The organism is Photobacterium aquimaris, from assembly GCF_002954455.1.
Lineage (GTDB): Bacteria > Pseudomonadota > Gammaproteobacteria > Enterobacterales > Vibrionaceae > Photobacterium > Photobacterium aquimaris.
Genome location: NZ_MSCC01000001.1, coordinates 788,905 through 846,575, shown reverse-complemented (window position 1 = coordinate 846,575; position 57,671 = coordinate 788,905). Strand labels below are relative to the sequence as shown.

Annotated in this window: 51 protein-coding genes and 1 pseudogene (2 of these 52 only partly in view); 25 read left to right on the top strand and 27 right to left on the bottom strand. The window is 39.1% G+C overall.

The window, feature by feature from the left end:
- The 3 genes from lpoB to hinT form a co-directional block, all read right to left on the bottom strand.
- Positions 1-255 carry the start of a penicillin-binding protein activator LpoB gene (lpoB, locus tag BTN98_RS03685; protein ID WP_060996561.1) on the bottom strand. It extends 339 nt beyond the left edge of the window, so the window shows 255 of its 594 coding nt (coding positions 1-255); it begins with the start codon at positions 253-255; its stop codon lies off the left edge, out of view.
- Complete coding sequence (locus BTN98_RS03680) at positions 252-683, bottom strand: YcfL family putative periplasmic lipoprotein (RefSeq protein ID WP_065189929.1); 432 nt, start codon at positions 681-683, stop codon at positions 252-254. Before BTN98_RS03680 ends, lpoB begins: the two co-directional genes overlap by 4 nt.
- A gap of 193 nt (positions 684-876) precedes the next feature.
- The gene (gene hinT / locus BTN98_RS03675) at positions 877-1,227 is read right to left on the bottom strand and encodes a purine nucleoside phosphoramidase (protein WP_060996563.1); all 351 of its coding nucleotides are present in this window, start codon (positions 1,225-1,227) and stop codon (positions 877-879) included.
- Between the two features lie 351 nt (positions 1,228-1,578).
- Here hinT and BTN98_RS03670 point away from each other — a divergent pair, with 351 nt between their 5' ends.
- Both BTN98_RS03670 and pyrC read left to right on the top strand, forming a co-directional pair.
- Positions 1,579-3,582 (top strand): methyl-accepting chemotaxis protein, encoded by a 2,004-nt coding sequence (locus BTN98_RS03670; RefSeq protein ID WP_060996564.1) that lies wholly within the window; start codon positions 1,579-1,581, stop codon positions 3,580-3,582.
- A 168-nt stretch (positions 3,583-3,750) separates the two neighbouring features.
- Positions 3,751-4,782 (top strand): dihydroorotase, encoded by a 1,032-nt coding sequence (pyrC, locus tag BTN98_RS03665; RefSeq protein ID WP_060996565.1) that lies wholly within the window; start codon positions 3,751-3,753, stop codon positions 4,780-4,782.
- 85 nt (positions 4,783-4,867) lie between these two features.
- On the opposite strand, the gene BTN98_RS03660 is transcribed toward pyrC, so the two are convergent.
- Positions 4,868-6,382: a fumarate hydratase gene (locus tag BTN98_RS03660; protein ID WP_060996566.1), complete on the bottom strand. Its 1,515-nt coding sequence runs from the start codon at positions 6,380-6,382 to the stop codon at positions 4,868-4,870.
- 175 nt (positions 6,383-6,557) lie between these two features.
- Between BTN98_RS03660 and pabB the strand changes: the two genes are divergently transcribed.
- From pabB to BTN98_RS03635, 5 genes are all read left to right on the top strand, one after another.
- The gene (gene pabB, locus BTN98_RS03655) at positions 6,558-7,955 is read left to right on the top strand and encodes an aminodeoxychorismate synthase component I (RefSeq protein WP_060996567.1); all 1,398 of its coding nucleotides are present in this window, start codon (positions 6,558-6,560) and stop codon (positions 7,953-7,955) included.
- A 39-nt stretch (positions 7,956-7,994) separates the two neighbouring features.
- The gene (locus tag BTN98_RS03650; protein ID WP_060996568.1) at positions 7,995-8,603 is read left to right on the top strand and encodes a CoA pyrophosphatase; all 609 of its coding nucleotides are present in this window, start codon (positions 7,995-7,997) and stop codon (positions 8,601-8,603) included.
- A gap of 175 nt (positions 8,604-8,778) precedes the next feature.
- Positions 8,779-10,032: an aromatic amino acid transport family protein gene (locus tag BTN98_RS03645; protein WP_060996569.1), complete on the top strand. Its 1,254-nt coding sequence runs from the start codon at positions 8,779-8,781 to the stop codon at positions 10,030-10,032.
- Positions 10,033-10,273: 241 nt separating this feature from the next.
- Entirely contained in the window at positions 10,274-11,635 is a 1,362-nt protein-coding gene (locus BTN98_RS03640; protein ID WP_060996570.1) for an L-serine ammonia-lyase, read from the top strand.
- A 356-nt stretch (positions 11,636-11,991) separates the two neighbouring features.
- Positions 11,992-12,876, top strand: a complete 885-nt coding sequence (locus tag BTN98_RS03635; protein WP_060996571.1) for a helix-turn-helix domain-containing protein — start codon at positions 11,992-11,994, stop codon at positions 12,874-12,876.
- A 127-nt stretch (positions 12,877-13,003) separates the two neighbouring features.
- On the opposite strand, the gene BTN98_RS03630 is transcribed toward BTN98_RS03635, so the two are convergent.
- The gene (locus BTN98_RS03630) at positions 13,004-13,594 is read right to left on the bottom strand and encodes an acetate uptake transporter (RefSeq protein WP_060996572.1); all 591 of its coding nucleotides are present in this window, start codon (positions 13,592-13,594) and stop codon (positions 13,004-13,006) included.
- 495 nt (positions 13,595-14,089) lie between these two features.
- Positions 14,090-15,265 carry an iron-containing alcohol dehydrogenase gene (locus BTN98_RS03625; RefSeq protein ID WP_060996573.1) on the bottom strand — a complete coding sequence of 392 codons (1,176 nt, stop codon included), beginning with the start codon at positions 15,263-15,265 and terminating at the stop codon, positions 14,090-14,092.
- Between the two features lie 315 nt (positions 15,266-15,580).
- Here BTN98_RS03625 and BTN98_RS03620 point away from each other — a divergent pair, with 315 nt between their 5' ends.
- From BTN98_RS03620 to BTN98_RS03600, 5 genes are all read left to right on the top strand, one after another.
- On the top strand, positions 15,581-16,531 hold the full coding sequence (locus BTN98_RS03620; protein ID WP_060996574.1) for a porin: 951 nt from the start codon (positions 15,581-15,583) through the stop codon (positions 16,529-16,531).
- A 176-nt stretch (positions 16,532-16,707) separates the two neighbouring features.
- Positions 16,708-16,971, top strand: a complete 264-nt coding sequence (locus BTN98_RS03615; protein ID WP_036795265.1) for a GrxA family glutaredoxin — start codon at positions 16,708-16,710, stop codon at positions 16,969-16,971.
- Positions 16,972-17,232: 261 nt separating this feature from the next.
- Complete coding sequence (locus BTN98_RS03610; protein WP_060996575.1) at positions 17,233-18,915, top strand: aspartate:alanine antiporter; 1,683 nt, start codon at positions 17,233-17,235, stop codon at positions 18,913-18,915.
- A 268-nt stretch (positions 18,916-19,183) separates the two neighbouring features.
- Entirely contained in the window at positions 19,184-19,858 is a 675-nt protein-coding gene (locus tag BTN98_RS03605) for a response regulator (RefSeq protein WP_060996576.1), read from the top strand.
- Complete coding sequence (locus BTN98_RS03600) at positions 19,855-21,198, top strand: ATP-binding protein (protein ID WP_060996577.1); 1,344 nt, start codon at positions 19,855-19,857, stop codon at positions 21,196-21,198. The genes BTN98_RS03605 and BTN98_RS03600 overlap by 4 nt, the downstream gene beginning before the upstream one ends.
- Before the next feature lie 108 nt (positions 21,199-21,306).
- On the opposite strand, the gene fabV is transcribed toward BTN98_RS03600, so the two are convergent.
- From fabV to BTN98_RS03580, 4 genes and pseudogenes are all read right to left on the bottom strand, one after another.
- Positions 21,307-22,509 carry an enoyl-ACP reductase FabV gene (gene fabV / locus BTN98_RS03595; protein WP_060996578.1) on the bottom strand — a complete coding sequence of 401 codons (1,203 nt, stop codon included), beginning with the start codon at positions 22,507-22,509 and terminating at the stop codon, positions 21,307-21,309.
- A 189-nt stretch (positions 22,510-22,698) separates the two neighbouring features.
- Positions 22,699-24,661: pseudogene (locus BTN98_RS03590) on the bottom strand (acyl-CoA dehydrogenase domain-containing protein).
- 57 nt (positions 24,662-24,718) lie between these two features.
- Positions 24,719-25,369 (bottom strand): TetR family transcriptional repressor PsrA, encoded by a 651-nt coding sequence (gene psrA / locus BTN98_RS03585; protein WP_060996579.1) that lies wholly within the window; start codon positions 25,367-25,369, stop codon positions 24,719-24,721.
- A gap of 718 nt (positions 25,370-26,087) precedes the next feature.
- On the bottom strand, positions 26,088-26,912 hold the full coding sequence (locus BTN98_RS03580; RefSeq protein ID WP_060996580.1) for an SDR family oxidoreductase: 825 nt from the start codon (positions 26,910-26,912) through the stop codon (positions 26,088-26,090).
- Between the two features lie 341 nt (positions 26,913-27,253).
- On the opposite strand from BTN98_RS03580, the gene BTN98_RS03575 reads away from it, so the two are divergent.
- Together BTN98_RS03575 and pyk are read left to right on the top strand one after the other, a co-directional pair.
- On the top strand, positions 27,254-28,111 hold the full coding sequence (locus BTN98_RS03575) for a MurR/RpiR family transcriptional regulator (RefSeq protein WP_060996581.1): 858 nt from the start codon (positions 27,254-27,256) through the stop codon (positions 28,109-28,111).
- 186 nt (positions 28,112-28,297) lie between these two features.
- Positions 28,298-29,743: a pyruvate kinase gene (gene pyk / locus BTN98_RS03570; RefSeq protein ID WP_060996582.1), complete on the top strand. Its 1,446-nt coding sequence runs from the start codon at positions 28,298-28,300 to the stop codon at positions 29,741-29,743.
- Between the two features lie 96 nt (positions 29,744-29,839).
- On the opposite strand, the gene rimJ is transcribed toward pyk, so the two are convergent.
- Positions 29,840-30,424: a ribosomal protein S5-alanine N-acetyltransferase gene (gene rimJ / locus BTN98_RS03565; protein WP_060996583.1), complete on the bottom strand. Its 585-nt coding sequence runs from the start codon at positions 30,422-30,424 to the stop codon at positions 29,840-29,842.
- Positions 30,425-30,587: 163 nt separating this feature from the next.
- Here rimJ and BTN98_RS03560 point away from each other — a divergent pair, with 163 nt between their 5' ends.
- Entirely contained in the window at positions 30,588-31,082 is a 495-nt protein-coding gene (locus BTN98_RS03560) for a methylated-DNA--[protein]-cysteine S-methyltransferase (protein ID WP_065189930.1), read from the top strand.
- Between the two features lie 77 nt (positions 31,083-31,159).
- Here BTN98_RS03560 and tyrR read toward each other — a convergent pair whose 3' ends face one another.
- From tyrR to pspA, 6 genes are all read right to left on the bottom strand, one after another.
- A complete protein-coding gene (gene tyrR / locus BTN98_RS03555; protein ID WP_060996584.1) occupies positions 31,160-32,698 on the bottom strand; it encodes a transcriptional regulator TyrR in 1,539 nt (512 codons plus the stop codon).
- A gap of 306 nt (positions 32,699-33,004) precedes the next feature.
- Positions 33,005-34,036 (bottom strand): YcjF family protein, encoded by a 1,032-nt coding sequence (locus tag BTN98_RS03550; protein ID WP_060996585.1) that lies wholly within the window; start codon positions 34,034-34,036, stop codon positions 33,005-33,007.
- Positions 34,033-35,430: a YcjX family GTP-binding protein gene (locus BTN98_RS03545; protein WP_060996586.1), complete on the bottom strand. Its 1,398-nt coding sequence runs from the start codon at positions 35,428-35,430 to the stop codon at positions 34,033-34,035. Before BTN98_RS03545 ends, BTN98_RS03550 begins: the two co-directional genes overlap by 4 nt.
- 138 nt (positions 35,431-35,568) lie before the next feature.
- Positions 35,569-35,955, bottom strand: a complete 387-nt coding sequence (gene pspC / locus BTN98_RS03540) for an envelope stress response membrane protein PspC (RefSeq protein ID WP_060996587.1) — start codon at positions 35,953-35,955, stop codon at positions 35,569-35,571.
- Positions 35,955-36,182 (bottom strand): envelope stress response membrane protein PspB, encoded by a 228-nt coding sequence (gene pspB, locus BTN98_RS03535; RefSeq protein ID WP_036795289.1) that lies wholly within the window; start codon positions 36,180-36,182, stop codon positions 35,955-35,957. The genes pspC and pspB overlap by 1 nt, the downstream gene beginning before the upstream one ends.
- A gap of 76 nt (positions 36,183-36,258) precedes the next feature.
- Positions 36,259-36,927, bottom strand: coding sequence for a phage shock protein PspA (gene pspA / locus BTN98_RS03530; protein WP_060996588.1), 669 nt, complete (start codon positions 36,925-36,927; stop codon positions 36,259-36,261).
- Positions 36,928-37,143: 216 nt separating this feature from the next.
- Between pspA and pspF the strand changes: the two genes are divergently transcribed.
- The 6 genes from pspF (at position 37,144) to BTN98_RS03500 (ending at position 43,583) form a co-directional block, all read left to right on the top strand.
- Positions 37,144-38,166 carry a phage shock protein operon transcriptional activator gene (pspF, locus tag BTN98_RS03525; RefSeq protein WP_060996589.1) on the top strand — a complete coding sequence of 341 codons (1,023 nt, stop codon included), beginning with the start codon at positions 37,144-37,146 and terminating at the stop codon, positions 38,164-38,166.
- A gap of 136 nt (positions 38,167-38,302) precedes the next feature.
- Positions 38,303-39,922 (top strand): ABC transporter substrate-binding protein SapA, encoded by a 1,620-nt coding sequence (sapA, locus tag BTN98_RS03520; protein ID WP_060996590.1) that lies wholly within the window; start codon positions 38,303-38,305, stop codon positions 39,920-39,922.
- A 3-nt stretch (positions 39,923-39,925) separates the two neighbouring features.
- Positions 39,926-40,888 carry an ABC transporter permease gene (locus BTN98_RS03515; protein WP_060996591.1) on the top strand — a complete coding sequence of 321 codons (963 nt, stop codon included), beginning with the start codon at positions 39,926-39,928 and terminating at the stop codon, positions 40,886-40,888.
- Positions 40,875-41,762 (top strand): putrescine export ABC transporter permease SapC, encoded by an 888-nt coding sequence (sapC, locus tag BTN98_RS03510; protein ID WP_060996592.1) that lies wholly within the window; start codon positions 40,875-40,877, stop codon positions 41,760-41,762. The genes BTN98_RS03515 and sapC overlap by 14 nt, the downstream gene beginning before the upstream one ends.
- 1 nt (position 41,763) lies before the next feature.
- Complete coding sequence (locus BTN98_RS03505) at positions 41,764-42,762, top strand: peptide ABC transporter ATP-binding protein (RefSeq protein ID WP_060996593.1); 999 nt, start codon at positions 41,764-41,766, stop codon at positions 42,760-42,762.
- Complete coding sequence (locus BTN98_RS03500; protein WP_060996594.1) at positions 42,759-43,583, top strand: peptide ABC transporter ATP-binding protein; 825 nt, start codon at positions 42,759-42,761, stop codon at positions 43,581-43,583. Before BTN98_RS03505 ends, BTN98_RS03500 begins: the two co-directional genes overlap by 4 nt.
- Positions 43,584-43,658: 75 nt before the next feature.
- Here BTN98_RS03500 and pyrF read toward each other — a convergent pair whose 3' ends face one another.
- The 7 genes from pyrF to aroA form a co-directional block, all read right to left on the bottom strand.
- Entirely contained in the window at positions 43,659-44,369 is a 711-nt protein-coding gene (gene pyrF / locus BTN98_RS03495) for an orotidine-5'-phosphate decarboxylase (RefSeq protein WP_060996595.1), read from the bottom strand.
- Between the two features lie 148 nt (positions 44,370-44,517).
- A complete protein-coding gene (gene lapB, locus BTN98_RS03490) occupies positions 44,518-45,687 on the bottom strand; it encodes a lipopolysaccharide assembly protein LapB (RefSeq protein ID WP_060996596.1) in 1,170 nt (389 codons plus the stop codon).
- A 6-nt stretch (positions 45,688-45,693) separates the two neighbouring features.
- On the bottom strand, positions 45,694-45,978 hold the full coding sequence (locus BTN98_RS03485; RefSeq protein WP_060996597.1) for a LapA family protein: 285 nt from the start codon (positions 45,976-45,978) through the stop codon (positions 45,694-45,696).
- A 127-nt stretch (positions 45,979-46,105) separates the two neighbouring features.
- Entirely contained in the window at positions 46,106-46,396 is a 291-nt protein-coding gene (ihfB, locus tag BTN98_RS03480) for an integration host factor subunit beta (protein WP_036795301.1), read from the bottom strand.
- Between the two features lie 80 nt (positions 46,397-46,476).
- Entirely contained in the window at positions 46,477-48,147 is a 1,671-nt protein-coding gene (gene rpsA / locus BTN98_RS03475; protein WP_060996598.1) for a 30S ribosomal protein S1, read from the bottom strand.
- Positions 48,148-48,270: 123 nt separating this feature from the next.
- Positions 48,271-48,948, bottom strand: coding sequence for a (d)CMP kinase (gene cmk, locus BTN98_RS03470; RefSeq protein WP_060996599.1), 678 nt, complete (start codon positions 48,946-48,948; stop codon positions 48,271-48,273).
- Positions 48,949-49,161: 213 nt separating this feature from the next.
- Positions 49,162-50,442 carry a 3-phosphoshikimate 1-carboxyvinyltransferase gene (aroA, locus tag BTN98_RS03465; RefSeq protein ID WP_060996600.1) on the bottom strand — a complete coding sequence of 427 codons (1,281 nt, stop codon included), beginning with the start codon at positions 50,440-50,442 and terminating at the stop codon, positions 49,162-49,164.
- 147 nt (positions 50,443-50,589) lie between these two features.
- Between aroA and BTN98_RS03460 the strand changes: the two genes are divergently transcribed.
- Positions 50,590-51,045 carry a nucleotide triphosphate diphosphatase NUDT15 gene (locus tag BTN98_RS03460; protein WP_240616104.1) on the top strand — a complete coding sequence of 152 codons (456 nt, stop codon included), beginning with the start codon at positions 50,590-50,592 and terminating at the stop codon, positions 51,043-51,045.
- Positions 51,046-51,126: 81 nt separating this feature from the next.
- On the opposite strand, the gene BTN98_RS03455 is transcribed toward BTN98_RS03460, so the two are convergent.
- A complete protein-coding gene (locus BTN98_RS03455; protein WP_060996602.1) occupies positions 51,127-52,275 on the bottom strand; it encodes a DUF5666 domain-containing protein in 1,149 nt (382 codons plus the stop codon).
- Between the two features lie 100 nt (positions 52,276-52,375).
- Between BTN98_RS03455 and BTN98_RS03450 the strand changes: the two genes are divergently transcribed.
- From BTN98_RS03450 to BTN98_RS03440, 3 genes are read left to right on the top strand one after another with little or no spacing between them, the layout of a single operon-like run.
- Positions 52,376-53,047 carry a response regulator transcription factor gene (locus BTN98_RS03450; protein WP_060996603.1) on the top strand — a complete coding sequence of 224 codons (672 nt, stop codon included), beginning with the start codon at positions 52,376-52,378 and terminating at the stop codon, positions 53,045-53,047.
- A complete protein-coding gene (locus BTN98_RS03445; RefSeq protein WP_060996604.1) occupies positions 53,016-54,266 on the top strand; it encodes a sensor histidine kinase in 1,251 nt (416 codons plus the stop codon). The genes BTN98_RS03450 and BTN98_RS03445 overlap by 32 nt, the downstream gene beginning before the upstream one ends.
- A gap of 15 nt (positions 54,267-54,281) precedes the next feature.
- Complete coding sequence (locus tag BTN98_RS03440; RefSeq protein ID WP_060996605.1) at positions 54,282-54,806, top strand: lipocalin family protein; 525 nt, start codon at positions 54,282-54,284, stop codon at positions 54,804-54,806.
- Positions 54,807-54,865: 59 nt separating this feature from the next.
- Here the strand turns inward: BTN98_RS03440 and BTN98_RS03435 are convergent, their stop codons facing one another.
- Together BTN98_RS03435 and BTN98_RS03430 are read right to left on the bottom strand one after the other, a co-directional pair.
- Positions 54,866-55,591: a sulfite exporter TauE/SafE family protein gene (locus BTN98_RS03435; RefSeq protein ID WP_060996606.1), complete on the bottom strand. Its 726-nt coding sequence runs from the start codon at positions 55,589-55,591 to the stop codon at positions 54,866-54,868.
- Positions 55,592-55,691: 100 nt separating this feature from the next.
- On the bottom strand, positions 55,692-57,671 hold the 3' portion of the coding sequence (locus BTN98_RS03430) for an EAL domain-containing protein (RefSeq protein ID WP_060996607.1). It continues 60 nt past the right edge of the window; the window shows 1,980 of its 2,040 coding nt (coding positions 61-2,040); its start codon lies off the right edge, out of view — the gene reads right to left on this strand; its stop codon occupies positions 55,692-55,694.

Here is a 57,671-nt window from a genome sequence, read left to right as displayed (position 1 = left end):
ATCAACATGGCTACGGGTCTGATTTTTTATACTATCAACCACAACAATCGGTTCTCCACTCGCTGTTATTGAGCGAACCGCAGCTGATGCCAACATTTTATCGACCATTGATGATGATAATTTTTCTAAATCACTAGCACCAAAATTTGTCACCGCATTTTCAATACCATGTAATCCACCACCGTAATTGATCGGTTGAGCACACCCGCCTAATAACGTTGCTGTTGCTAATAAGGCCATTACACTCTTTTTCATTTTATTACCTTTATAATGTTATCTACTGTTGCTTCGTGTTGTGTATCATGCACAACAATGCGGTATTGTGCCGCTGTTGTAGTAGGAGCCAATGCTTGCAGTGACAATCTTTGATGAGGTTTAATGTTCAATGTCTGCAAGGTTGGTAGCGAATGACTAATCTCTAAACCACTGCCATCATACCAATAAAAACGATAACTTAATGATATAGCTGCGTCAGTTTTATTGGTAACGTCAACAGATGCATGCAAATAACCATGCTGCAACTCTGATTGTGAACGGCTAAAATCAAGTTTATTGGCTAATACAGTATTACCAATCACAACATGATGATTACCTTGCTCAAGACTGATTCCAGATATTGTTATGCCACTACATCCAGAAACGACAATAGATAACAATATCGACAACGCATATCTATACTTCATGCTACATTCGTGTACAGCTAGGCTGCAGCCTCCTAAATTTGATAACCCATTTCATTAACACTCTATTATCAGTTTACTCAATAGAATCAAAAAAGCTTGAGCAAATCACCACTATTTATTAATTAGCGGTGTCATGCTCAAGCTTTATTATCAACGTATTTGATTACAGCTTTGTGCTAGTAATTATCAATGATTAACTAACAACCATTGGGCCTAATGGACGACCGCCTAATAGGTGCATATGAATATGATAAACTTCTTGGCCACCGAAAGGATTGCAATTTACAATCAAGCGATAACCATCTTCAGCAATGCCTTCACTTTGTGCAAGTTTACGTGCAACCGTAAACATACGTCCCATCATTAATTCATCTTCTACTTCAACGTCATTTACTGTTGGCAGCAATTTATTTGGAATAATAAGAATATGGCTTGGCGCACGTGGGTTTATATCACGAAATGCAGTGACTAATTCATCTTGATATAAAACGTCTGCTGGTATTTCTTTGCGAATGATTTTACTAAAAATAGTTTCTTCAGCCATATCTGACTCCATTAAATAATCAGCTTAAATAAATTCTTGGTTGAGTATGCGCTACCAACGCCTACAGAGCAATATTGAACACTGTTTTAAACGCTTTTTTCGCTGCTCATTTCATCTTTTACCGTTAATTTTGCTACAACTGTCAAAATATTCACCAATGTCGCTCTTAAACAGTCAAGATTTTAAAGTTCACGTCGATAGGTAAATCAAACTGACGTAACATTATAAATATAAATAATATCAGCCAAATAAATTGATACCACGATTGGTTGAAACCAACGGTAATTGTTATATAAGGACAATACGATTCTTAAATATACCGTTATTAGCCTTTATGAAATTAGGGATCTTATGAAAAAAAAACTTCAAACCTCTGTCATACGTCGTATGTACTTAGGCTTTGCTATCTTAGTAGCACTTTTTGTTGTCACGATCATCTTTATGCTCGATGGTGTCGGACGCATTCACAATCAATTAAAATCCATTACTACTGATGCTCTCCCCCTCGTTTCAGTTTCAAATAATGTTAGCGTACAGTTATTGGTTGCAGACAAAATATTTAAAGATTACCTCACCAGCCAAGATCCTAAAGTTATGGCAACTTATAGTACGGAGTTTGAGAAACAAAACGCTATTTTTCAGCAAGCTCGTAATCAACTTGAACAAGTGACAAAAAATAACGCACAATTAACAACCTCGATTCAAGCTTTAACAGCTCTTGAGCAACGTTATTTTACTGAAGCTACCGTTGCCATGACAAACTACCGTTTATTACTACTTGCAACCTATGAACGCCAACAATCATCCCGTCAATTTCAACAGCTACAAACAGAACTCAATATCGGCATGAAAGAGTTTATTAACGAACAAGATAATCTTGCCGTTAAAATGCTGTCTAAAAACTACTTTGTGAAGTTAAAAGAAACTGAAACCATTACGCTAGATGCATTGGCTTCTGATAATACTGCAGCAATTGAAAAAGCAATTAAAAGTAATAAAGTCAGTGTTAATCACCTCAGAAATACCTTCCGCTCTTTAACGGTATTGCTACCCAAATTAGAGCAAACATTTGGTCCATCGGTAGAGCAATACGCACTTGATATTGGTCGCACGGGTGGTGTTCTTGACCAACATTTTGAATATATTCAAGCGCAACATCGTCTCTACAGTTATATTGCAACCTTAGCCAAAGAAATAAATCAAGCAATGACAATTATTGGTGATTTTACTCAACAAGCTAACAGCCAAATGACTGACACCATTACCACTGCCGACACAACCTATACTGATGTCGTCACCAAAGCAGTGATCATCGGTATCGCCGTCATATTGCTCGCTATTATCGTCGGTTGGTATTTAGCTCGCAGTGTACGCCGCCCATTAATGGCAATGTTAAGCACTCTAGAAGCATTAACAGCAGGCAATATGACTCAGCGCACTGAAGCTAGTAAATTTATTGAATTTAACCAGCTAAGCCATCATATCAATATGTTAGCTCAGAACTTACAACAAATATTAAGTCAAATCAGCCATACTTCATCTGAATTAAGTACCGTTGCAACTGAAAATCATGCGACTACCGCAGAAGCGAAACTACGGTTAAATAGCCAGCGTCAACAAACTGCATCAGCTGCAACGGCAATGATAGAAATGGAGCATTCCGTTACTGATGTATCAAAAAGTGCTCAAACAACCATGGAACGCGTTAATGAAGTAGAACAAGCATCTGCAGCTGGGCGTAAAGTGATGACCAGCAATATCAATACCGCCCACCAGCTTTCAACTCGCTTAGATGAATCAGTGCAAGCAGTTGAGCAGCTTCAAAAAATGAGCAGTAATATTGGTTCAATCTTAGATGTAATTCGTAATATTGCGGACCAAACCAATTTATTAGCCCTTAATGCTGCAATTGAGGCAGCTAGAGCCGGTGAACAAGGTCGTGGATTTGCTGTTGTTGCTGATGAGGTGCGCGTATTAGCCAAACGTACCACTGATTCAACATCTGAAATTGAAGCCATGATCAAAAACTTACAAACCAGCTCAGGTCAGGCAATGAATATGATGCAAAGCTGTGTAACAGAAATGGATAATAGTATTGGGCTTGCTTCTAATGCCAATAGCTCAATGGAAGAAATTCAAGCTATTATTATTGAAATTAGTGATATGAGTAGCCAAATTGCACAAGCTGCGGAAGAACAACGTTGTACGACCACCGAAATTGCTCGTAGCTTAGAAGATATTAGTCATATTGCCGATAATAGCTATAACGCGATGGAGGAAATGGCTGATACTGGTGTCAAACTTGAACATTTAGCCACCGAGCAAAATACGCTAGTGAGTCGATTTAAGTTATAACCCCACCACTCACCGATATTGATATCGGTGAGTATTTCTTCTGTTCACCCCACTCAAAGCAATCGATTGCGATTTAATACTGCAATAAACCACATTGTTTGATTTATCAACTTTACTTCACAGGATGATACTTTTAAAATCGGGCAAATTTTTTGGTAGGGAAACAAAATGACAACATTAACGATAACTCGTCCTGATGATTGGCACACGCATTTACGTGATGGCGATGTATTAAAAGATACGGTAAAAGATATTAGCCGTTATATGGGCCGCGCGATTATCATGCCTAATTTGATCCCTCCTGTTATTGATACAGAATCAGCTATTGCTTACCGAGATCGTATTTTAGCAGCGCAGCCTGCTGCTACTTTCACACCGCTCATGGTTATCTACCTAACAGATAACACATCTGCCGAAGAGATTAAGAAAGCTAAAGCATCTGGTCATGTATACGCAGCCAAGTTATATCCTGCAGGTGCAACCACTAACTCAGATTCTGGTGTAACTTCAATTGATAACATCCGTCCAGCATTAGTGGCAATGCAAGAAGTTGGTATGCCATTGCTTATACATGGAGAAGTAACACATAACCACGTTGATATTTTCGACCGTGAACAAGCATTCCTAGAAACAGTACTTGGCCCTATTGTTGAAGAGTTCTCATCCTTGAAAATTGTACTTGAACACATTACCACAGCAGATGCTGTGAAGTTTGTTCAAAGTACAGGTGACAATGTCGCTGCAACGATTACTGCACACCACTTAATGTTTAACCGTAATCATATGTTAGCAGGTGGTATTCGTCCCCACTTCTACTGCTTGCCGATTTTAAAACGTAACACCCACCAGCAAGCACTGATTGAAGCTGCAACCAGTGGTAGCAAGAAGTTTTTCTTGGGAACTGACAGCGCACCCCATGCTAAAGGTCGTAAAGAAGCTGCCTGTGGCTGTGCAGGATCTTATACTGCTCATGCGGCAATTGAACTGTATGCTGAAGTATTTGAACAAGCGAATGCACTCGATAAACTAGAAGGCTTTGCAAGTTTAAATGGCCCTGATTTTTACGGTTTACCACGTAATACCGATACCATCACTTTAGTTAAAGAATCATGGAAAGTGGCTGAAGAGATGCAATTTGGTGATGATACCGTTGTGCCTATTAAAGCGGGTGAAATGATGAGTTGGACTGTTAACGTATAAGTTAACCTTTTTTCTCTAAGCTTAAACAATAAAGGCTTCCAAATCGTATGATTGGAAGCCTTTTTTATTCTAACTTGTAATCAGATTACTTTGCCATTTCAGCTATGTTTACACGCCATGTATCAGGGCCGGTTTGGTGAGCATTAACACCTTCAGCATCCACTGCAACCGTCACTGGCATATCTTCAACTTCAAACTCATAAATCGCTTCCATACCTAAATCGGCAAAAGCGACCACTCGTGCCTTTTTAATAGCTTTTGCTACTAGATATGCAGCACCGCCTACCGCCATTAAATACACCGCTTTGTGTTGCTTAATCGATTCAATGGTTGCAGGCCCACGCTCAGCTTTACCGATCATACCAGTTAGCCCAGCTTCACCTAACATCATTTCGGTAAATTTATCCATGCGAGTTGAGGTTGTCGGTCCAGCAGGCCCTACAACTTCATCACCAACAGCATCAACAGGACCCACGTAGTAGATAAAACGATTGGTAAAATCAACCCCTTCAGGAAGACCTTCGCCATTAGCTAACATTTCTTGAATGCGTTTATGAGCGGCATCACGACCAGTTAGGATCTTACCGGATAACAACACAGTTTCACCCGATCGCCACTCTTGTACATCCGCTTTAGTCACGTTATCAAGATTAACACGACGCACATTATCACCGACTTCCCACGTTACTTGTGGCCAATCACTCAGTTTCGGTGGTGTTAATTCTGCAGGACCATTTCCATCTAAGGTAAAATGTACATGACGAGTCGCTGCGCAGTTAGGGATCATACATACAGGCTTTGATGCTGCATGGGTTGGTGCGCTTTTAATCTTAACGTCCAACACCGTTGTTAAACCACCTAAACCTTGGGCTCCAATACCTAATTTATTGACACGATCATAAATATCTAACCGTAATGCTTCTTCTGTTGTTTTCGCACCACGTTGTTGTAACTCATGAATATCAACAGCTTCCATCAATGATTCTTTCGCAAGCACCGCAGCTTTTTCTGCTGTTCCACCAATACCGATGCCTAACATACCTGGTGGACACCAACCCGCACCCATTAATGGCACTGTTTTCTCTACCCATTCAGCAACATCATCAGAAGGATTAAGCATCACCATTTTAGTTTTGTTTTCAGAACCGCCACCTTTGGCTGCAATCTGAATTTCGACCTTATCGCCAGCAACCATCTCAACATGTACCACGGCTGGTGCATTATCTTGAGTGTTCTTACGCGCACCAGCGGGATCAGCAACCACCGATGCACGTAATGGGTTATCAGCATAAGTATAAGCTTGACGTACCCCTTCATCGATCATCTGTTGTACCGTCAGGTCACTGTCCCACTGTACATTCATACCAATTTTAACAAAACAGGTCACAATCCCGGTATCTTGACAAATCGGACGACGTCCTTCGGCTGACATACGTGAGTTAATTAAAATTTGGGCAATGGCGTCTTTCGCCGCTTGGCTCTGCTCTTTGTTATAGGCTTTTTCTAATGCTTGAATAAAATCCAAAGGATGATAGTAAGAGATATATTGTAAAGCATCGGCGACACTACTGATTACATCTTGTTTACAGATGATGGTCATAATTACCCTCGTTAAATATTATTATTCCATGGCGCCCTGTATTAATCTTCCTGAATGTAGGGTATTAAACAACAAAATAGTGCTGTTCAATCTTGGGCGTCTTTCGCTGAGTATGATACTCTTGCCCATAACATTGCGCTATGCGCCAATCAAACCTCTTGTCACAAAAAAGAAAATGATTTGTAAATCACATCCAGAATTAAGCATTACCTCATTGCCTTACTCAAAAGATGCCGCACTTTCATGGTTTGCACCATTATCGAGGTTACCATGGGCAATGATATTACGTTCGGCAGCGACAGTGCATCCAGATAATCGTTATGATATTTTAGTTGCCGATCCTTTAGCCACTATTGAGTCACAAAATGACACAACTTATATTAAGTTTTCAAATGGTGACCAACGTACGACTACCGATGATCCTTTCAGTGTCATAAATACTCTACAAAATGAACTATTACCGTCACTTAGTCCTCTTGAAAGCATGCCTTTTATTGGTGGTTCATTAGGCTATTTTAGTTATGATTTAGGCCGTAGAGTAGAAAAAATCGCAGTAACTGCAACCCATGATATTCCGTTGCCAGAAATGGCTGTGGGTATTTATGATTGGGCATTAATTGTCGATCATAAATTACAAAAAATATCGCTTATTGAACCTAAAAATAGTCATCGATTATCATGGCTAACTCAACTGCAATCTCAAGTAACCACGCCAACAACACTACAAACTAGTAACCAAAACACAGCATTTAAATTAACATCCTCATGGTCATCAAACATGACTAAAGAGGATTATTGCAACAAATTTAACACCATACAGTCATATTTATTGTCTGGTGATTGCTATCAAATCAATCTTGCACAACGATTCAGTGCTGGCTACCAAGGAAATGAGTGGCAAGCCTATTGCCGTTTAGAACACGCTAACAGTGCGCCTTTTTCAAGCTTTATTCGCACCGATAACAGTGCCATTCTTTCTGTTTCACCTGAACGTTTTTTACAATTGAATCACGGCACAATTGAAACTAAACCCATCAAAGGCACTCGCCCGCGTAGTACTGACGCAATTGAAGATGCTGCCAATGCTAAAGCTCTTCAACAAGCACCTAAAGATCGCGCAGAAAATGTGATGATAGTTGATTTACTGCGTAATGATATTGGTCGAGTTGCGATACCTGGCAGTGTTCGTGTACCGGCATTGTTTGCTATTGAAAGTTTTCCAGCAGTGCATCATTTAGTCAGTACCGTTACCGGTCAACTGGCTAGTGATTATTCAGCCACTGACTTATTACGCGCTTGTTTTCCTGGAGGATCGATTACGGGTGCTCCCAAAATCAGAGCAATGGAAATTATTGAAGAGTTAGAACCCCATCGACGTAGTATCTACTGTGGCAGTATCGGCTATATCAGTCGTTGCGGCAGCATGGATACAAATATTGCCATACGTACACTGGTTGCTTACCAACATCATTTATATGCATGGGCGGGGGGCGGTATTGTTGCTGATAGTGATGTTGAGAGTGAATATCAAGAAACTCTCGACAAATTAAGTAAAATTCTGCCAACCTTATAATAGTGCTAAATTAAACAAAAAATTTGTAATGGAGACTTTATGAATGAACAGCAGCAACTTCTAACGCGGTTTCTTATGGCACCCAGTCAACAATATGATAAAAGCCATAAGCGTAGAATTGATCATCACTTTAACGATGATATTAATTTCAAACCTGCTGCTGTTTTAATTCCTTTAGTTCCTCGAAAGCAAGGCTTTAATGTCGTATTAACGCGTCGTGCAGAACACTTAAAACACCACCCTGGACAAATTGCGTTTCCTGGTGGTCGTTTTGAAGAGACTGATAATGATTTAATCACCACAGCATTACGTGAGACCTATGAAGAAACCGGTATTATTTGTCAACGTAATAATGTTATCGGCCAATTAACGCCACTCGTAACAACCAGTGGCTATATTGTTACCCCTTTCATCTCAACGATCAGCAGTAATTATAACGCTAAACCAGATCCTGGTGAGGTTGATGCTATCTTCGAGGTACCACTCAATTACTTACTTGATCCCCAAAATATTAAATCACATCAGTTCCACCTTCGAGGTGAATTCCACCGTGTTTATGCGATACCTTATAATAACTATTCCATATGGGGCGCCACAGCACAGATGATTAAACTATTATCCAACCAAATTTGGGAAGATAAAAAATAACCAGTTAGATGCTTTATTTTAATCTTACATGCTCATTTGTGTGATGCATGTCTTATTTATTTGTATCACAAAATCTTCGTATTACAGAACGGGATCTTTATCCTTGTTTTCCCCCAATAAATAGCGACAATGCGCTCGTTCCTATATTCCGTTCCCTTTTATTGGATATCACAGCATGCAAAATACATCGACAGCATCAGCAACAGGTGCGACAAAAACCAGATGGACCTATAAAGATTTCACATGGGCTCTTTCTCTATTTGGTACAGCAGTAGGTGCCGGTGTTCTATTTTTACCAATTAAAGCGGGTGCGGGCGGTTTCTGGCCGCTAGTTATTCTTGCTCTTATCGCAGCACCAATGACTTGGTTTGCGCATAAAAGCCTAGCGCGTTTTGTCTTATCATCAAAAAATCCAAATGCTGATATTACCGATACTGTAGAAGAGCATTACGGTAAAACAGGCGCTAATCTAATTACCTTCGCTTATTTCTTTGCTATCTACCCTATCGTATTAATTTACGGCGTCGGTATTACTAACACTGTTGACTCATTCATGGTTAACCAACTGGGCATGGAGTCAATCCCTCGCTGGTTACTATCAGGTGTCTTAATTGCACTGATGACAGCTGGTGTCGTGTTCGGTAAAGAATTAATGCTTAAAGCAACATCAGCCATGGTTTACCCATTGGTTATTATTCTGCTGGTTCTTTCTGTATACCTTATCCCTGACTGGAATATGTCAATGGTGCAAACAGAAGCAGATTGGTCTGCAATGCCTAAAATTATTTGGTTAGCAATTCCAATCATCGTGTTTTCATTTAACCACAGCCCAGTTATTAGCCAGTTTGCTAAAGAACAGCGTCGCTCTTACGGTGATGACGCAGTGAAGAAAACAGACATGATCACTGGTGGTGCAGCGATGATGTTAATGGGCTTTGTGATGTTCTTTGTATTCTCAGTTGTACTTTCAATGACACCAGAACAATTGAACATGGCAAAAGAACAAAATATTTCAGTGCTTTCATACCTAGCTAACGTAAAAGATTCACCTGCAATCTCTTACTTAGGTCCACTGGTTGCTTTTGCAGCAATTACTTCAAGCTACTTTGGTCACTTCCTTGGTGCTCATGAAGGTCTTGTTGGCCTAGCAAAATCTCGCTCTAAGATGCCTATTGCTAACATTGAAAAAATCTCACTGGGTTTCATTGTTATCACAACCTGGATTGTCGCTATCATTAACCCAAGTATTCTGGGCATGATCGAAACAATGGGCGCACCAATGATTGCTGGTATTTTATTCCTACTACCTGTTATCGCAATGCAAACAGTACCTGCAATGGCTAAATACAAAACATCAGTATTTGCCCGTATCTTCACTGTTTTATGTGGTATCGCTGCAATCACTTCTGTAATTTACGGCGCGTTTTAGTAAAACAACTATAAATGTACCATTTACGAATAATTAATCGCATAAAAGCAAAAAAATGTGCTGGTACTCATGGTGTTTACTAGCACATATAACGTAAAATAAACGATACTTAAGAGTAACAGTGCATTGAGCATCATTACTCTTCGAGTTTAAGTGCGCTCGCCAAGGAAGGAGCGAGAATATCAACGAATAACAGTCTTACTCGGAAGCAGAATCGCCTCCCTCTGACTGAGGTAATAACATGATCAGTATTTTCGATATTTTCAAAATTGGTGTCGGTCCTTCTAGTTCACACACTGTAGGCCCAATGAAAGCAGGTAAAGAGTTCATCGACGATTTACGCTCGTTAGGAAAACTGCGTGACGTAACTAAAATTACTGTTGATGTTTACGGTTCTTTATCTCTAACAGGTAAAGGTCATCATACTGATATTGCAATCATTATGGGTCTTGCTGGAAACTCACCTGAGCATGTTGATATTGATAGCATTCCTGGATTCATCTCTCGTGTAGAAGAGACTGAGCGTCTTCCTGTTGGCATGCACTGCCACACTGTTGATTTTCCACGTGATGGCGGTATGAATTTCCATACAACTAACCTATCCCTTCATGAAAACGGCATGTCTATCCATGCATGGATTGGTGATGAAGTTATTTTCTCTAAAACTTACTACTCTATTGGTGGTGGTTTTATTGTTGATGAAGAAAACTTCGGTAAAGAACAAACCAACACAGTGGAAGTTCCTTACCCATTCTCTTATGCATCAGAGCTATTAGAACAATGTAATACACATGGTCTTTCTGTCAGTGCCGTTGTTATGGCTAACGAGCGCGCAATGAATGCTGAAGATGAAATTAGCACCTATTTCGCTAACATTTGGAAAACCATGCGTGAATGTATGGAACGTGGTATGAATGAGGAAGGTATTCTTCCTGGGCCACTACGTGTTCCTCGTCGTGCAGCAGCATTACGTCAACAACTAATCACAACAGAAAAGCTCAGTAATGACCCTATGACAGTCGTTGACTGGGTTAATATGTACGCGTTTGCTGTTAATGAAGAAAACGCTGCCGGTGGTCGTGTTGTGACTGCACCAACAAATGGCGCATGCGGTATTATTCCTGCAGTTTTAGCTTACTATGATAAGTTTGTGCAATCAGTTGGGCCAAAAGAATATACCCGTTACTTTGCAGCATCAGGTGCTGTAGGTGGTTTATATAAACGCAATGCTTCAATTTCTGGTGCAGAAGTTGGCTGTCAAGGTGAAGTAGGTGTTGCATGTTCAATGGCTGCGGCAGGTTTAGCGGAATTGATGGGCGGAAGCCCTGAGCAAGTCTGTATGGCTGCTGAGATTGCAATGGAACACAACCTTGGTTTAACCTGTGACCCTGTTGCAGGCCAAGTACAGGTACCATGTATTGAGCGTAATGGTATTGCTGCAGTAAAAGCAATTAACGCAACACGCATGGCACTTCGCCGTTCATCAGCACCACGAGTATGTCTGGATAAAGTCATCGAAACGATGCTTGAAACAGGCAAAGATATGAACGCTAAATACCGTGAAACCTCACAAGGTGGCTTAGCAATTAAAGTTATTTGTTAATATGTAAAACACATTATTTAGTAACAACAAAAAACTATCTTCGGATAGTTTTTTTTAGCCCAAAATTCCTCCTTAACGCTTCCATTTATATACAACACAATTCATTAATAATCACCATTCAATACCACACAATTAAGATATATGCCTATATTGTATCAATATAACTATTACCTATATCCGTTGTTCTTTATATAACCAGTTGTGTCTATTCTTTCGTTTCTTTTAGTCCTATACTCACTTATGTATACACATTATCCTTAATGTCGTATCAGCATGGATGCGTATATCGCCTTTACATCATTGATGTACGATATGTAATGAAGGATTTATTCCCTTTATAGAGAAGCAATATTGCTATGAAATATAAGCGTATCCTCTCGCAGAGCCATGTTGTTCTGAAAGAGTTTTATGTCGATCATCATTTAATTGTAAAATTATCAAATGCAGAAGGTAATATTCATATTAATGGTCACGCTATAGATATAAAAAATAATAGCATTTTAGCTATACCTAAATTCAGCCACGTCTCTTGCTCTATTAATCAATTAAATACTCAAGAGAACATTGAATTGCAAATCTTAATGATTAATGAAGATGCGATCACTGCAGCATTTAAATATATCAGTGCTCTGAAGCAACCATCATTAACAAGCTCAAATTGCTCGCCTATCTATCTCATTGACTCATCAGAAATTGTTGAGCAAAATTTCGCATTATTTAATCAACTATTGCCAAGCATTAGTGGATCAACAATGGAGCAAACTTTGCTGAGCCAGTGCTTAGTTTTCATTTTAATTGCACTTAATGATACTGGTATTGATGTTTTCAATGTTTATCGCTTTAATTATGACGAACCTAAAGAACGGACGATTGCACGCTTAATCACCCAAGACCCACAACGAAAGTGGAGTGTTGATGATATGGCAAAAGCACTATTTACAACGCAATCAACGTTACGTCGCCATTTAGCAAAAGAAGGTGTCTCATTTAGCCAATTGTTACTTGATGTTCGAATGGGGTTAGCACTTAACTTTTTAACGTTTTCTAATTACTCAATCTCACAAATAGGTAACCGTTCTGGTTTTGGTAGTGCAGCCTATTTTTGTGATGCATTTAAACGTAAATATAATGTAACGCCGTCACAGTTTCGAAGTAGTTCAAGAAAAGAAAATGATATGGACACAGAGGGGTGCTTTACTGGTATTGAACACACACAGCATTTACCAGAATTGTACCATTAAAAATACGATATCAATCTTATAGCAACATTAAACCTCGCCAATGCGGGGTTTTTTATTATTGGCAAATAACAGATATAAAAAAGCCCTGCTTCAACAAGCAAGGCTATTTTTATTAAACTATAAAATATTATGCTGTAACTTGTTGTAACTCGCGATCTTTAGGTGCGATGCCAACAGGCAAGATAACACGGCCATATTCAGCATTTAACACTTGTGCCATTGCAAAATAAATCGCGCTTAAACCACAGAAAATACCTTCAATGCCAGCAATAAAACCAATGCTTTCGCTACCAGTAAAGTCTCGAGCAGCCAGTAAGAAGAATAAAACCGTTAAAGAGCCAAAGATAACTTGCTTAGCTGGCGGGTAACGTAAAGAACCGATAAACATAAAGGCTGTAAATACACCCCATAATAATAGATACCATGCCATAAATGGTGCAGGACTCGCAGCAAACCCAAATTTAGGTAGTACGATTAAGCCGACTAACGTTAGCCAAAATAAACCATAAGAAGTAAATGCTGTCGTGCCAAAGGTGTCACCACGCTTAAAGCACATCATGCCAACAATAACTTGCCCTAAACCACCATAGAAAATACCCATCGCTAGAATCATAGAATCTAGAGGAAAAAAACCAGCATTATGGATATTTAATAAAACGGTCGTCATACCAAAGCCCATTAGTCCTAATGGCGCTGGATTTGCAAGTTTTGTAGACATCTTCTTCCCCTACAGGATTTTCAACAAAAGTGATAAAACTTCAAAATGTGTTCGCATATTTATGCGCCGCGAATTCTAATTGAAGCAGCGGCACAGATCAATGCCTATATCATTAAAAACAACATCTAAATCAAAAAACGCCATTAAAGCTTAAAATATGTAAAGAACCTTTGTGATACTAGAGGTGTAAATTTGTTAGCAATTATTAAAAACATTAAAAGCAGTTACACTCTCATTAACCCATTAAAAAACATTCGTAAGCTATTGATTAAAAATGTATTTATTTGAATTAATAATATCAAACAAACCAGAAACAAAAACAAATATTCAGGCTTATTTTATCACTTACTTTGAAGTGTCAAAAAAAAACCTAAAAATATCGATTTTTCCCAAATATAACGATATAAAAAAGCGACCTAAGTCACTTTTTATATAGAACATGTAAAATTCAATACAACCTCAATTCCGATATATTGTTCAGTTATTATTTACCGCCTAATCATGACTGTGGTAATCACAACATCGATAGCAAACTTGCTCTAAAATAGTAATCAGTCGCTGTTGATTTAACGGTAATGGATTGCCTTTTATCGCACAGGTACGTAATGCATCTTCAGCAACCTCTTCAAACGTGGTATTGCACAATCCATACTTTGATAGTAGTGGCAACTGCAATTTTGTTAATATGCTGTCTACCCATTGCACACTATCCTCAATATTAGCATCACTATTCATGGTCAATATTACTGCTAATTTTTGATAACGGGCTAGCACATCACTTCGCCCTAACTCTATGGCAACAGATATATTTTCAGCCATTACATAAGGGGCTAACCGCGCAGTAATCAATCCATGTGGCGCATTCAAACGTCCACTTAATGATGATGCTAGCCCATGAGCCGCACCTAATTTCGCATTTGAACGTGCCATGCCGCCTAACATTGCAGCAAAAGCCATATCACTTCTTGATGGATAATGGTCATCTCGACAAGCCGCTAATATTGACATCGAAATGCGCTTTAGCCCTTCCTCACAAATCATATCTGTTAATGGATTAGGCTCACCACATACATACGCTTCCATCAAATGGGTAAACGCATCCATTGCACAGCACCCAGACAAGACGCTGTCCATTCCATAAGTTAACGTCGGATCAATAATTGCTAAGTCAGGGAAAAGTTCAACATTACTTAAATTAACTTTCACTTGTTCCTGTGCAGATTGTAAGACCGCACTTTTGCTCACTTCAGCTCCAGTACCTGCTGTTGTCGGAATAGCAATAAATGGCAACGATTTAACTTGCAACGGTACATTACGCCCTACAACATCGACATAATCATAGACACTACCTTGATTAGGAATTAATGCCGCCAATGATTTAGCGACATCAAGCACACTTCCTCCCCCAATACCGATGACCATATCAGGACAAAAAGTACGTCCCATTGCAGCTAATTCTTCTATCATCGCAATTAATGGTTCGCCTTTAATGACTAATCGTTGATAGCGCATATTCTGCTGTTTAAAATATTGCTCAAGTTGCTGTGAACGCTGCTGATCCTGACCTGTGACTAATAATGTACTGTAACCAAATTGATTCAGTAACGATAAAGAATCATGCAAAGCACCTTCACCAAAGATAATCCGTGTTGAAGTCATAAACTGAAACATAGGCTATTTACCTCACCCTAAATCACGCCAATTAAATAAAAATATCAACTCTGGCTGTTGTCGCTATTTTTATTTGCACATAACTAGATTCAATCAGATAAGTTAGTTCAATATTGATTGCAGACAATTTTTTGCTTGTTTCAATAACTACACCGTTAAGATCAATCCTGACTCACAATAGCAGTAATACGTCACTAACAAACAAATGTCGTAAAAGTGACTTTTAACCGTAATAGAAGCGTAATAACGCATTGGTAGGCTGCATAAAGTTCAACGGCAATGAAGCCATCTAAATGATTTAACGAGGAATGAACCATGAAACAAGCAGCAGTGGTAGCCGCTATCTTTACCAGCTTATCAACAACAGCAACCGCAGCAACGGTGTATGATAATAATGACACTGTGATTGACGTTGGTGGTAGAGCAGAAGCGCGTTTTAATATCTCAAAACAAAATAAAGGTATTAATAACGACAGTAATGAATTTAAAGATAAAAGCCGTGCTCGCCTCGCTTTAAAAGGAAAGTCTGCAATTAATCAACAACTCACCGCGTTTGGTAAATATGAAGCTGAAATTTCAGATAATAAAGATAGCACTGTCACCACCCGTTACCTTTATGCTGGATTAGACTCACAATTTGGTGCCTTTTCATATGGTAAACAAGATTCAGCTCAAGTGATGATCACTGATTTTACTGATATTTTATCGACCTTTGGTGGTGATGCTGTAGATCTGGTTGATGGTAATAAAGACAAACGTGAAAATAATTTTTTATATGTCGGTGAGTTTAATAATCTTGCCATTGCGACTAACTATATTGCAGAAAATAACAGTGGCACTAAAGATAGTAACAGTGTCGGTATTGCCGCCCAATATAGTTTTCCTTTTGGATTAAATTTAGGTGCTGGCTATGTGAATGGTAATGATGGCGTCGATATAGATGCCAACCAATTTAACCTCGCAATAAGTTATGAACTCGATAATATCTATGCTGGTGCAGCATACGCTAATGGCAAACATGGCGATGCTGATTTAAATGGTTATGAGTTGGCAGCTGCGTATACATTTAATCAAATTACCGCACGAGGCGTTTACAATTTTCAGCAATCAGAAACCAACAATATCACCACAGATGAAGTTAACTATTTTGCTTTAGAAGGCCTCTATAAATTCAGCAAAAGTCTACGTACATACATCGGTTATAAATTCCAACAGCTTGACGCAAAAGATGATGAATTACAGGCCGGTATTCGTTACGACTTTTAAAGATATCCATTCAGATTTACCACTAAGCCAGATAATATCTCTGGCTTTTATTTTTTGGGTACAATTAATGTCTACCTAAATAATATCGTTTTTGTCTATTGGTTTAACAGAAAAAACCCTCTTCCGCTATTGCTACAGTCACGCTATAGTAGCTATAAATTATGCAGGAGAAATTTATGTTCGTTGTTATTTTTGGTCGTCCAGGTTGCCCTTTTTGTGTTCGTGCAAAAGAACTAGCAGAAAAAATTAAAGAAGAACGCGACGATTTTAACTTCCGCTACGTTGATATCCATGCCGAAGGTATCAGTAAAGCTGATTTAGAAAAGACAGTAGGTAAGCCAGTTGAAACTGTGCCTCAAATTTTTGTTGATCAAGACCATATTGGTGGTTGCACTGAATTTGAAGCTTATGCAAAAGAACATAACCTTCTTTTTAAGTAAGCATTGATACTGATTAACAAAAAGGCTGACATTGTCAGCCTTTTTTATATGTACACGATTATTTTTTATAATTAAAATACTAATTTTTAACGTATGCTCCCCCTTTTAAAAAACTCGCCGTGATTTAAAGATAATTTATCTCAACAAGTTACTTTAGAAGATATATTTTCGTTATTTATTTATAATATAAACTATAACCTCTTCCCAAAATCGGCTAGACTTTATGCCACTTTTATCTTTCCATTATTTCGGAAATCCGTCGTGAACATTGATGTAGCCGCACTTCTACACCAAAATGATATTTTATTACTCTTTGTAGTCCTTGCTGTAGGTTTAAGTATTGGTAAAATTCGCTTTGCCAAGATGACACTAGGTAACTCCATTGGCGTTCTACTGACTGCTTTATTATTTGGTAATGCGGGTTTTACGTTTGATACTGACGCACTCAATATTGGCTTTATGCTATTTATTTTTTGTGTTGGCATTGAGGCAGGACCAAACTTCTTTGGTATCTTCTTTCGCGATGGTAAACACTATTTGCTATTAGCATTAGTCGTTTTACTGTCATCCATTGCTATCACTATGACCATGGCACGTTATTTACACATGGATATCGGTTTAGCAACTGGCTTGATGGCGGGTTCATTAACTGCAACACCGGTACTTGTAGGTGCCAAAGACGCACTGAACAATGGTCTTGCAGGTATTACCGATCCTGCGATGATTAAGCAATTAAGCGAAAGTTTAAGCGTTGGCTATGCCATGTCTTATCTTGTTGGTTTAGTCAGCTTAATTTTCCTCGCTAAACTGATGCCTAAATTACAAAAGCAAAACCTTGCTGAGTCATCGCAGCAAATAGCACGAGAACGCGGTATTGGTGAAGTCGCACAACGCAAAGTATATTTGCCAATCATTCGTGCTTACCGTGCAGGTCCTGAATTGATTAATTGGATTGATGGACGCAACTTACGTGAGCTAGGTATTTATCGTCAAACGGGTTGTTATATAGAGCGTGTACGACGTAATGGTATTTTAGCCAACCCTGATGGTGATGCCATTTTGCAAGAAGGTGATGAGATAGCATTAGTGGGCTACCCAGATAGCCACGCTCGTCTTGATCCTAGCTTTCGTAATGGTAAAGAAGTTTTTGATCGTGATTTACTCGATCTACGCATTGTAGAAGAAGAAATTGTGGTTAAAAACGACGGTATTGCAGGTAAGCGTTTATCAGAATTAAATTTATCTGAGTATGGTTGTTTCCTTAACCGTGTTGTACGTGCTCAAATTGAAATGCCAATGGATCATAATATTCTATTGAATAAAGGTGATATTCTACAAGTCAGTGGTGAAAAAAGTCGTGTGTTAGGACTCGCTGAACGCATTGGTTTTATCTCTATTCATAGTCAAATAGCTGATTTACTTGCGTTCTGTTGCTTCTTTATCATTGGCCTATTAATGGGTTTAATCACCATGAAGTTTGGCCATATTGCATTTGGCTTAGGCAGTGCAGCTGGCTTATTGATTGCAGGTATTACCCTTGGTTTCTTGCGTGCTAACCACCCTACTTTTGGTTATGTTCCCCAAGGTGCCCTCAACATGGCTAAAGATTTAGGCCTGATGGTATTCATGGTCGGAATTGGTTTAAGCGCAGGTTCTAATCTGTTTGCTTCTATTGCACATATTGGTCTAACGGTATTTGTTACCAGCTTAATGGTCAGTGTTATTCCTGTAGTATTAGCCTACCTTTTTGGTGCTTATGTGCTAAAAATGAATAGAGCATTATTATTTGGCGCTATCATTGGTGCGCGTACTTGCGCTCCAGCAATGGATATGATCAATGAACATGCGCGTAGTACGATCCCTGCTCTGGGTTATGCTGGTACGTATGCGATTGCTAACGTGCTGCTAACTATCGCTGGTACCTTGATCTTTATTTTCCAATAACACCATTCAAGATAATATTTATCCTATCTTTATAGTGGGTTAACTCATTAATTTATTAATGAGTCAGCCCCTATTCAGTCTGACACTCTACACTGGTTATTAGCGTAAAAATGTAACTAGCAATATATTCATTTGATTTTTATCACCCAATTTTCTGCTGGTTTACATATTCAGACATGAGACTATGGTAACAATAACTAATGCGCTTTATTATTAGATACCTTACCATAGCTCATTAATACCATCCGTTATCTCTGGTGCCCAATCTATGCGTATTCTTATTGTCGAAGACGATGCCATTCTTAGCCATCACCTTAAATCGCAACTCAGCGAGTTAGGAAATCAAGTTCAATGTGCCAACACTGCTGAAGAAGGACTGTTTTTTGCACAAAACTATCCTAACGATATTGCTATTGTCGATATCGGTTTACCTGATAGAGATGGCATCAGCTTAATTAAAGACATGCGTAAAAAGGGACTACGTTTACCTATAATGATCTTAACTGCGCGTTCAAATTGGCAAGATAAAGTCACAGGACTTGAAGCCGGTGCTGATGATTATTTAGTAAAGCCATTTCAAAAAGAAGAAATGGTGGCGCGTTTAAGTGCACTTGTTCGTCGCAGTGCAGGTTTTGTAAAGCCAGAAATGACAGCGGGTGATATTCGCGTCGATTTATTAGCTAAGCAAGTTTATATTTGCGAAGAATTATTAGAATTAACTGCATTTGAATATGATTTATTAGAGTACTTAATGCGACATAGTCGTCAAGTTGTCTCTAAGCAACGTTTACTTGATGTTCTTTATGAAGATCAAGAAGGCGATCCTAATACGATTGAAGTAATGATCAGTCGTTTACGTAAAAAATTCACCAAAAATGGACAAAATAATCCTATATCAACCATTCGTGGTCAAGGGTATATTTTTGAACTCAATGCCCAATGAGTCGATTTTTCCAACCTCGATTAAGACAACGAGTGTTGATCACTTCCGTCGCAATTATTGCATTGGTTACATCAGCCCTTGCTGGGGTCATTAATAAACTTTATTCTCAAAGTTATATGGCATCATATTCATCGGAACTTGTTGCACAAATGCCGATGGTCGTCGCACAACTTAATCGGGCTGGATTAATTAAAGATGTCGACAAATGGATTGATTCTCTCGATCCCTCAGACACTGATTATATTGCAGTCGTTTGTGACCAAAGTGACAAAACAACCTGGGTTTCAAATAAAGCATCAGCAGATAAATTACGCAATGTTTGCCGTTATTTACCAGAAAACATATCAACTCCAACCCTTATTACGATGAAAAATCATCAAGGCTATATTGCTTATAATCTCAGCCGTAATAAAGAAAATGGTACTATCTATCAATTAGTTGTACTACGTTCAGCCGATGATTACGAACACTCTCTTGCTCAATTACATAAACGTACGGCTTTCTACTTAGGGTTGTTTGTTTTAATTGCCGTGGCATTTCTTATTGCTGCTTTTCATTGGGGATTCCAGCCATTACGAAAATTAGCCTTCCAACTTGATCAAATGGCAGAAGCTAAACGAGAAAAGCTGGATGATAATTATCCAATGGAACTGCAAGAAGTTACCATGGCGGTAAACCGATTAAGCCGTATTAGTCATGACCAACAAGGTCGTTATCGCCATGCGATGGATGATCTTGCTCATAGCTTGAAGACTCGTTTAGCAGCAACAAATGCCCTACTTGATGATGCAAGTTTAGATCGTCGAGAGCTAAATCAACGTATTATGGAACAAATTAGTCAAATGGATGATTTGGTACAATACCAATTAAAACGGGCAATGGTAGGCCAACAAGGGTTACAAAAAAGCAACGTTGAGCTCAAACCGATCATTACTAGTCTCGATCGTATGCTAAGTAAAATCTATGCTGATAAACACGCAACATTACATTATCACTTTAATGACGACCTAAAATTACCTCTCAATAAAGATGACTTAATGGAATTGTTTGGCAATATGCTTGAAAACAGTTTCCGTTTTTGTATTAGCCAAGTGAAATTATCAGTTATTGAAACTAATGACGATTTTACCATTATGATTGAAGATGACGGCCCAGGGGTAAAACCTGAGTTACGTGAAGCTATTTTTCAACGCGGTGTACGTGCAGATCAACTCAACCCAGGTCAAGGTATTGGTTTATCTGTTTGTAATGAAATTATTGATAGCTATCAAGGCAAAATTAATGTCAAAGATTCAGAACTTGAAGGTGCTGCGTTTATTATTAAACTGCCTAAGAGCTAAGCTTTGATAATACAATAAAGTATCCAGCGTATATCGCTAGCTACTTTTTTAGATGTATAAAAAACCGCCATGATGGCGGTTTTGTAAAATATTAATCTTTCAATACGATTAGATATCTTCTACATCAAAATCAACAACAGGATTTACATCCGCATCGTAGTCAATACCATCAATGCCAAAGCCAAATAGCTTTAAGAACTCATCTTTGTATTGTTGGTAATCAGCAACATCATATAAGTTGTCATTGGTTACTTTTGACCATAGGTCACGACAATGCTGTTGAATATCTTCGCGCAATTCCCAGTCATCTAAACGTAAACGGTTTTCAGCGTCAACCTCAGCTGCTGTGCCATCTTCTTTATAAAGACGTTGGCTAAACATACGTAGAATCTGCTCCATGCAGCCTTCGTGTACGCCTTCTTCACGCATCTTCTTAAACACCATTGCAATATACAAAGGCATCACAGGAATAGCTGAGCTTGCTTGTGTCACAACACTCTTTAGCACTGCAACATTAGCAGAACCACCTGTCGCACTTAACTTAGTGTTTAATTCTTTCGCTGCACGATCTAGGTCCATTTTTGCTTGACCTAATGCGCCATGCCAGTAAATAGGCCATGTTAATTCAGTACCAATATAGCTATAAGCTACAGTCTTACAACCGTCAGCTAAGACACCAGCGTCTGCTAATGCATTAATCCATAGCTCCCAGTCTTCGCCACCCATAACGGTAACAGTGTCTGCAACTTCTTGTTCTGTTGCAGGCTCAATACTGGTTTCGATCAGTACGTTTTTATTAGTATCCACAGCCGTTGTTGTGTACGTTTCACCCATTGGTTTTAGGCATGAACGAACAACTTCACCAGTCTGCGGTAATTTACGTACAGGTGATGCCAATGAGTAAATAACCATATCAATCTGACCAAGATCTTGCTTAATCAAATCAATTGTTTTTTGTTTTGCTTCGTTAGAGAAAGCGTCACCATTTAGACTTTTTGAGTAAAGACCTTCTGCTTTAGCAAACTTGTCAAATGCTGCTGAGTTATACCAACCTGCAGTACCTGGCTTTTTCTCTGTACCTGGCTTTTCAAAGAAAACACCAATTGTCGCTGCGCCGCCACCGAATGCTGCTGCTATACGTGATGACAGACCGTAACCACTAGACGAACCTACCACTAATACACGCTTTGGTGCATTGGCAATTGGGCCTTGTGCTTTGGTGTAAGCAATTTGCTGCTTTACGTTATCTTCACAACCAACTGGGTGCGTTGTTGTACAAATAAATCCACGAGTTTTAGGTTTGATGATCATTTTCAACTTCCCTTACATAATTGTGAATAGGATAAAAGGTTAATGACAGATACGCATTAAATTTATGCCATAAATGAACAAAAATCACAGTGGTTGGAGGTGTTATACCAATTTTTGGTCAAAAAAAGTGCCACGTATTTACGTGGCACACGGGAGATTCCAGGTTTATATTTCACTGGCTAAGTAACCCTAAGCTGCCTTCCCTGGTTGCAAGCTTACTTGTTTAAAATGGTCAGCACAAAAATGATCAACTTGAATCGCTTTTTGTCTTAGCTTCTCTGCATTCTCTATCTTTTGGCGGTCATCTTCTGTGATCACTCCCGCATCCAATGCTAACTGCAATTTTTCAATCAATGAAGATTTGCGTGGGATCTCACCATTACGTGTCGCTTGCATCAATTTGCGCTCTAAAGGTTTGATCCCATCCAAAGCAATAAATGCACGTTCCATGATCGCAACCGGATCATCATCTTTAGTTCCGACGTAACACAAATGCGTTAATCGGTCTCTATGAACACTTGGAGTCATCAGTAACGCTGCAATATTAATACTTATATCATCGGTTGGAGCTGAATAATGAATCCCAATAGGAAAAGTGAGTAAACGTAATGTTCTGCCAACACCTCTGCGTGGAAAATTACTAAATACGCCTTCAAACGCAATACCACATTGGTGCAAACAATACTGTAATGAATAATGAACCATGGGTAAATCTTGCTGTTGGCGGCCATCGTCCTCAAACCGTTTTAATACTGCTGACGCTAAATATAAATGGCTTAGCACATCACCTAAGCGTGCAGATAACAATTCACGACGTTTTAACCCCCCACCTAAACTCAACATTGATACGTCAGCACACACAGCAAGTGCTTTTGACATTCGCGATAAATGACGATAATAATAACTGGTTTCAGCGTTTTCAGGGGTACGATTAAAATAGCTACCACTAACGGCATTTAGCAATGATTTAGTTATATTTCCGGCAGCAAAACCAATATGTTTTATTAATAATCCATCAAAATCTTTTGCTGCTTGCTGCTCATCAGGATTGGCAGCAGCGGCCATTTCATCCAGTATATAAGGATGACAGCGGGTCGCACCCTGACCAAAAATCATTAAATTACGGGTCAGGATATTGGCACCTTCAACAGTGATTGCAACGGGAATACCAAAATAATGATGACCCAAATAATTCATAGGTCCAAGCTGAATACCACTCCACCAGCATTCGCCAGCCTTTACCGGCATAATCCTGACCACCAATTATCCAATCTAACGGAATAAAAACATTATTCCCGCATGTTGGCCCATTCATAAATGCCATATTTAATGGATCATGACGTTCACCGATTTCAACCCCAGCATGGTTTGTTGGAATCAAGGCGCAGGTAATACCAAGATCAATTTTATCGCCAAGTAATCGCTGTGGATCTTTCATTTTAAACGCTAACCCAAGCACAGTAGCTACAGGAGCCAGCGTAATATAACGCTTATTCCAGGTTAACTTTAACCCTAGCACCTGCTGACCTTCATGTTCGCCATAACACACAATACCTTCATCTGGGATCGCGCCTGCATCTGAACCTGCATTTGGCCCTGTTAATGCAAAACATGGAATATCAACACCATCTGCTAATCGTGGTAACCAGTAATCTTTTTGCTGTTGTGTGCCATAATGGGTCAGTAACTCTCCTGGCCCTAACGAATTAGGAACCATCACACATACTGCTGCACTTAAACTTCGCGTTGCTATTTGAGCCACAATAGTAGAATTAGCATGTGCTGAAAAATCAAGCCCGCCATATTGTTTACCAATAATAAGTGCAAAGAACTTTTCACGGCGTAAGTATTGCCAAACTTCAGCGGGTAAATCTTTTTGTTGTTGGACGATTTGATAATCATTGAGCATTGATAGTAATGTTTGTAGCTTTGTATCAATAAAGTGTTGCTCTTCATCACTCAGAATTGGTTTGGGGTAATTAAGTAGCGTTTGCCACTGAGGTTCACCACTAAATAACTCGCCATCCCACCATACACTGCCAGCTTCCATAGCTTGTTTCTCTGTGTTTGAGAGTGGTGGCAGTACTTTCTTGAACAGTTTAAAAGCAGGATCACTTAAATAACGTTTACGCATGCTTGATAACGAGCTCATAATGCATATCCTTTTGTGATTCAATGATAAATAACAGTGATGAATTAGAAATGTTGTTTACAGAATCTCCTTATTAAGTGCTATTGGGGCGGTAACCCCCGCGGCAAGGTAAGGGACTAAACGATTAATTAAATCTTCGGTCTTAATTCGGCTAGAAAAGTCATTAGCCGCAATGGCAAATAGTGCTGTACTTGAAACTACCGTAAACACCGATGCTCCAAGGGTAAAATGTAGTCGCCAAAATAATGTTTCAGGATCTAAACAAGGGTACGCACGCCGAACGGCAGTCACAAATAATTGAATAACATCATCATAATATGTCGTTATAAACCACCGTAAATGTCCTTGAACATCCGTATAACCATGCCCAATTAGTGACATAAATATCGTGGTGCCATTATTTTTAAAACTATTTAATCGCAGTAATGGCTGCTTGGTACATAAAAACACATCATTCATATCAAATTCATCACGCTGATGTAGTGACAGTAATTCTTGTTTAAATGCTGGAATAAATTGATCAAGGTAGCGCCCTAATACCGCGCGAATAAGCCCTTTTTTATCTCCATAGTGATAATTGACAGAAGCAAGGTTGGCATCAGCTGCTGTAGTAATGGCGCGTAAAGAGGTTTCTTTAAAACCACGTTCAGCAAATAGCACTTCAGCAGCATCCAGTATGCGATGTTTAGTCGTTTTTGGCTGTGACATATTATTCATCCAATTTAAACGCTTGTTTAAATATTACACAACCACAGCGGGATTAACAATTGCGCTACATCACGAATTGTCATTTAAAATATCGCATCAAAATAAAGTAATTAAAATCAACAATAAAGAGTAATTTCATTCGATATCTATAATAAAATGGAACCAATGATATAAATGCGTGTCATATATATACCACTGCTTTTTTTAGAAGTTTTTACTTCACCGCCCATCAGCAAACATTTGTTGATGGGTTTCCTTTATTTACAACGTAATTAATCAATAAAGATAATAATTTCAAATAATCGCATTTTTTTTTGAACTTTCTTCGCAATAACAACTCTTACTTATGTATTCAATTTGATAAAATTTTTTTTACTCAACGGTAATCACTTTTTATTAAATGTTTAATTCACTACTGCTTTAAATCCTAATTGTATTTTTTTGGATAATCTCCTTCCCGCTGACTATTTTCAGCGGGATTTTTTTGCCTAAAATCCCTAAAAAATAAATATCTCTTTTTTTCGATTTAACTGAACTTTATTATTAATCGGCAGTCTGATATATAAGAATTGAAATTATAGGTAAGTATTTTGTTTTTCTGGCCGTCAAACAGACCTGTAATTTAAATTGCTACTACTGCTTTAACTCCTTATTGTATTTTTTATTTGCGCTGATATGTTTATTGCAGCGCTTTTTTTTGCCTGTTTTTTTACTCTTCTTACCCTAGTTCTGGCATACCTTGTAATAAATCATCATATTTCATCGTTATACCAAGATAACTAAGCGTTTGATTTGAGTTTATTTTTTTACCATTCACCCCATCATTATCTTGATTGAAATCAGGTGGTGGTAACTGAGCTTTCAGAGCCATTGCCGTATAATATTGCTCACGACTAGGATGAGAGCTTGCAGCAAGGTGCATGATTGGCATCGACACTGTCTGCTGAATAATTGCCGAGATAACTTGAATGCAATCATCTAAGTGAACCAGATTAACCGGCTGTTTAGCTGCACTCAATTGACGTCCTGATAAAAATTTTACTGGGTGCCGCGATGGACCAAACAAACCCGCTAGCCGTAATACAGTTAAATTATGCTGCCAATGTTGGCGTAACTGTTGTTCTAATTGATAATGTAATATTCCTGAGGCGGTATTTGGTCTAACTGGCGTTACTTCAACAACTTCGCCTTGTAATGGGTCGTACACTGAAGTCGTACTGATAAAAATAATTCGCTGACAACCCGCTCTCTGGGCTGCTATCGATAATGACATGATATTTTCAATATGAGCTTGTGGATTAAGATTCTTGCGCCCAGGTGGAATTGCTATTATTAATACATCCGTTGCTAGAAATTGATTAATGGCGGCATTAACTTCCCCACTAATAGGCAATGTTAATAAGCATCCTTTAATTCCCTGCGGTTTTAATGACTCAACGCCCACTAACGTTGTTTTTGACCCCCAAACCTCAATCGCTTGAGATTTTAATGATAATGCTAACGGTAATCCGAGCCATCCGCAGCCACAAATACTTACTTTCATTGATACTCCTTATTTACCCATCGTTAATTAAATTTATAATTTCCCATTACATTATAAAATTAAACCCTCTCAATTTATTTTACAGTTCGAAATAAATCCTTATTTTTAGAATAAATACTGATAGTTAGAAAAATAGAATAATAAATTCCAACATATTTGTTTTATAAGTTTCAATTCTGAAAATAAAAAGTCGATCTCGATCAAAATCTAATAAAAACGCCCTGAAAAAGACCGTCAATCACTAGGTTATGTTAAGAGTTAAGTAGTATAGTTTCAATATATGGGCAACTTGATGACAAGAATGCTACAAATGAAATTTAATAACGAAGTGCATAAATACTATGAATACCATAGAAAAAATACAAAATAACTTAGAACACTTCAGTAAATCTGAACGAAAAGTTGCGGAAGTTATTATTGCTTCACCACAAACAGCGATTCACTCAAGTATCGCCACATTAGCCAAAATGGCTGATGTCAGTGAGCCAACCGTTAACCGTTTTTGTCGTCGCCTTGATACTAAAGGGTTTCCTGACTTTAAATTACATTTAGCCCAAAGTTTGGCTAATGGAACCCCTTATGTAAATCGTAACGTTGAAGAAAATGACGGCCCTGATGCTTACACAGCAAAAATATTTGAATCCACCATGGCTTGCTTAGATGTTGCTAAAAATAGCCTTGATCCGATGCAAATTAACCGCGCCGTTGATTTACTTACTCAAGCAAAAAAGATCTCTTTCTTTGGACTAGGCGCTTCAGCATCTGTTGCCCATGATGCACAAAATAAATTCTTCCGTTTTAATATCCCTATTGTTTGTTTTGACGATATTGTGATGCAACGTATGAGTGTGATCAATTGTTCCGATGGCGATGTTGTTGTCGTCATTTCACATACAGGACGCACTAAAAGTTTGGTTGAGATTGCCCAAATGGCACGAGAGAATGGTGCGACAGTGATTGGTATTACCGCTAAACACTCACCACTAGAGCGAGAATGCTCGTTGTCAATTTGTCTTGATGTGCCCGAAGACACTGATATTTATATGCCAATGGCAAGCCGTGTCGTACAAATGACCGTGATTGATGTATTGGCTACAGGGTTTACCTTACGCCGAGGATCCAGTTTTCGTGATAATTTAAAACGCGTAAAAGATTCACTCAAAGACTCACGATTTTCTAAAGAACGTTATTCTTTATAACGACTGACATTAAGCGAAGTTCCGGCTTCGCTGTCATAGCAAATGATGTACTCATATTTATCTTCTTTGTTATTTATCACACTTACTGAATAGTCATCACTCTGAGGTTTTATTAAACCAATATCAAATATTATGTATTGATTGATATCGATTAATGAACCTACTGACCTTTCTATGGAGCTAGTAATGTCTGAACAACTAAGACGTACCAAAATTGTTACCACCCTTGGCCCAGCAACAGATCGCGACAATAATCTAGAAAAAATAATTGCGGCTGGCGCTAACGTTGTGCGCATGAATTTTTCACATGGTAGCGCTGAAGATCATATTATTAGAACACAACAAGTTCGCGAAATAGCGACACGTTTAGGTAAACATGTCGCTATTTTAGGTGACCTTCAAGGACCTAAAATTCGCGTATCTACCTTCAAAGACGGTAAAATACAACTCAACATTGGTGATAAATTCACTCTTGATAGTGATTTACCTAAAGGTGAAGGTCATCAAGATGCGGTTGGACTTGATTATAAAGAATTACCTAATGATGTTATTAACGGTGATGTGTTGTTACTTGATGATGGCCGTGTACAACTGCAAGTGACCGAAGTCGCTGGTAACAAAGTGCATACCGTTGTTACCGTTGCTGGCCCTTTATCAAATAATAAAGGCATTAATAAAAAAGGTGGAGGACTATCCGCCGCCGCATTAACCGACAAAGATAAAGCTGACATTATTACTGCTGCTGCCATGGGAGTTGATTATCTTGCCGTCTCTTTTCCTCGCAATGGTGAAGACATGCACTATGCACGTCGACTGGCAATGGAAGCCGGACTTACTGCAAAATTAGTCGCTAAAGTAGAACGCGCAGAAACAGTGGCAACAACGGAAGCCATGGACGATATCATTCTTGCTTCCGACGTGGTGATGGTTGCTCGTGGTGACCTAGGGGTTGAAATTGGTGATCCTGAATTAGTTGGAGTGCAGAAAAAACTGATTCGTCGCGCACGTAGCTTAGATCGAACAGTGATCACTGCTACTCAAATGATGGAATCAATGATCACTAGCCCAATGCCAACACGTGCTGAAGTGATGGATGTGGCTAATGCAGTTTTAGATGGCACTGATGCGGTAATGTTATCCGCTGAAACCGCTGCTGGTGATTTCCCCGTTGAAACCGTTACTATCATGGCCAGTGTTTGTCGGGGTGCGGAAAAAGAGCCAAGTATCAATGTCTCTAACCATCGCTTAGATCGTAAATTTTCAACTCCTGAAGAAACCATTGCCATGGCAACCATGTATGCTGCTAACCATATGGTCGGGGTTAAAGCGATAGTGGTAATGACAGAATCAGGCCGTACACCTCGTCTGATGTCGCGTATTTCATCAGGCTTGCCTATTTTTGCACTTTCACGTAATAAAACCACGCTTAATCGTGCAGCTTTATTCCGTGGTGTCACACCGGTGTTTTTTGACCGTGATAGCGATGCGGGATTAGATGCTGCAAAACATGCTCTTGCTGTCCTAAAGGATGCAGGTTATGTACAGACTGGAGATCTCACCATTATTACTCAAGGTGATAAAATGGATACTATTGGCTCAACCAACAATATGCGTATCTTAACCGTTGATTAGAAAATTATAATGGTACTAAGAGTGAGCTAACATAACAGCTGAGAGTGCTTATATAACAAAAGTTAACTCTCAGCTTTTTTATACCTAAAAATCTATTTAACTTATTGGTAATGACCAGTTGGGATTAATCAATGACGTTAACACGTGATCTTGCCATTGACCATTAATCAATAAATAGTCTTTCGCCAAACCTTCTTTCTCAAACCCTACAGCTGTTAATACACGACCACTCTTATTATTATGAGGCATATAGGCCGCTATAATACGGTGAAAATGTTTATCAACAAACATCCATTCACATACCGCCGTTAACGCACGACGCATCACTGCTTGTCCTTGATATTCTTGATCTAAAGAATAGCCAACATGACAGGCATAAAATGGTGACTTAACTAAGTTACTAAAGTTTATTACTCCAATAATATCGCCAGTTGTGCGGTGCTCTATAGCAAAATAGAAAGCCATTTCATGGCGATGTAGCGTCGCAATTTGTTGCAGTCGTTGTTGCCACCCAACTAAACTAAAGAAAGCCTCATGTCGTAATGGCTCCCAAGGGGCTAGAAAATGACGATTACGCTGATAATATGCACTAATTTGTTCTGCATCTCGCGCTTCAATCAAGCGAACTTTTATATCATCAAGTACAATAGTTGATGAGCGATGTATAATTGAATGAAACAAATATTACCTCAGCATGACAATGTTAATTGATATAACGCACATTTTGTGAGTTTACATGATAATGAAAGCAAGCCACATTCAGTATTCGATATATTAGCATGCCGTTGTCTGTTACTATTTATCGGTCAATGTTATTAATTATTACGCCTTTAGTGAGTTATTGATGTATTACGATTGTATTGAAACAGAACTGGGAAACATTATGTTGTTGGCCGATCATCAAGGTCTGCGACAGTTATCTATTACCAGTCCCAGCTATAGTCCGAATGAAATATGGCAACATAACCCAGAATTTATGGCCCCTTTCATTAAGCAACTCAAAGAATACCTCACCGGCTCTCGGCAAAAGTTTACCTTTCCTCTCGCTCCCCAAGGCACTATCTTTCAACAGCAAATTTGGCATGCCATTGCCGATGTTCCTTATGGTGAAACTGTCACTTATGAACAAATAGCAGAAAACATTGGTAATACTAAAGCCACTCAAGCCATTGGGATGGCAAAGAATGTTAACCCTATTCCCATTATTATTCCTTGTCATCGCGTTTTGAATAGTCATAACTCATTATGTGGTTATCGCTATGGCGAAGACATTGTTGCATTACTATTAGCTTTAGAGTCTGGTGATACTATCTTGCTTGAAGCTCACCAGAATATCTAATTCACATCAATAAGCTTGATCGCTTATGATTAAAACAAAGAGATAGTACTTATCACTATCTCTTTTATTTTTAACTCTTAATTTCGCTTACTAAGGCCATACTCGCGCAATTTATTTGCCACCGCAGTATGAGAAACCCCTAATCGTTTCGCCAATTTACGCGTTGATGGATAGCTCTGATACAAATTAGATAATATGCCTGACTCATAACGTTTCATAATCTCATCCAATGATCCTGTTAATGTCTCTTCACTAATAACAGTACTCGACTCATTTTCAGGTAACTGCACATCAGCACATGTCATTTCAGCACCTTCAACTTGCGTCATCGCACGAAACAATACATTGCGTAATTGGCGAATATTTCCTGGCCAAGCATATTGCTTTAACGCTAAAGCTAATTCTTCAGATAACATTGGTTTTGGTTGATGCAATTCTTGTGCAAATTGCGCCAAGAATAACTCTGCTAATGGCACAATATCAGCAGCACGTTCACGTAATGGCGGCACAACTAACGCAAGTACATTGAGTCGATAATAAAGATCTTCTCTAAACTCGCCCTCAGCAACCAACTCTGGTAATTTTTTCTGAGTAGAACAAATAACACGTACTGAGACTTTTATTTCAGCTTCTTCACCAACACGACGGAAAGTGCCGTCCTGAAGAAAACGTAATAATTTAATTTGTAAGTGTTTTGACATTTCGCCAATTTCATACAAAAAAACTGTACCACCAGTTGCCTGTTCAAAAATACCTTTTTTAGCTGGTTCATTGGCACTCTCTACACAACCAAAAAGCTCGGTTTCTGCAGCATTATCTGGCATAGAAATACAGTTAACCACAAGAAAAGGTTTATCTCGATGTATCGAGCGCTGATGGCAAGCACGCGCTAACATTTCTTTACCCGTTCCCGTTTCACCTTGTATAAGCAACGGTGCATCTAATAACGCTAATTTCTTGGCTTGGGCTAATAAATGCTTAAATCGTGATGAATGACCAATCAAATGTTCAAAGCCACTATCACCATTTATAGTACGCATAACAATCGGCATTTTAGCCTCAGACAGTGATTTCAATAAAATTAGCGCACTTGCAAGTACAGGCTCTGGTGCTTCATCACTAACATAGACCGGCATGATATCCATTTGATAATCTAGCCCAGCCATAACCACTATCTCACTGTGTTTTTGAGCCTGATTTTTATCAAGCCAACGGCTAAAATTAAATCCGAGCAAAGTCTGAATATTTTCACTGAATAAATCTTCACTGCGATGACCCATTAATTGCTCTGCTGCTTGGTTAGCAAAATCAACTTTGCCATTTAAATTAATGGTAAAGAAAGGATCGGGTAAGGTCTGCAATAGCGCAGATAATTCAGTATGCTCGCGCTCGCTGGGCATAAATTGAATTTTACGCACATCTGTCACGCCATCTAACTGACGGATTTGTGACATTAGTTGGCTAAACTGTTCAAATTCTACTTCAGGACAATTTAAATAAATAATACCAATTCGATCAATTTCAATACCACGTAGATCAATCTCTTGGCTGGTTAAAATATCTAATAATTCGCGGGTCATCCCGACTCTATCTTCGCAAAAGACCTGTAATCTCATTGTTTACACCTTCTTGTTATTCATCTTATGTGCATTTGATTAATTACAGATATCTATTCGAACAACATCTATTAATACTAATAATAATCATAGTGTTAAGCTTTATTTTTGAGAGGCTCAATCCACATAACGAAAACCATATATAAATAAACACTGTCAACTATTCCTGACAGTCATATCAGTGTGCGACTAACCCTTTAATGAGTCAAGCCACGAGATCGCATCTGCGCAGATTAAATACAAAAATTACGCTGTTAAATAAAAAAGAGAACGTTAGTTCTCTTTTTTGTCGCATTTATGCTGCTATTAGCTTTTATTTTTATTGCCTAATTGACTTAATAAATCACGACGAATTTCACTTAATTTTGGCTGTTCACCTTCCATCCATGGCAGTGGACGCATAAGGTTTATCGCTTTAAGGCCTAAGCGTCCTGTCATTAACCCAACGCCAACACCTTGTGCCACACGGGTCGACATTCTTCCGGCAAGATCCATCGAAAGCATATCCATGCCTAAATCAGCAACCACTTCAGACGCACCAGCAAATGCCATATTAGCAAGTACTAATTTTACTAATTTAATTCGCGACCAATAACTAAGCTCGATGCCATACACTACAGAGATTTGCTCGATCAAACGAAAATTACGCCACGCCACCAGCAGCATGTCAGCAACAGCTAATGGACTCAAAGCAACCATTAATGCCGCTTCACTAGAATATTTCGCAACTAACTTTCGTGCTAACTTATCTTGTTGGCTCACTACCATTTGATCATAAAGTGCTAATACTTCTCGATCATTATGAGTGGCAGCCAAAGCATGTAACCAGCGATCATAGCCATGATTATCAGTTGGAATTTGGCTTAGTTTTGCTAATTTCACACAAAATGCTTTACCCGATCCAATCCCATCCGCGGCCAATAATTGCAGGGCTTGGTCTCGTTCATTTTGACGCTGTTTTAAGCGACGTAAATTAATCAACTCACGCCCAAGCGCACCAATGCCTGCCACCGCAATACCGGCAACAATCGCACTCCAGCCTAATGATAACCAATTACCGGTTTGATAAGCCGTTGTTACATGATCAACCGTCTGCCACCCAACCATAGCGGCACCTGCCACTAACCCCCCTTTAAACCAACGATAACGACGTTTAGGTTTAGCAGCTAAAATATGATCTAGCGCTTGCTCAGTCTCAACTTCTGCGACTTCAACAGTGTCAGGCAAAAACGCACTCTGCTGTTCAAAATTCATTTTTGCAGTCAGATCCGGCTGCTGCTGACTTAATGGCTGATCTATTTCATCAAACACCATTTTTGCTTTTAATGGTTCTGTCATTGCAATTTATCTCCCAATAGATATTCCAACGCTTTATCCATTCGAATATGCGGTAAAGGCTCGTCACTTTGCTGTGGTAATGGCCGTAAATTAATAAAATCAAATCCATTTTCATTCCAAAAGTCTTGATTCGGTAATCGTTTAGGTACCTCTCCTGGAAAAAATGTCTGCGCATTGCCCACTATATCAGTACCGCGTAAAGCTGGAACCTGTTGACCTTGGTGACTGACAAACCCCGGCTCACTCGCCTGAATAGAAGCCAAACTGACACAATCCATAGCAATGCCTTCAAACGATGCCGTCTGCCACGCTTCATTCACTAGTTGTTGTAATAACCCCACCAAGTTTGAATGTTGTTCTGGCGTAATATGGTCAGCTTTTGTTGCTGCAAACAACACCTTATCAATGCGTGGCGAAAATAGGCGCCGTAACATAGAACTGCGACCATATTTAAAACTTTGCATCAATTGATCTAACGCTTGGCGCATATCATTAAATGATTCATAACCAGCATTTAACGGTTGCAAACAATCGACTAATACAATTTGACGATCAAACTTAGAAAAGTGATCATCATAAAAAGCCTTTACAACATGCTGCTGGTAATACTTATAGCGTTGTTTAAGCATGCCAAAGTTACTGTCATCTGTCGCTGTGGCTAATTGTTGCTCGGTATATTTATTGGTCCATACCATCGGGAAAAACTGTAATACTGGTGCACCCGCTAATTCTCCCGGCAACACAAATCGCCCTGGTTGCACCCAATGTAAACCACCTTCAGCTTTACATTGATGTAAATAATCCGTAAAAGTGACGGCAATCGCTTCAATCAAGGTTTCATCAGCGGGAGCAAAAGGATCAAATTGCTCCCCCATAGCTAACCATGATTGTGCTAATGCTAACCGTTGACCTTTTAATGCTTGTGCTTGTTGCTTTGACCAGCTAATAAAATCAAGATCAAGCAAAGGCAAATCTAATAGCCACTCACCTGGGTAATCAATAATATCGAGATACAAAGTAGCAGTATCTTGAAATAATTTAAGAGGCCCTTTTTGTGGCTTAAAGCGCAACGCCAATCGAGTTTGGCTAACATCACTGGTTGGCTGAGGCCATGTTGGTGGCGATGATAACAATGCATTCATGCCGTCATCATAACCAAACTTAGGCACATGCATATCCAGCTGAGGTACTCTTTTAGAGCCTAATAAATACCCTTCCCGTACCGCTGAAAACATTGGTAAACGAGGATTAGTACTTACATGTAACAATTGATTGATCAGTGACGTAATAAAGGCCGTTTTTCCTGCGCGAGATAAACCTGTTACCGCAAGACGCACGTGGCGATCAAGGCTACGGTTAACCCATTTATTCACTTCATTACTCATTCGATTCATTACGCTTCCCTATTCATCTATACGGTCTTATAACTAACCATAAAAAAGCAGGCCTGAATACATCAGTACCTGCTTCATATTGATATTATTTATAGACTTTATCTAGATAAATAACATCAAGCACTGTAGATTTGTACGTTAAAGTTTATTAAATTCACGATCAACTTTAAAGGCAGATGAGGTCACATAAGCTTCCATTTTTTGAATTTTGACTTCACTGCGTGCAAGTTCCGTTTCAACATTATCCAAAATCTGCTGTGCTGATTGTCCTGTTTGCCATGGTTTTTGCTTTACATTATGTTCAGTGTACTGATGCTGTTGCTCTTTTCGCTGTGGTGGCATTTTATCTAAAATTAGCCAAGCAGCAATATAAGCCACTGTAGCAAAAAAACCGACGCCTAATAAAAAAGCAGTCACTGCAAAAATGCGCATTAACCAGATTTCAACACCAAAATATTCGGCTAAACCTGCACAAACACCACCTAACTTACCGTTTTTAGGATCGCGATATAATGTTTTACGCATTATTTCTGTCTCCATTGTGGCGCTTCAGCATCTAAAATTCGCTCCAGCGTAACAATCCGCTCTTGCATCACCTCTGCGCGTGCCACTAAGGTTTCTAACTTTTTATGATCCTCACCAGACAATCCCTCACCTGATTTACGCTTACTGCGGTAATGAAGAATTAACCACAATGGTGCGACAACAACCATAAACACCACTAATGGAACACTAATAAAACCCATCGACATTTGTTGTTCTCCTTTCACGCAGGGGTAATAGCACTATTATTATTTTTATGTAATTTAAAGGACAATTATCCCACGATTATTGTTGTTTATCGTTCATGTTTGCTTTTAAACGCTCAAGCTCTTTTTCAATATCATCTTGTGCTTGGAGATCTGCGAACTCTGACTCTAAGCTTTTTCCTCGACCAAAACTATAACTATCCGCTTCAGCTTCCATTTCATCAATGCGGCGCTCATATTGTTCAAACTTCGACATCGCTTCATCCACTTTACTGGTATCAAGTTGACGACGAACATCGCGACGTGTTCCTGCTGCCTTATGACGTGTTACTAATGCTTGTTGACGAGCACGTGTTTCTTGCAATTTACGCTCAAGTTCAGCCACTTCTAACGATAGTTTCTCAATCGTTTCATCAACTAATTTATATTCTTCATTTAACGTTAACGCCACATCAACCAATTTTTGTTTTTCAATCAATGCTGCACGTGCAAGATCTTCACGGCCTTTTTGAATCGCTAAACTGGCTTTTTGTTGCCAATCTGTAGACTGAGTTTCAATCGCAGTAATGCGACGACGTAATTCTTTTTTATCCGCGAGTGCTCGTGCCGATGAAGTACGCACTTCAACCAATGTATCTTCCATTTCTTGAATAATCAGACGGATCAGTTTTTGTGGATCTTCTGCCTTGTCTAATAATGAATTGACGTTAGCATTTACGATATCTGCAAAACGAGAAAAAATACCCATAATAAAGCTCCTTGGTCAACCGTCTTGAATCATGTCAGTGAACGGTTTAATCATTAGACTAACGTTATGTTGTCATGTGAGGTGTCATTGTTCTATAGACATATCAACTTGCGTGCCAACTTTTAAGTAATTGTTTTATATGAACTAAATAAATAGCATTGGATATTAGAAAATAATGATATAGTGAATATAACCAAAAATTAGTGGAATTTACTAATGAAAAAGACCGAAAATTTAATCGGTGAGTCAGATGCTTTTTTAGCTGTGCTTGATCATGCCTCACAACTTGCCACACTTAATCGTCCAGTGCTTATTTTAGGTGAACGCGGTACAGGTAAAGAACTGATTGCACAACGCATTCATTATTTATCTGCACGATGGGATCAACCACTCATCAGCTTAAATTGTGCCGCACTAGCTGACGGTGTTATTGATTCTGAACTGTTTGGTCATGAAGCTGGCGCATTTACTGGCGCAAAAGGCCGCCATCAAGGACGCTTTGAACGTGCTGAAAATGGCACACTCTTTTTAGATGAATTGGCAACAGCACCGATGGGGGTTCAAGAAAAATTATTACGTGTGATTGAATATGGTGAATATGAACGTGTAGGCGGTAATAAAAGCTGCCAAGCCAATGTACGATTGATCTGTGCCACTAATCAAAATTTACCGCAACTGGCTGCTGAAGGAAAATTTAGAGCCGACTTATTAGATCGACTGGCCTTTGAAGTGATCCACTTGCCCCCATTAAGAGCACGGATTGATGATATTTTGCCACTGGCTGAACACTACGCTGTACGCATGTGCCGTGAAATGAATTTCAGCTACTTTGCCGGTTTTAGTTACCAAGCTCAGCAACAATTATTAAAGTACTCATGGCCTGGTAATATTCGTGAATTAAAGAATGTGGTTGAGCGCTCAGTCTTTCGTCATGCTCAACAAGATGAGGTTATTGATACTATTGTGATAGATCCCTTCACGACCTCATGGGATAACGTTCCTCCCCTGCTTCCCTCTCAATCTACTCCGATTAAGTCATCTCAAAATCAGGAGGCTAATACACTGACATTTCCGATTGATCTACGCCAGCAACTGCAACAACAAGAAATCATTTGGATTGAACAAGCGCTCACACTAGCAAAGTTTAACCAAACTAAAACGGCTGAATTATTACAGCTTAGCTATCATCAACTAAGGGGCTTAATACGTAAATATAACATCAATATTAATGGTGATTAATCGACCAAAATAAGACGAAAAATCAACATAATTGATGCTTTTTGGCTAATTTAATTCAAAACAGGCTGGATAACTTGGTGAGCGAGATGGAAAATGTTAAATTTAAAAACTTAATTTCAAATAACGCCTATTAAATATGAGCGCTTACTATCGTCTTTTTATTGCTAGTTTGGTTTTATTAACCCTCAGTGGTTGTAAACAACCTGCAAAAGATTCTGTGACTCAACGTCGCGGTTTTGTCTATTGCGGCCAAGATACACCGACAACACTTAACCCCCAATTAACAGACGGTGGACTAACAGCAGAAACCCTTTCGGCACAAATTTTTGACCGTCTGCTATTACTCGATCCTGTTAGCCATAAACCGTTACCTGATCTCGCCAAAAGCTGGACAGTCAGTGATGATGGCTTAGTGTATACCTTCACACTACGTCAAGGTATAAAGTTTCAAACAACTGCATGGTTTACGCCAACACGCACCATGAATGCTGATGATGTTGTGTTTAGCTTTGAGCGCGTCATTAACCCTGATAATCCTTTTCACCATATTTCAGGTGGCCGTTATCCGTGGTTTGAAAGCCTCGGCTTTGCCAATGATATCGAAAGTATTAAAGCACTGAACCCACATACCGTACAATTTAGCTTACGCCGCCCAGATAACTCTTTCTTATCCAATTTAGCGACCAGCTATGCAGTGGTATATTCAGCTGAATATGGCAAACAACTATTAAAATCAGGTCAAATTGGTCAATTAGATAGCCGCCCTATTGGGACTGGACCGTTTTATGTTGATCAGTTTATTCCAAATGATCTAATTCGATTAAAACACCATCGTGGCTATTGGCAAGGTGCTGCGCCGATGGAACAAGTGGTGTTTGATATCTCTTCCCGTGGTATGGGCAATCTGACCAAATTATTAAGTGCTGAATGTGATGTGTTAGCCTCGCCTGTTGCGAGTCAGTTACCTGTTATCACTGACAATAATAACTATGAATTATTGGCTCAAAGTGGCATGAATGTGTCTTTTTTAGCGTTAAATACCAGCTTAGCGCCTTTAAATAATCTTAAAGTACGCCAAGCTATTAGTTACGCCATTAATAGAAATACATTATTAAATTCAGTTTATTACGGTACGGCAACTAAAGCTAAAAGCTTATTACCACCGACATCATGGGCTTATAATAATGACAGTAAGGCCATCAATTATAATCCTAAAAAAGCCAAAGCATTACTCAAGCAGGCAGGTTATAACCCCGATCAAGTATTAACCATGTGGGTACCGTTAGAATCCCGACCTTATAACCCTAGCCCTCAAAAAACAGCCGAACTGATTCAAGCCAACCTCAAGGCAATAGGGGTTAATGTTGTTATTTATCATCAAGATAACATTGGTCGCCTAGGGGTAAACAACATGAATAAATACGACATGATGTTAGCGGGTTGGATTGCAGATAATGGTGATCCTGATAACTTCTTACGACCATTATTATCATGTAATGCTAAACATGCTGGGCTCAATGTTGCTAACTGGTGTGATGTTCAATTTGATAATCTACTTGAACTGGCATTACGTACCAATAAAACCCAACAACGGGTTAATTACTACCAACATGCGCAAGATATTATTGATCAGCAGGTGCCAATCATTCCTCTTGCTCATGGTGTATATTTTCAAGCACACAATAAAACACTCGGTGGACTACAAATGAGCCCTTTTGGCTCGCGTTCATTTTCTAGTGTCTATCGGACTGAGTAAAGTATGTTTATCTACACTATACGTCGCTTAAATTTGTTTGTTATTACACTGCTCATTCTAACAATTGTGAGTTTTAGCATTTTAAGGCTTGATACCCAATTACAATGGGCTTACGAACCTTTTTGGCAAGGTTGGCTTATTTACCTCCAAAACTTACTCACTGGAAACTTAGGTATTAGTGCAACCGGAATACCGATGAGTACCGAAATACTTAAAGTTTTTCCAGCGACATTGGAACTGTGCTTTTTCGCTTTTATTCTGTCTTTAGTGATTGGTATTCCTTTAGGGACGATTGCTGGTGTTCGTCGTGGACATCCTATCGATACGGCAATAAGTTCGATTACATTGCTTGGCTACTCTATTCCTTTGTTTTGGCTAGCAATGTTACTGATCTTATTATTTTCGCTTAACTTAGGTTGGCTACCCGTTTCTGGGCGCTATAGCTTATTGTATCAATTTAACCACGTTACAGGTTTTGCACTGATTGATATTTTATTGTCAGATAAGCCTTATCGTATGGAAGCTTTCTTTGATGCAGTTAAGCATCTTGTGCTACCGACGATCGTATTAGCGATGGCACCTACTACTGAAGTTATCCGTTTAACACGAGCATCAATTGCTGACGTTATGACCAAAAACTATATTAAAGTCGCACAGACAAAAGGCCTTTCAACCTTTGAAATTGTCCGCCGTCACGGTATGAAAAATGCGATTCCACCGATCATTCCTAAGCTTGGAATGCAGTTTGCGGCAATGATGACATTTGCCATGTTGACCGAATCTATTTTCAACTGGCCGGGTATTGGTCGCTGGCTACTCAACGCAATTGCAGCTCAAAACTATGTCGCCATTCAAGCGGGTGTCATCACTGTCGGCGGCTTTATTTTATTAGCCAATATTTTGTCTGATGTTGTTGGTGCAATTGTTAATCCACTGGTAAGGAAGGAATGGTATGCCATCAAATAGCGTTTACCAAGAAGCCACCATTCCGACGCAATGGGAACGGTCATGGCAAAATTTCCGCGCAAATTCATTAGCCATGTTTGGTTTATGGAGCTTATTAGCACTATTGTTAATTGCTATAAATGCGCGTTGGTTAGCCCCTTATTCAGCGATTGAACAAGTTGGCGAACTTCTCATGCCGCCATCATGGGATAACTCTGGCCATGTATCATTCTTTTTTGGCACTGACGATCTTGGCCGTGATATTTTATCGCGACTGTTAATCGGTAGTCAGTTAACCTTTGGCTATGCTCTATTAGTTGCCCTAGCATCAAGTGCTATCGGACTATTAATTGGTATTTTGGCCGGCATGAGTAGCGGCCTAAAATCGAGCTTCCTTAACCATATTTTAGACACGGTGTTATCTATTCCCTCATTACTACTAGCAATAATTGTTGTTGCATATATGGGACCAGGAGAAACACATATTTTACTCGCTATTTGGCTGGCATTAATTCCACGTTTTATTCGTGCTATATACACAGCTGTTCATGAAGAAGTCGCTAAAGACTATATTATTGCAGCACGTCTTGATGGCGCTAATAACTTTTATCTGCTCTATAACTCGATATTGCCTAATATTCTAACCACAATTACCACTGAAATGACGCGCGTGATCTCTGTGGCAATTATGGATATTGCAGCACTCGGTTTTCTGGGTTTAGGCGCACAAGCACCCTTACCAGAATGGGGGGCAATGCTCGGTGATTCAATTGATCTTATTTATCTCGCGCCATGGACAGTCACCTTGCCCGGGCTCGCGATTATGTTTAGTGTGTTAGTTATCAACCTTGTTGGTGATGGTATGCGCCAAGCTCTTAATGCGGGAATTGATTAACATGCCATTACTTGATATACGTAATTTAACTATTGAAATCGATACCCCTCAGGGCATGGTAAAAGCTGTCGATCGTATGAGTCTCACTATAAATGAAAGTGAGATTCGAGGGCTAGTGGGTGAATCAGGCTCTGGTAAGAGTTTGGTTGCTAAAGCTATTGCTGGCGTGTGTAAAGATAACTGGCGCGTTAACGCTGACCGAATGCGTTTAGGGGATGTTGATTTATTAGCATTATCACCACGTCAACGTCGTAAAATTGTTAGCCGTGAAATAGCAATGATTTTCCAAGAGGCATCAACCTGCCTTGATCCCTCTGAGCGCATTGGTGAGCAATTAGAAGAAGCAATTCCATCATCATCATTTAATGGCCATATTTTGCAGCGTTTTCATTGGCGTCAAAAACAGGCGATTGCCTTGCTCCATAAGGTCGGCATTAAAGAGCATAAACGCGTCATGCGCAGTTATCCTTACGAATTAACCGATGGTGAGTGTCAAAAAGTAATGATTGCGATGGCAATAGCTAACCGCCCTCGATTATTGATTGCTGATGAACCAACCAATGATCTTGATCCTATTACTCAGGCACAGATTTTTCGACTACTCAGTCGCATGAACCAATTGGGTAACACCACTATCTTATTGGTTAGCCACGATTTAAACACCGTGACTCAATGGGCAGATAGGATCACCGTAATGTATTGCGGTCAATCGGTAGAGTCAGGCACCTCAAAGCAACTGCTTGAGCTACCTCATCACCCTTATACGGCAGCATTAATGCGTGCGATGCCTGATTTTTCGATGGATGTCAGTCATAAATGTAAGCTAGAAACACTACCGGGGTCAATTCCACCGCTGCAACATTTACCTATTGGTTGTCGTTTAGGACCACGTTGTCCTTACGCACAACGAAAATGTGTTGAAGTACCTCAGCGCCAAAAAATAAAAGATCATAAATTTAGCTGTCATTTCCCGCTAAATATGAAGGATGACAACAAATGAGTTCATTACTTGAAGTTGAAAACCTAAAAAAAGATTATCATTATCGCTCAGGATTATTTCGTCGTCGTACGATTGAAGCAGTAAAACCCGTCTCTTTTCACCTTGAAGCCGGTGAAACAATTGCGCTTCTAGGCGAAAATGGTTCTGGAAAATCAACTTTAGCAAAAATGTTAGCTGGCGTGATCACACCGACAGAAGGCATTGTGCGAGTCAATGGTGAGCAACTACATCACCATGATTATCAAACGCGCTGTAAACTAATCCGAATGATTTTCCAAGACCCAAATACCGCTTTAAATCCACGGATTCAAATTGGTCGTATTCTAGAAGGCCCGTTAAAACGTAACACCAATATGACGCCGCAAGCCCGCGAAAAACGCATCATGGATACACTTAAACGCGTAGGTTTATTACCTGAACATGCTTATTTTTACCCACAAATGCTGGCAACAGGCCAAAAGCAACGTGTCTCTTTAGCTCGAGCACTGATTCTTCAGCCATGTATTATCGTTGCAGATGAAGCGTTAAACGGACTTGATATGTCGATGCGCTCTCAGATGATAAACCTATTATTAGAGCTGCAAGAAGAAATGGGATTATCTTATATCTATGTGTCACAACACATGGGAGTAATAAAGCATTTCAGTGACAAAGTAATGGTGATGCAAGACGGTGAAGTAGTAGAAAAAGGACGGACGGCAAATGTGTTTGAAAATCCAAAGCACTCATTAACTCAAAAACTGCTTGATAGTCACTTCAGTTCACCAACACGAGAAAAAAGTGGTCGAATACTCAATAGCACGCCGAAAATTAGCTATTAATAATAAAATAAACGCCAGCATTATTACTTATTAGTGTAAAAATGCTGGCGTTATCGTTTGCTTAATCGTTAAAAATTAAGCCAGTGTTTTATTAATTGCCGCCAATACTGCAGCAGGATCACTTGCTTGAGTAATTGGACGACCGATAACTAAATAATCAGATCCCGCAGCCATCGCTTCTACAGGTGTCATTACACGACGCTGATCACCCGCTGCACTGCCGACAGGGCGAATACCAGGTGTTACCAATTTAAATTGTTGTCCAAGCTGTGCTTTTAACAAACTTGCTTCTTGTGCTGAGCACACTACACCATCAAGGCCACTATTTTTAGTCAATGTTGCTAAATTCAATACTTGTTGCTGAGGCTGGCATGAAATACCAATACCCGCTAAATCATTAGCTTCCATACTGGTTAATACTGTTACACCAATTAATAGTGGACGATCTTTACCATAAGGTTCTAAAATTTCACGCGATGCAGTCATCATACGCTCACCACCACTGGCATGTACATTTACCATCCATACACCTAGCTCTGCAGCTGCTTTCACCGCTTTTGAACACGTGTTAGGAATATCATGAAATTTTAAATCCAAAAATACAGAATGACCACGATCATGCAACTGACGTACAAAATCTGGGCCAAAAAAAGTGAACATCTCTTTACCGACTTTTAAACGGCAACTTCCCGGCTCAATACGATCGACAAAAGCGAGTGCCTCATTATGATTATCATAATCAAGGGCAACGATTACTTTAGGGTCTGTTACTTTAGCGTCTAGCATTGAGGCTCCTATTATGTCTAAATACATCTACAGTACGGTTATCCCAACCGCCGGCAGGATTCTACATTAATTGATTCAATTTGGTAGCTACAACTACAAAAAAACCAGTACATTACTGCACTGGTTTTAGAAAAATATTCGATGGTACTTATTCACCATCAAGTCCTCGAATCGGTTTTATTTGTCCCCAGCTCTTACACGATGGACACTGCCAATATAAAGCATGTGTAGCAAAACCACATTGACGACAACGATAGCGTGGTTTTACTTTAAGTTGTTCACCCACTAAATGACGTAAGCTGGTTAAACTTTCTTTAGCACGGCCTTCTTCTGCTTCATCGAGATGATATTCCATCAACTGATAAAAGCCTTTCATAGTTGGGTTCTTTTGCAGCTGGCGGGTCATAAATGATTGCGCTGTCACTGCACCTTCATTTTTAGCTATTTCATCAGCAAGCATTAACTCAGCACTTGCCCCTGCTTTGTGGTCAACACAGTGTTGCAAAAATTTTAGCCATGCATTTTGATTATTCATTGCGTCATAGCATTCAAATAATAATGGCAAAGCCTCACCAACAAATTCAATATCTTGATCTGAGATCCGCTCTAAAATTTTAGCTGCTTGTTTATATTCTTGTTGTTTAACTTGAATTTTTGCCATCGCAATCGAAGCGCGAACACAATGCTTATCAACTGACAGCGCTTTTTTTAATAACTGAATCGCTTTATCTTGATTTTGTGCGCTCAACTCCAGCATAGAGAGTTCGCACCAGTAATGAGCAATATCATGCTTGAGTTTTGTTTTACCTAATTTCACCAATTGGGTGGCCATTTCAATGGCTTTTTCCCACTCACGTGTTTGTTGGTAAATCGCTAATAACTGTTGCAATGCTGATTTTCGATAATCAGGCTCATCTAACAACTGTTCAAAAATACGCTCAGCACGATCAAAAAAACCGGCTGCCATATAATCTTTTGCTAATTGCTGTAATGATAAATTGCGTTGTTCAATAGATAAGTTAGGTCTTGCTATCAAATTTTGGTGAATACGAATGGCGCGATCAACCTCTCCTCTGCTGCGGAATAAATTACCGAGAGCAAGATGAGTATCAATAGTTTCACTGTCAACCTGAAGCAACTCAATGAACAGGTCTACTGCTTTATCAGACTCATCTGATAACAGCATATTAAGACCTGTTACATATTGGCGAGATAAGTGGTCAGACTTTTCTTGCTTTTGGTTACTTGCGCTCCTGTTACCCATATACCAACCATAAGCAGCAGCAATAGGTAAAAGTAGGAACAACAATTCAAGCATTAATTTTTATTCCTTAATAGGCTTAGCACGAAGCTGATCAAGTTCTTGTTGTTGCTTGGTTACTTTCTTCATTAAGCGATTTTTAGCAAAACGAGCTTTAAGGTATAAAGTACCACAAATTATCCAGCCAATAACAAAACCAGCACCAAATGCTGTGCCTAATAGCGTAGAAAGTTGGAATTCACCCTGAGCGATTAAATAATCAAAGTTAACCATTATTTGATTTTGAGCACCAAGAGCCAGAGTGATTAAAAAGGCAGCTACTAGAACAATAATTCCTAAAATCTTCATCATGAATCCTCTTACTAAACCTAAATTATAATTACTGATTATGCAGTAATTTTACTGATCAAACCATGATCTATAGACATAAAAAAACGGCATACCGAGAGTATGCCGTTTTTTGTTCTATTCGCGGTTAAGCAGCTATTGATGCATTAACACGGTCACGTAATTCTTTTCCTGGCTTGAAGTGAGGAACGTACTTGCCGTCCAACTCAACTTTGTCACCTGTCTTTGGATTACGGCCAACACGAGGAGCACGGTAATGCAAAGAGAAGCTACCAAAGCCACGGATCTCAATGCGATCACCTTCTGCAAGTGTGTTCGCCATATGTTCAAGAATATCCTTGATTGCATCTTCTACCTGTTTGGCAGAAAGATGTGTTTGTTGACTGCATAGTCTTTCAATTAATTCAGACTTTGTCATAAACACTCCGTTTTAGTAAGTTTCTCAATAGTATAGCCGTTTAGAGGGAAAAAGCTAAAGCGATTTCCCTCAACGCTCAATTATTCGCCTTTAGCAGCTTTGAAAGCGTCAGCCATAGCGTTACCAAACGCAGCATCGTCTGCTTTGTTTAGTGTAGCCATTGCTTCTTGCTCTTCAGCAACGTCTTTAGCACGTACAGAAAGGTTGATTACGCGGTTCTTACGGTCAACGCCAGTGAACTTAGATTCAATAGAGTCGCCAACAGAAAGAATTAGAGTTGCGTCTTCAACACGGTCTACAGATGCTTCAGAAGCGCGTAGGTAACCTTCAACACCTTCAGCTAGCTCAACAGTTGCGCCTTTAGCGTCAACAGCAATAACTTTACCAGTTACTAGAGCACCTTTCTTAGTGTCAGCTACGAAGCTGTTGAATGGGTCTTCTTCGATTTGCTTAACGCCTAGAGAGATACGCTCACGCTCTGCGTCAACTGCAAGAACTACTGCAGAAATTTCGTCGCCTTTCTTGAAGTCACGAACTGCGTCTTCACCAGAAACATTCCAAGAAATGTCAGATAGGTGAACTAGACCGTCGATGCCGCCTTCAAGACCGATGAAGATACCGAAATCAGTGATTGACTTGATCTTACCAGTTACTTTGTCGCCCTTAGCTTGCATTTCTGCAAATGACTGCCATGGGTTCGCTTTACACTGCTTAAGACCTAGAGAGATACGACGACGCTCTTCGTCGATATCAAGAACCATAACTTCAACTTCGTCGCCCACGTTTACAACTTTAGATGGGTGGATGTTTTTGTTAGTCCAATCCATTTCAGAAACGTGTACTAGACCTTCAACGCCTTCTTCGATTTCAACGAAGCAGCCGTAGTCAGTTAGGTTAGTTACGCGGCCAGTAAGCTTAGTGCTTTCTGGGTAACGCTTAGCGATTGCAACCCATGGATCTTCGCCAAGTTGCTTAAGACCTAGTGATACGCGAGTACGCTCACGGTCGAACTTAAGAACTTTAACGTTGATTTCATCGCCAACATTAACGATTTCAGAAGGGTGCTTAACACGCTTCCAAGCCATGTCAGTGATGTGTAGAAGACCGTCAACACCGCCAAGATCAACGAATGCGCCGTAGTCAGTAAGGTTCTTAACGATACCTTTAACTTCCATGCCTTCTTGTAGAGAAGCAAGTAGCTCATCACGCTCTACGCTGTTCTCAGATTCGATAACTGCGCGACGTGAAACAACAACGTTGTTACGCTTCTGGTCAAGCTTGATTACTTTGAACTCAAGTTCTTTGTTTTCTAGGTGAGCAGTGTCACGAACTGGACGTACGTCTACTAGTGAACCTGGTAGGAACGCACGGATGCCGTTAAGTTCAACTGTGAAGCCGCCCTTAACTTTACCGTTGATGATACCAACAACTGTTTCAGCATCTTCATAAGCTTTTTCAAGCTGGATCCAAGCTTCGTGACGCTTAGCTTTCTCACGAGAAAGTTTAGTTTCACCAAAACCATCTTCGATCGCGTCAAGAGCAACGTCAACCTGAGCGCCAACTTCGATTTCTAGTTCGCCAGCAGCGTTCTTGAATTCTTCAGCAGGGATAGATGACTCAGATTTTAGACCAGCGTCAACTAGTACGTAACCGTTTTCGATAGCGATTACAGTACCTTTAACGATTGCACCTGGGCGAGTTTCAACTTGGTTTAGCGACTCTTCAAAGAGTTGAGCAAAAGATTCAGTCATTTAATTAATCTTCAATATGATAAACAACCATGGGTATCCTACCGCATGGGGTTGATAATAAAGTCAGTTATCATCCATGACACCGACGTTATTTAGCCACTTACGCAGCTAAATATGGATTCTTTATTTTAGCTTAGCATCAACATATGCCAAGACTTTTTCTAGTACTTCTTCAATCGACATCTCAGTTGAATCAAGCACTAAAGCGTCATCTGCAGGACGTAAAGGCGCTACTGCACGATTGCGATCGCGGTAGTCTCGCTCCTGGATTTCACTTAAAAGGCTGCTAAAGCTAACATCTAAGCCCTTTTTTTGCAACTGATTCATACGACGAGTTGCACGTTCTTCAGCACTGGCGTCTAAGAAAACTTTCACTTCTGCTGATGTGAATACCACCGTACCCATATCACGGCCATCGGCAACCAAGCCAGGTTGCTCACTAAATGCACGCTGTCGACGAAGTAAAGCTTCACGTACTCGCGGTAATGCAGCAACTTTTGAAGCCGCATTGCCTACTTTCTCGGTGCGAAGCGTATCTGAAACATCTTCACCTTCAAGAATAACTCGAACCAACTCACCTTCAGCAACAAACTGAACATCAAGGTGTGCAGCCAGTGGCACTAAAGCATCTTCTGATTCAGTATCTACACCATGATGAAGTGCTGCAAGTGCAAGAACACGGTAAATCGCACCAGAATCGAGCAGATTCCAGCCAAGTTTTTCTGCCAATAGCATACATAGTGTGCCTTTGCCGGCGCCACTTGGCCCATCAACAGTAATGACTGGAGCATGAGTAGACATAAGTTTTCTCCGAATATGTATCCGTAATAGCAGCAACTTAACCCAAATTAAGGTTAGCCATCAAACGGTGGCACATTATACGGAAAAAAATCTTAAATTTATATAGTTATTACCTTTTCTATATTACCTTTTTACACCAATTAAAAAGCCTGATGCAATCACATCAGGCAAGTACTACTGTAAACTTAAATATCAACAATCGAACAATAAAAATTAGACACTTAAGCCCTGAAGCTTGGTGAAATAATCAGGAAATGTTTTTGAAGTACACTTCGGATCATTAATCGTCACTGGAGTATCGCTTAATGCCACCAGCGAAAAGCACATTGCCATACGATGATCATCATAAGTATCAATTTGTGCATGGTTCAATGTTATTGGCGGTGTAATGGTAATATAATCACGCCCCTCTTCAACTGTTGCGCCAACTTTACGTAATTCAGTCGCCATAGCAGCTAAACGATCAGTTTCTTTTACGCGCCAGTTGTAAACATTGCGAATTGACGTGGTACCTTTGGCAAATAATGCCGTCGTTGCAATTGTCATTGCAGCATCAGGAATGTGATTAAAATCCATATCAACAGCCGTTAATTCACCACAACGTGCGATAACATAATCATCACCCCACTCGATATCAGCCCCCATTGCTGCCAACGCATCTGCAAATTGAATATCACCTTGAATACTCTTCTTACCAATACCGGTGACTTTCACTGCACCACCTTTAATCGCAGCAGCAGCTAAGAAATACGACGCAGAAGAAGCATCGCCTTCAACCAATAAGTCACCAGGAGAAATATAAGTTTGATTACCTCGAACAACGAACTGTTGATAATTACGATTGTCAACTTCAACACCAAACTGAGACATAATATGTAAAGTAATATCAATATAAGGCTTTGATACCAAATCACCTTTTATGCTAATCACAGTATCAGCTTGTGCTAAAGGTGCAGCCATCAAGAAAGCGGTTAAAAATTGACTTGATATAGAACCATCAATTTCAACCTCACCGCCTTGCAAACCGGTGCCAATAATTTTCAATGGTGGGTAATTTTCATTTTCAAGATAGGTAATCTCTGCACCAGCACTACGCAGCGCATCAACAAGGTGGCCGATTGGGCGCTCTTTCATGCGTGGCTCACCCGTTAGTATATATTCACCAGAGCCTAAGCATAGCGCAGCGGCTAACGGACGCATTGCCGTGCCCGCATTACCTAAATACAATTCAAGCGGCTTTATTGCGCTAAAGGCCTGACCTAAACCATCGACTTCACATTCTGTTTTATCAGCTGATAAACGATAATTAACCCCAAGTTGCTTTAATCCATTCAGCATATGGCGAATATCATCGCTATCTAATAAGTTAGTTAGGCGTGTCGTTCCTTTTGCTAATGCAGCTAATAATAAAGCACGATTTGACACACTTTTAGAACCCGGAAGGTTCACTTCACCGTTAACTTTGGCAATCGGGTCTAGGGTTAAACTTTCCATTGATTATTCTTCCAATCCTAATTTTTCTTATCTAGCAGAGTACCCAATAATGTCGCAGTTATCTAGCGGCAGTTTTTTTTAGTATTTGATAACTAGGTTTAATATTGTTCCACCATCAGCACTGTAATTGCGGTAAAGTAATGAAATATGACAACGGTGAATATTGGAGTGAGAATGAGTGCCGTAACACCGATGGTTGGAATTGGAATTATTATAATTAACCAGCAAGGACAAATATTAATCGGCAAACGTAAAAATAGTCATGCGCCGTATTACTCGATTCCTGGCGGTCATATGGAATTAGGTGAAACATTTAGCCAATGTGCTATTCGTGAAGTAGAGGAAGAAACTGGGCTGACTATTGACGAACCGCAAGTGATCGCGGTAACCAATAATCTCGCTACCTATCATGAATCCGGTAAGCATTATATTAGTGTCGCTTTACTGGCAACCAAGTTCAGTGGTGAGTTAACCCTAAAAGAGCCAGATAAATGCGAGGGTTGGTTATGGGTTGATCCAACTCAAGTGCCTTCACCACAATTTGATGCTAGTGAACAATCGATTCAATGTTATTTAGAACAACGATTTTGTATTAATGAATAGTCACTAGAAATAAAACCGCTCCCTTAAAATGCAAAAAGCGCCTCAATAATAGGCGCTTTTGTAGCGATGATTACGGTTTAGTTAATCGTCTTCACGCTCGATTTCACGCGCGACGTTTTTACCGTTAATGATCACACCCTCAACTTCAACACGGAAGCCACCGATATTATCTTTATTTAAACCATCATCAAACTCAGTGTAAGCATCAATATAGATCTTTCGTTGATTTAAACCAATAGTAAACATACCTTCACTATCGACGCTTGATGCAATACCTTTGTATTCAAATTCATGCCAAGAGTCGCCAAAATCACCATCGAAATCATTTTCAAATTCAATCTCGCGCGCGATGCCGTTCAGTGCTGTAACTTCAATCCTCACTCCAACATTTAAGTTAGCTTTAGTGCCATCTTCAAAGCGAGTTACTCCTGTCACCATAAATCGACCACGGGCATTTAACTCAAACTGACTTTTATCACGGCTAACCCAGGTTACAACACCTTCAATTTCATTGTCATTATCAAAATCATCATAGGTTTCGACTTCAACTTCCGCGGCATTAAAGGTGTTACCACTCATTTGACCTTTTACTTCAACCCACTGACCATTTTGCAATTTCGAATTATCTTCAATGACGGCATCGCTATAATCAACGTTAGTTGCAGCACCTAATACAAATGATTTAACGTTCGGATCTAGTGCAGATAAGCGCCCTTCAACTTCATACTGACCAACAATACCCTCATGCTCAAATTTCACTACTGAAAGTACTTTATAGCCAAGGCCAGCGTCAGTTGCTTGTGGTAGCGATGACACCATCACCCAATCGCCAACGTCAATGTTTTGGTCAATGCTAAATGTTAATGTTGCGCCATTAACTACAAATGTTAAACGGTCAGAACTTATTGAGGTAATCATACCCACCATCGTTGGCTCTAATTGAACTAAAGCACCAGCTTTTGATGAAGTAGAAACAGCAACCATCATGTCTTGTTGAAGATCATTAATTGTAAACTGGGTATCTGTACCATACGCTACTGACGCTACGTTATAACTGTGACCATTAACTTCTATCGTATTAGCGCCAACATTAACGGCATTAATTGTACCTTGAACAGCTTGTGGCTTTGTCTCAACAGGTGGTTGAGGTGCTGTACTATCATCACCGCCTCCGCCGCCACAACCAGTAAGAACGAGACCAATCAATGTAGCTAATGTGATTTTCTTCATGAATATAACCTTTTTAATACACAAATTATGAATATTGTTTTATTGGCGCGTATACTACTGCCCCAAACGTGAAGTATTCGTGAAGAGCGAAATAGAAAAAATGAAAATTCTTATTGTTGATGATAATCATCAGATTGTTGAAACGATTGCTGATTACTTAGAGCTAGAAGGTATAACTGCTGATTGTGCTTATCATGGCCAAGCAGCACTCACTTTTATTGAAAATAACCATTATGACGTCATCATCATGGATATCATGATGCCTAAAATAGATGGTATTGCTGCAGTTCAAAAAATCCGTAATGATCTTTATTGTGGTACTCCAATTTTGTTCTTAACCGCTAAAGATACTCTTGAAGATAAAGTTGCTGCATTTAAAGCCGGTGGTGATGATTACTTATTAAAACCGTTTGCAATGGAAGAGCTATGCTTACGCTTATATGCTTTAGCGAATAGAGGCCCAAGACAAGATATTGGCCTATTAAAATTTGCTGATATCATAATGAATAACCGCAGTGATGAAGTCAGTCGCGATGGGAAAATCATCAAGTTAAGTCGTATTCAATTTAAAATACTCAAAGTATTACTACATCATGCCCCCAACATTGTTAGTCGCCAGCAAGTAATAGATGCGGTTTGGGGCGAGGAGTCCCCATCTAGTGATGCCCTGCGTAGCCATATCTATGGGTTACGAAATGCGATTGATAAAGATTTTGCCGCTTCACGATTAGAGACGATTCATGGACAAGGTTACCGCATCAAAGCAGCATAATTTTCCCAGTATTTACCGTAAAGTCGGTTTAAGCTTTGGATTAATGACATTTGGCATGTTTGTTCTATTCTGGGTTGTTATTTATATCGCAGAAAACCAATTAGAAGTGATTAGCCTTCATCATTGGTTAGACAAAGAATCAAGCCAATATGTTATCGACTATAAAGAAATGGGTGATAACGCTCCCCTGCCTAATAACAGTGAGTTTAAAAGTTATTGGAGTGAAAAATCATTACCAAATTGGCTAAAAAAATATAATCAACCCGGTTTTTTTGAGCATCTTCGCGGCACTGAGGATAAACATTTTTTAGTGTTTGATCATCCATCAGGAAGAGGGTTAATGTATGTCATCTATCAAGATGATGCTGATGATTACCTTGATGATTATGAAGATAGTCTCCATTATTTCACGTTTATTTTTGGGTTATTACTATCGTTAATTATGGGTGGATACAGCTTTTATTTTGTACGTTCTTTATCGCAACCATTAGCGAAAATAGATCAGAAAATTCGACAAATGCCACCGGATCAAGCCTCTTTTGAGGTTGAAACACAATACAGTGAAACACGTGAAATCGAACAAGCATTACTTGATAGTAAAAATAATATTGCTAGATTTTTTCAACGTGAAAAAGAATTTAGCCGTTTTGCATCCCACGAATTACGTACACCAATTATGATTATTCAAGGCTCAGCAGATTTACTGAATAAAGTCCCCAACCAACCAAATGTAGCTAAAAAAGCCATTAATCGATTACAGCAAGCCAGTGATGATATGCGGATCTTAACTGAAACGTTTCTATTATTAGGTAAAGAATCGATTGAGAATCATCATTTTAGCCAATGTAATCTAGCCGATCATCTTCATCAGCAATTAGTGGTTATGGAACCTTTATTTGCTAAACAAGACGCAAGCTACTATCTTGAAATTAATCACGCCGCAACAATTAATGCGCCACTCAGTTTTATTACTATTATTATTAACAATCTAATCAAAAATGCATTTAGCTACAGTATTGGAGATATAGAAATAAAATTGACCCATAATCACTTAACGATCATCAATCGCCATGATGGTAATGAGATTTATAACCAAGGTTATGGGTGTGGATTAGTTATTGTGCAACGTATTTGTGAGCGTATGCAATGGCCATTCACTATTAGTGATAATGAGGTTACTTTTACCGCTGAGGTTACTTTTTCACATCCACAATCATAAGTTAAGGAATAATGGATGCCTACTTATATCAAATGGTTTTATTGTATTTGTTGCTTGAGTTTACTATCTGGCTGCACAACCGGTAAGCCTAATAACGTTGAACCTATTACACATTTTGATGTAAATCGCTATTTAGGCCAATGGTATGAAATAGCAAGATTAGATCACAGCTTTGAACGCAGTTTAGATCAGGTAACGGCCACTTATAGTTTAAATCCAGACAAGAGTATTAAAGTAATTAATCGTGGCTTTAATATTACCGACCAGCAATGGCAACAAGCACAGGGCAAAGCAAAATTTGTCGGGCAGCCCAATATTGGCCATCTAAAAGTGTCCTTCTTTGGGCCCTTTTATGGCAGCTATATTATCTTTGCGCTTGAAAAGGATTATTCTGCAGCATTAGTTAGTAGTTATAATTATGACTATTTATGGGTTTTAGCGCGCGACAAAACCCTCTCACCAAAAGTGCTTAATAAATATCTTACCCTCGCTAAACAAGTAGGGTTTGATACCGATAAATTAATTTACCCTCAACAATAAGATCGTTAATTTTTATACGTTCAATAACAGCTTAGTGATCAATATAAGCTGTTATTGTTCTAACTAAAAACATGTAAACCTTGTGATAATGAAACCACCGCAGATAAAGAACATAATACTAATACTCCATATTGCATCATCTGCTTTTTAATTTTATGTCGAACACGATACGCAATAATACTCGCAATAATAGGTGCAGGTAATAGCCAAACGATGCTGGTAAAATCAGCCATCGTAAACCGTCCAGAATAATGCAACGCAATCAATGAAATAATATTGGTTAAACAGAAAAAAGCCGCTAAATTAGCTCGAATAGTGTCTGGCTCTTCATTCTGCATCAATAAAGCAACGGGTGGACCGCCAATACCGGTCGCGGTGCCAGTTACACCTGAAATTAAACCACCAATAAATAAATTGACTGAGGTTGGTGCTAGACGTAATTTTGCTAAACTTAATATTACAGCCGCTAAAACTGTAACTCCCAGCATGATTTCTAATTGATCAGCGGTGATCACCATTAGAACATAAGCAGCAATAAGTGTTCCCGGTAATCGCCCTAGAAAAGCAAAAATTAAAAAACGCAGCGATAAGGCATGTCGATACTGATACCACACAATTGCAGACATAAACATACCGATAACAACAATTGCACTCGGCATTAACCGTGGCTCAAGCAAAAGAATAAATGGCCCGGCAACGACTCCCATACCAAATCCAAGCGTACTTTGGATAAAACATCCACCAATAAAAACCAATAAACAAACAAAAAAGATAAGTGGATCCATAACATTCTTATATCGTGAAAGAGTGTTAGTGATCCTACTCTTTATTTCCCCCCATAAAGTAAAAACGACACTAAACAAATGAAATATTACATTTCAAAAATCACACAGAAATATCATCGCTATATTTCGTAGTTGCAACTGTTTTCGCCCACATTAACGCATCATTAAGTGGCATCGGCTTAGCAAAATAAAAACCTTGGCAGATATCAATACCGCACTGTTGCACAAATTGCTTTTCAGCTTGAGTTTCAACACCTTCTGCAACCAAGACACAGCCGGTGACTTCACTAATTTTGGCTAATAATTGATATAAATTTTTCTCTCGTTCATTGTCAATATTAAATAATAATGAACGATCTAACTTAACTTTATCAAAGTTAAACTTGAGTAAATGAGGAAAAGAAGCATAGCCTGAACCAAAATCATCAATAGCAATTGTTATACCTAACGCTTGCAATACCGCTATATTTTCAGAGACTTGTTTATCATTATCAATGATAGCTTCTTCTGTGATCTCTATTTCTAAATGTAATGGTGAAATATTATAAAAGCTTAAACGTTCAACAATATATGCAACCACATTTTTATCTGAAATGGTTTCCGTTGAGATATTAATAGCGACGTTACAATTGGGTGTTAATAACATTTTTTGCATATCAGCCAACACTAAATCAATTACCATTTGATCAAGCTGTTTCATCGCACCTAATTGCTGAAAATCTTGAATGAAGAATGGCGGCAATAGTTTTCCATCAGAACCTTTATAACGTATCAGTGATTCAAAAGATAAACCAAGCTTATTCTTCAAATGAATTTGTGGTTGATAATACATTACAAATTCACCGTGACTCAGCATTCGACTTACACGACGACTAATATCATGCTTACTTACATAGCTACTCATTGCTTGGGTAACATCACCTAAAAATGATTTTAATGTACTACGACCTAGTTCATGTTGTCGACTTATTGCCATATTATTACTTTCGCTTCGGCCGACGAAATGAAGGTAAAATGGTCGATAAATAGCAATACCAATAATAACTACCACCAGCTGTAATACCACACCAGAAAAACTATGTTGGGTAGCAATATAGCCACTAATAAATGGCGGCGTCATCCAATCAACAATAGTACTCACTGGATTTACCAATCCAATCGTCATTGCACTATACACAACCACAAAACTCACTAACGGTACCACCACAAAGGGTACAATTAATATAGGATTAAAAATAATAGGTAAACCAAATAGCAATAGTTCATTTATATTAAAAATAACTAACGGTAATGCCGATAACGCTAATGTAATATGTCGTCTTTCTTTTGAAAAGAATAACACGCAAAGTAATAAGCTTATGGTATTACCTGAACCACCCATAGATAAAAAAGCATCATAAAACCCCTGCCCAAGAATATTTAAAGCAGCGTCTCCAGCTTGCCAATCTGCAATATTTTGCTGAGTATTTTCAAATAACTGCTGTTTTGCTCTAAATAGAAAGTTATGCCCATTTATACCAATAGCCCCTAATAACCCTAAAAAAAATTGATAGGCTAAACCACCATAAAATGTCAATGGATTAAGGGATATATCATGTCGAACTTCTTTACTTAATTCGATAATAATCGTAGTGAATTTTGCCAAACAAACAGTTAAAAGAAGAAAACAAAAAAAGTGTAATACATGCTTATAAAGCGTACTTACAAAGTCAATTCGAGATGGGTCTAATGGGAAAAGACGAAAAGAAATACAGCAAATTGCAGAAATCATCGCTGCCAGTAATGCAATCAACGGATTATTAGGTAATCCAGTCTGTGCTGAGACTAATAAATTAGGCACTGATACTGCAATGAAGAGTAATAATGAATATGGTACAACCACCATTGCATTTACGCCATGCTTTGTCGCAATATAATAACTAGTAATCAAACATAAAGCTATCGGGTAAATACCAATTAATAAATTAGATAAATAAAAGAATATACTGGCTAAATCGGTAAATATCATCCAATTAAAAGCATGTCCAACAAATAACGTAATTGCATTACAAATAATGAGAGGCAGTAATAATAAAAATAC

Bases quoted from the DNA above. Each gene is read 5' to 3' on its own strand.
- BTN98_RS03550 (WP_060996585.1), bottom strand. From the start codon at position 34,036: ATGACAGAACCATTAAAAGCAAAAATGGTGTTTGATGAAATAGATCAG.
- psrA (WP_060996579.1), bottom strand. From the start codon at position 25,369: ATGTCACAGCCAAAAACGACTAAACATCGCATACTGGATGCTGCTGAA.
- ihfB (WP_036795301.1), bottom strand. From the start codon at position 46,396: ATGACAAAGTCTGAATTAATTGAAAGACTATGCAGTCAACAAACACAT.
- BTN98_RS03645 (WP_060996569.1), top strand. From the start codon at position 8,779: ATGCAAAATACATCGACAGCATCAGCAACAGGTGCGACAAAAACCAGA.
- pspF (WP_060996589.1), top strand. From the start codon at position 37,144: ATGAAAAAGACCGAAAATTTAATCGGTGAGTCAGATGCTTTTTTAGCT.
- rpsA (WP_060996598.1), bottom strand. From the start codon at position 48,147: ATGACTGAATCTTTTGCTCAACTCTTTGAAGAGTCGCTAAACCAAGTT.
- BTN98_RS03445 (WP_060996604.1), top strand. From the start codon at position 53,016: ATGGACAAGGTTACCGCATCAAAGCAGCATAATTTTCCCAGTATTTAC.
- tyrR (WP_060996584.1), bottom strand. From the start codon at position 32,698: ATGAGATTACAGGTCTTTTGCGAAGATAGAGTCGGGATGACCCGCGAA.
- pyrF (WP_060996595.1), bottom strand. From the start codon at position 44,369: ATGCTAGACGCTAAAGTAACAGACCCTAAAGTAATCGTTGCCCTTGAT.
- BTN98_RS03450 (WP_060996603.1), top strand. From the start codon at position 52,376: ATGAAAATTCTTATTGTTGATGATAATCATCAGATTGTTGAAACGATT.
- BTN98_RS03580 (WP_060996580.1), bottom strand. From the start codon at position 26,912: ATGAAAGTAAGTATTTGTGGCTGCGGATGGCTCGGATTACCGTTAGCA.
- BTN98_RS03620 (WP_060996574.1), top strand. From the start codon at position 15,581: ATGAAACAAGCAGCAGTGGTAGCCGCTATCTTTACCAGCTTATCAACA.
- BTN98_RS03635 (WP_060996571.1), top strand. From the start codon at position 11,992: ATGAAATATAAGCGTATCCTCTCGCAGAGCCATGTTGTTCTGAAAGAG.
- fabV (WP_060996578.1), bottom strand. From the start codon at position 22,509: ATGATCATCAAACCTAAAACTCGTGGATTTATTTGTACAACAACGCAC.
- hinT (WP_060996563.1), bottom strand. From the start codon at position 1,227: ATGGCTGAAGAAACTATTTTTAGTAAAATCATTCGCAAAGAAATACCA.
- BTN98_RS03615 (WP_036795265.1), top strand. From the start codon at position 16,708: ATGTTCGTTGTTATTTTTGGTCGTCCAGGTTGCCCTTTTTGTGTTCGT.
- pspB (WP_036795289.1), bottom strand. From the start codon at position 36,182: ATGTCGATGGGTTTTATTAGTGTTCCATTAGTGGTGTTTATGGTTGTT.
- BTN98_RS03680 (WP_065189929.1), bottom strand. From the start codon at position 683: ATGAAGTATAGATATGCGTTGTCGATATTGTTATCTATTGTCGTTTCT.
- BTN98_RS03670 (WP_060996564.1), top strand. From the start codon at position 1,579: ATGAAAAAAAAACTTCAAACCTCTGTCATACGTCGTATGTACTTAGGC.
- cmk (WP_060996599.1), bottom strand. From the start codon at position 48,948: ATGTCTACTCATGCTCCAGTCATTACTGTTGATGGGCCAAGTGGCGCC.
- BTN98_RS03660 (WP_060996566.1), bottom strand. From the start codon at position 6,382: ATGACCATCATCTGTAAACAAGATGTAATCAGTAGTGTCGCCGATGCT.
- BTN98_RS03575 (WP_060996581.1), top strand. From the start codon at position 27,254: ATGAATACCATAGAAAAAATACAAAATAACTTAGAACACTTCAGTAAA.
- BTN98_RS03515 (WP_060996591.1), top strand. From the start codon at position 39,926: ATGTTTATCTACACTATACGTCGCTTAAATTTGTTTGTTATTACACTG.
- BTN98_RS03545 (WP_060996586.1), bottom strand. From the start codon at position 35,430: ATGAATCGAATGAGTAATGAAGTGAATAAATGGGTTAACCGTAGCCTT.
- pspA (WP_060996588.1), bottom strand. From the start codon at position 36,927: ATGGGTATTTTTTCTCGTTTTGCAGATATCGTAAATGCTAACGTCAAT.
- BTN98_RS03500 (WP_060996594.1), top strand. From the start codon at position 42,759: ATGAGTTCATTACTTGAAGTTGAAAACCTAAAAAAAGATTATCATTAT.
- aroA (WP_060996600.1), bottom strand. From the start codon at position 50,442: ATGGAAAGTTTAACCCTAGACCCGATTGCCAAAGTTAACGGTGAAGTG.
- BTN98_RS03455 (WP_060996602.1), bottom strand. From the start codon at position 52,275: ATGAAGAAAATCACATTAGCTACATTGATTGGTCTCGTTCTTACTGGT.
- BTN98_RS03440 (WP_060996605.1), top strand. From the start codon at position 54,282: ATGCCTACTTATATCAAATGGTTTTATTGTATTTGTTGCTTGAGTTTA.
- BTN98_RS03560 (WP_065189930.1), top strand. From the start codon at position 30,588: ATGTATTACGATTGTATTGAAACAGAACTGGGAAACATTATGTTGTTG.
- BTN98_RS03650 (WP_060996568.1), top strand. From the start codon at position 7,995: ATGAATGAACAGCAGCAACTTCTAACGCGGTTTCTTATGGCACCCAGT.
- pabB (WP_060996567.1), top strand. From the start codon at position 6,558: ATGATTTGTAAATCACATCCAGAATTAAGCATTACCTCATTGCCTTAC.
- BTN98_RS03460 (WP_240616104.1), top strand. From the start codon at position 50,590: ATGACAACGGTGAATATTGGAGTGAGAATGAGTGCCGTAACACCGATG.
- lapB (WP_060996596.1), bottom strand. From the start codon at position 45,687: ATGCTTGAATTGTTGTTCCTACTTTTACCTATTGCTGCTGCTTATGGT.
- pspC (WP_060996587.1), bottom strand. From the start codon at position 35,955: ATGCGTAAAACATTATATCGCGATCCTAAAAACGGTAAGTTAGGTGGT.
- pyk (WP_060996582.1), top strand. From the start codon at position 28,298: ATGTCTGAACAACTAAGACGTACCAAAATTGTTACCACCCTTGGCCCA.
- BTN98_RS03435 (WP_060996606.1), bottom strand. From the start codon at position 55,591: ATGGATCCACTTATCTTTTTTGTTTGTTTATTGGTTTTTATTGGTGGA.
- BTN98_RS03505 (WP_060996593.1), top strand. From the start codon at position 41,764: ATGCCATTACTTGATATACGTAATTTAACTATTGAAATCGATACCCCT.
- BTN98_RS03630 (WP_060996572.1), bottom strand. From the start codon at position 13,594: ATGTCTACAAAACTTGCAAATCCAGCGCCATTAGGACTAATGGGCTTT.
- pyrC (WP_060996565.1), top strand. From the start codon at position 3,751: ATGACAACATTAACGATAACTCGTCCTGATGATTGGCACACGCATTTA.
- sapA (WP_060996590.1), top strand. From the start codon at position 38,303: ATGAGCGCTTACTATCGTCTTTTTATTGCTAGTTTGGTTTTATTAACC.
- BTN98_RS03485 (WP_060996597.1), bottom strand. From the start codon at position 45,978: ATGAAGATTTTAGGAATTATTGTTCTAGTAGCTGCCTTTTTAATCACT.
- BTN98_RS03600 (WP_060996577.1), top strand. From the start codon at position 19,855: ATGAGTCGATTTTTCCAACCTCGATTAAGACAACGAGTGTTGATCACT.
- BTN98_RS03625 (WP_060996573.1), bottom strand. From the start codon at position 15,265: ATGTTTCAGTTTATGACTTCAACACGGATTATCTTTGGTGAAGGTGCT.
- sapC (WP_060996592.1), top strand. From the start codon at position 40,875: ATGCCATCAAATAGCGTTTACCAAGAAGCCACCATTCCGACGCAATGG.
- BTN98_RS03605 (WP_060996576.1), top strand. From the start codon at position 19,184: ATGCGTATTCTTATTGTCGAAGACGATGCCATTCTTAGCCATCACCTT.
- BTN98_RS03640 (WP_060996570.1), top strand. From the start codon at position 10,274: ATGATCAGTATTTTCGATATTTTCAAAATTGGTGTCGGTCCTTCTAGT.